The 57,671-nt window shown below is 57.1% G+C and carries 44 protein-coding genes (1 of these 44 running past the window's edge); 21 read left to right on the plus strand and 23 right to left on the minus strand.

All coding sequences use genetic code 11. The features are described 5' to 3' along the window. Positions 1 to 1,494: right-handed parallel beta-helix repeat-containing protein (locus tag ACR0BK_RS16100; RefSeq protein ID WP_480555402.1), on the minus strand; the 1,494-nt coding region annotated here is incomplete at its 3' end. Between the two features lie 407 nt (positions 1,495 to 1,901). Here ACR0BK_RS16100 and ACR0BK_RS16105 point away from each other — a divergent pair. From ACR0BK_RS16105 to ACR0BK_RS16145, 9 genes are all read left to right on the plus strand, one after another. Then, positions 1,902 to 3,227 carry a right-handed parallel beta-helix repeat-containing protein gene (locus tag ACR0BK_RS16105; protein WP_480555403.1) on the plus strand — a complete coding sequence of 442 codons (1,326 nt, stop codon included), beginning with the start codon at positions 1,902 to 1,904 and terminating at the stop codon, positions 3,225 to 3,227. A 228-nt stretch (positions 3,228 to 3,455) separates the two neighbouring features. Then, positions 3,456 to 4,463: a glycosyltransferase family 2 protein gene (locus ACR0BK_RS16110; RefSeq protein ID WP_480555404.1), complete on the plus strand. Its 1,008-nt coding sequence runs from the start codon at positions 3,456 to 3,458 to the stop codon at positions 4,461 to 4,463. Between the two features lie 452 nt (positions 4,464 to 4,915). Continuing rightward, entirely contained in the window at positions 4,916 to 6,322 is a 1,407-nt protein-coding gene (locus ACR0BK_RS16115; RefSeq protein WP_480555405.1) for a glycosyltransferase family 39 protein, read from the plus strand. 177 nt (positions 6,323 to 6,499) lie between these two features. Then, positions 6,500 to 7,810, plus strand: coding sequence for an arylsulfotransferase family protein (locus ACR0BK_RS16120; protein ID WP_480555406.1), 1,311 nt, complete (start codon positions 6,500 to 6,502; stop codon positions 7,808 to 7,810). Between the two features lie 69 nt (positions 7,811 to 7,879). Continuing rightward, entirely contained in the window at positions 7,880 to 8,122 is a 243-nt protein-coding gene (locus tag ACR0BK_RS16125; protein WP_480555408.1) for a hypothetical protein, read from the plus strand. Further along, on the plus strand, positions 8,122 to 9,573 hold the full coding sequence (locus ACR0BK_RS16130) for a hypothetical protein (RefSeq protein ID WP_480555409.1): 1,452 nt from the start codon (positions 8,122 to 8,124) through the stop codon (positions 9,571 to 9,573). Before ACR0BK_RS16125 ends, ACR0BK_RS16130 begins: the two co-directional genes overlap by 1 nt. 184 nt (positions 9,574 to 9,757) lie before the next feature. Next, the gene (locus ACR0BK_RS16135; RefSeq protein WP_480555410.1) at positions 9,758 to 11,236 is read left to right on the plus strand and encodes an arylsulfotransferase family protein; all 1,479 of its coding nucleotides are present in this window, start codon (positions 9,758 to 9,760) and stop codon (positions 11,234 to 11,236) included. Positions 11,237 to 11,610: 374 nt separating this feature from the next. Then, complete coding sequence (locus ACR0BK_RS16140) at positions 11,611 to 13,107, plus strand: glycosyltransferase family 39 protein (protein ID WP_480555492.1); 1,497 nt, start codon at positions 11,611 to 11,613, stop codon at positions 13,105 to 13,107. A 289-nt stretch (positions 13,108 to 13,396) separates the two neighbouring features. Continuing rightward, positions 13,397 to 14,452, plus strand: coding sequence for a tyrosine-type recombinase/integrase (locus tag ACR0BK_RS16145; RefSeq protein WP_480555412.1), 1,056 nt, complete (start codon positions 13,397 to 13,399; stop codon positions 14,450 to 14,452). 28 nt (positions 14,453 to 14,480) lie between these two features. Here the strand turns inward: ACR0BK_RS16145 and ACR0BK_RS16150 are convergent, their stop codons facing one another. Together ACR0BK_RS16150 and ACR0BK_RS16155 are read right to left on the minus strand one after the other, a co-directional pair. Beyond that, on the minus strand, positions 14,481 to 15,497 hold the full coding sequence (locus tag ACR0BK_RS16150) for a ParB/RepB/Spo0J family partition protein (protein WP_480555414.1): 1,017 nt from the start codon (positions 15,495 to 15,497) through the stop codon (positions 14,481 to 14,483). 73 nt (positions 15,498 to 15,570) lie between these two features. Then, complete coding sequence (locus tag ACR0BK_RS16155) at positions 15,571 to 16,986, minus strand: AAA family ATPase (protein ID WP_480555415.1); 1,416 nt, start codon at positions 16,984 to 16,986, stop codon at positions 15,571 to 15,573. A 401-nt stretch (positions 16,987 to 17,387) separates the two neighbouring features. Between ACR0BK_RS16155 and ACR0BK_RS16160 the strand changes: the two genes are divergently transcribed. Continuing rightward, on the plus strand, positions 17,388 to 18,395 hold the full coding sequence (locus ACR0BK_RS16160; RefSeq protein ID WP_480555417.1) for a replication initiator protein A: 1,008 nt from the start codon (positions 17,388 to 17,390) through the stop codon (positions 18,393 to 18,395). 58 nt (positions 18,396 to 18,453) lie between these two features. Here ACR0BK_RS16160 and ACR0BK_RS16165 read toward each other — a convergent pair whose 3' ends face one another. The 5 genes from ACR0BK_RS16165 to ACR0BK_RS16185 all read right to left on the minus strand — a co-directional run bounded on the left by ACR0BK_RS16165 (position 18,454) and on the right by ACR0BK_RS16185 (position 24,177). Further along, the gene (locus ACR0BK_RS16165) at positions 18,454 to 18,657 is read right to left on the minus strand and encodes a hypothetical protein (RefSeq protein WP_480555419.1); all 204 of its coding nucleotides are present in this window, start codon (positions 18,655 to 18,657) and stop codon (positions 18,454 to 18,456) included. Between the two features lie 363 nt (positions 18,658 to 19,020). Continuing rightward, a complete protein-coding gene (locus tag ACR0BK_RS16170; RefSeq protein WP_480555420.1) occupies positions 19,021 to 20,058 on the minus strand; it encodes an acyltransferase family protein in 1,038 nt (345 codons plus the stop codon). 197 nt (positions 20,059 to 20,255) lie between these two features. Next, positions 20,256 to 21,626: a nucleotide sugar dehydrogenase gene (locus tag ACR0BK_RS16175; RefSeq protein ID WP_480555422.1), complete on the minus strand. Its 1,371-nt coding sequence runs from the start codon at positions 21,624 to 21,626 to the stop codon at positions 20,256 to 20,258. Between the two features lie 220 nt (positions 21,627 to 21,846). Continuing rightward, complete coding sequence (locus tag ACR0BK_RS16180) at positions 21,847 to 23,022, minus strand: glycosyltransferase family 4 protein (RefSeq protein WP_480555424.1); 1,176 nt, start codon at positions 23,020 to 23,022, stop codon at positions 21,847 to 21,849. Positions 23,023 to 23,088: 66 nt separating this feature from the next. Further along, positions 23,089 to 24,177 carry an NAD-dependent epimerase/dehydratase family protein gene (locus tag ACR0BK_RS16185; RefSeq protein ID WP_480555494.1) on the minus strand — a complete coding sequence of 363 codons (1,089 nt, stop codon included), beginning with the start codon at positions 24,175 to 24,177 and terminating at the stop codon, positions 23,089 to 23,091. Between the two features lie 168 nt (positions 24,178 to 24,345). Here ACR0BK_RS16185 and ACR0BK_RS16190 point away from each other — a divergent pair, with 168 nt between their 5' ends. The 3 genes from ACR0BK_RS16190 to ACR0BK_RS16200 all read left to right on the plus strand — a co-directional run bounded on the left by ACR0BK_RS16190 (position 24,346) and on the right by ACR0BK_RS16200 (position 28,039). Next, positions 24,346 to 25,386, plus strand: coding sequence for a Gfo/Idh/MocA family protein (locus tag ACR0BK_RS16190; RefSeq protein ID WP_480555425.1), 1,041 nt, complete (start codon positions 24,346 to 24,348; stop codon positions 25,384 to 25,386). Between the two features lie 97 nt (positions 25,387 to 25,483). Next, positions 25,484 to 26,404 (plus strand): glycosyltransferase, encoded by a 921-nt coding sequence (locus ACR0BK_RS16195; protein WP_480555427.1) that lies wholly within the window; start codon positions 25,484 to 25,486, stop codon positions 26,402 to 26,404. Positions 26,405 to 26,407: 3 nt separating this feature from the next. Beyond that, entirely contained in the window at positions 26,408 to 28,039 is a 1,632-nt protein-coding gene (locus ACR0BK_RS16200) for a GMC oxidoreductase (protein ID WP_480555429.1), read from the plus strand. Positions 28,040 to 28,053: 14 nt separating this feature from the next. On the opposite strand, the gene ACR0BK_RS16205 is transcribed toward ACR0BK_RS16200, so the two are convergent. Next, positions 28,054 to 29,157 (minus strand): glycosyltransferase family 4 protein, encoded by a 1,104-nt coding sequence (locus ACR0BK_RS16205; protein ID WP_480555430.1) that lies wholly within the window; start codon positions 29,155 to 29,157, stop codon positions 28,054 to 28,056. A 262-nt stretch (positions 29,158 to 29,419) separates the two neighbouring features. On the opposite strand from ACR0BK_RS16205, the gene ACR0BK_RS16210 reads away from it, so the two are divergent. Together ACR0BK_RS16210 and ACR0BK_RS16215 are read left to right on the plus strand one after the other, a co-directional pair. Further along, a complete protein-coding gene (locus tag ACR0BK_RS16210) occupies positions 29,420 to 30,742 on the plus strand; it encodes a glycosyltransferase family 4 protein (protein WP_480555432.1) in 1,323 nt (440 codons plus the stop codon). 40 nt (positions 30,743 to 30,782) lie between these two features. After that, the gene (locus ACR0BK_RS16215) at positions 30,783 to 31,838 is read left to right on the plus strand and encodes a formylglycine-generating enzyme family protein (protein WP_480555434.1); all 1,056 of its coding nucleotides are present in this window, start codon (positions 30,783 to 30,785) and stop codon (positions 31,836 to 31,838) included. Positions 31,839 to 31,853: 15 nt separating this feature from the next. On the opposite strand, the gene ACR0BK_RS16220 is transcribed toward ACR0BK_RS16215, so the two are convergent. From ACR0BK_RS16220 to ACR0BK_RS16245, 6 genes are read right to left on the minus strand one after another with little or no spacing between them, the layout of a single operon-like run. Next, positions 31,854 to 33,383, minus strand: coding sequence for a GMC oxidoreductase (locus ACR0BK_RS16220; RefSeq protein ID WP_480555435.1), 1,530 nt, complete (start codon positions 33,381 to 33,383; stop codon positions 31,854 to 31,856). Positions 33,384 to 33,417: 34 nt separating this feature from the next. Continuing rightward, the gene (locus tag ACR0BK_RS16225) at positions 33,418 to 34,389 is read right to left on the minus strand and encodes an NAD-dependent epimerase/dehydratase family protein (protein ID WP_480555437.1); all 972 of its coding nucleotides are present in this window, start codon (positions 34,387 to 34,389) and stop codon (positions 33,418 to 33,420) included. A gap of 33 nt (positions 34,390 to 34,422) precedes the next feature. Beyond that, positions 34,423 to 35,166 carry a polysaccharide deacetylase family protein gene (locus ACR0BK_RS16230; RefSeq protein WP_480555438.1) on the minus strand — a complete coding sequence of 248 codons (744 nt, stop codon included), beginning with the start codon at positions 35,164 to 35,166 and terminating at the stop codon, positions 34,423 to 34,425. A gap of 3 nt (positions 35,167 to 35,169) precedes the next feature. Then, positions 35,170 to 36,609, minus strand: coding sequence for a protoporphyrinogen/coproporphyrinogen oxidase (locus ACR0BK_RS16235; protein WP_480555439.1), 1,440 nt, complete (start codon positions 36,607 to 36,609; stop codon positions 35,170 to 35,172). Next, complete coding sequence (locus tag ACR0BK_RS16240; protein ID WP_480555440.1) at positions 36,606 to 37,580, minus strand: lysylphosphatidylglycerol synthase transmembrane domain-containing protein; 975 nt, start codon at positions 37,578 to 37,580, stop codon at positions 36,606 to 36,608. Before ACR0BK_RS16240 ends, ACR0BK_RS16235 begins: the two co-directional genes overlap by 4 nt. Position 37,581: 1 nt before the next feature. Further along, entirely contained in the window at positions 37,582 to 38,508 is a 927-nt protein-coding gene (locus ACR0BK_RS16245; protein ID WP_480520180.1) for a glycosyltransferase family 2 protein, read from the minus strand. Between the two features lie 220 nt (positions 38,509 to 38,728). On the opposite strand from ACR0BK_RS16245, the gene ACR0BK_RS16250 reads away from it, so the two are divergent. Next, on the plus strand, positions 38,729 to 40,252 hold the full coding sequence (locus ACR0BK_RS16250) for a lipopolysaccharide biosynthesis protein (RefSeq protein WP_480555441.1): 1,524 nt from the start codon (positions 38,729 to 38,731) through the stop codon (positions 40,250 to 40,252). Positions 40,253 to 40,299: 47 nt separating this feature from the next. Here ACR0BK_RS16250 and ACR0BK_RS16255 read toward each other — a convergent pair whose 3' ends face one another. Then, a complete protein-coding gene (locus ACR0BK_RS16255; RefSeq protein WP_480555442.1) occupies positions 40,300 to 41,805 on the minus strand; it encodes a PepSY-associated TM helix domain-containing protein in 1,506 nt (501 codons plus the stop codon). Positions 41,806 to 42,048: 243 nt separating this feature from the next. Here ACR0BK_RS16255 and ACR0BK_RS16260 point away from each other — a divergent pair, with 243 nt between their 5' ends. Beyond that, a complete protein-coding gene (locus ACR0BK_RS16260; RefSeq protein ID WP_394389148.1) occupies positions 42,049 to 43,032 on the plus strand; it encodes a glycosyltransferase family 2 protein in 984 nt (327 codons plus the stop codon). Further along, positions 43,029 to 45,080 carry a glycosyltransferase family 39 protein gene (locus tag ACR0BK_RS16265; protein WP_480555443.1) on the plus strand — a complete coding sequence of 684 codons (2,052 nt, stop codon included), beginning with the start codon at positions 43,029 to 43,031 and terminating at the stop codon, positions 45,078 to 45,080. Before ACR0BK_RS16260 ends, ACR0BK_RS16265 begins: the two co-directional genes overlap by 4 nt. 35 nt (positions 45,081 to 45,115) lie before the next feature. On the opposite strand, the gene ACR0BK_RS16270 is transcribed toward ACR0BK_RS16265, so the two are convergent. The 6 genes from ACR0BK_RS16270 to rfbF form a co-directional block, all read right to left on the minus strand. Continuing rightward, positions 45,116 to 47,152 (minus strand): B12-binding domain-containing radical SAM protein, encoded by a 2,037-nt coding sequence (locus tag ACR0BK_RS16270; protein ID WP_480555444.1) that lies wholly within the window; start codon positions 47,150 to 47,152, stop codon positions 45,116 to 45,118. 103 nt (positions 47,153 to 47,255) lie between these two features. Further along, positions 47,256 to 47,657, minus strand: a complete 402-nt coding sequence (locus tag ACR0BK_RS16275; protein WP_480555445.1) for a GtrA family protein — start codon at positions 47,655 to 47,657, stop codon at positions 47,256 to 47,258. Further along, the gene (locus ACR0BK_RS16280) at positions 47,654 to 48,532 is read right to left on the minus strand and encodes an NAD-dependent epimerase/dehydratase family protein (protein ID WP_480555446.1); all 879 of its coding nucleotides are present in this window, start codon (positions 48,530 to 48,532) and stop codon (positions 47,654 to 47,656) included. The genes ACR0BK_RS16275 and ACR0BK_RS16280 overlap by 4 nt, the downstream gene beginning before the upstream one ends. Continuing rightward, positions 48,532 to 49,764, minus strand: coding sequence for a methyltransferase domain-containing protein (locus ACR0BK_RS16285; protein ID WP_480555447.1), 1,233 nt, complete (start codon positions 49,762 to 49,764; stop codon positions 48,532 to 48,534). Before ACR0BK_RS16285 ends, ACR0BK_RS16280 begins: the two co-directional genes overlap by 1 nt. After that, positions 49,761 to 50,855: a CDP-glucose 4,6-dehydratase gene (gene rfbG, locus ACR0BK_RS16290; protein WP_480555448.1), complete on the minus strand. Its 1,095-nt coding sequence runs from the start codon at positions 50,853 to 50,855 to the stop codon at positions 49,761 to 49,763. Before rfbG ends, ACR0BK_RS16285 begins: the two co-directional genes overlap by 4 nt. After that, positions 50,837 to 51,610 (minus strand): glucose-1-phosphate cytidylyltransferase, encoded by a 774-nt coding sequence (rfbF, locus tag ACR0BK_RS16295; RefSeq protein WP_480555449.1) that lies wholly within the window; start codon positions 51,608 to 51,610, stop codon positions 50,837 to 50,839. Before rfbF ends, rfbG begins: the two co-directional genes overlap by 19 nt. A 671-nt stretch (positions 51,611 to 52,281) precedes the next feature. On the opposite strand from rfbF, the gene ACR0BK_RS16300 reads away from it, so the two are divergent. Next, entirely contained in the window at positions 52,282 to 53,766 is a 1,485-nt protein-coding gene (locus ACR0BK_RS16300) for an NAD(P)/FAD-dependent oxidoreductase (protein WP_480555450.1), read from the plus strand. Positions 53,767 to 53,769: 3 nt separating this feature from the next. Here ACR0BK_RS16300 and asnB read toward each other — a convergent pair whose 3' ends face one another. Next, complete coding sequence (asnB, locus tag ACR0BK_RS16305) at positions 53,770 to 55,686, minus strand: asparagine synthase (glutamine-hydrolyzing) (protein ID WP_480555451.1); 1,917 nt, start codon at positions 55,684 to 55,686, stop codon at positions 53,770 to 53,772. 104 nt (positions 55,687 to 55,790) lie between these two features. Here asnB and ACR0BK_RS16310 point away from each other — a divergent pair, with 104 nt between their 5' ends. Together ACR0BK_RS16310 and ACR0BK_RS16315 are read left to right on the plus strand one after the other, a co-directional pair. Further along, positions 55,791 to 56,522 carry a response regulator transcription factor gene (locus ACR0BK_RS16310; RefSeq protein WP_480555452.1) on the plus strand — a complete coding sequence of 244 codons (732 nt, stop codon included), beginning with the start codon at positions 55,791 to 55,793 and terminating at the stop codon, positions 56,520 to 56,522. Further along, on the plus strand, positions 56,512 to 57,671 hold the 5' portion of the coding sequence (locus ACR0BK_RS16315) for a sensor histidine kinase (RefSeq protein ID WP_480555453.1). 187 nt of this gene lie beyond the right edge of the window; only the first 1,160 of its 1,347 coding nucleotides appear in the window; the start codon lies at positions 56,512 to 56,514; its stop codon lies beyond the right edge, outside the window. Before ACR0BK_RS16310 ends, ACR0BK_RS16315 begins: the two co-directional genes overlap by 11 nt.

The following is a 57,671-nucleotide window of genomic DNA, read 5'->3' on the forward strand; positions in this document are numbered from 1 at the left end:
AAAGTCGTCAAAGACCATTTGGCTGGATGGGACAGAAGGCGATGTCGATCCAGACGTACCGCCGGTATCCGTACCAGATGTACCACCGGTATCCGTGCCAGACGTACCGCCGGTATCCGTACCAGATGTACCACCGGTATCCGTGCCAGACGTACCGCCAGTATCCGTGCCGGATGTACCACCGGTATCCGTACCGGATGTACCACCGGTATCCGTACCGGATGTGCCACCAGTATCCGTACCGGACGTCGTGCCTGACGGCGGTGTACTGGTTCCCGTTCCGCCGGAGACAGGCGTTGTCGCCGTTCCAACCCAAGAGTCGTAAGAGAGCGGATAACTATCGACCAGGTCAGAACCTGCCCCCAGAACATCTATTGTACTACCGGGAATAACACCAAACTGGTTGTACCCATCGGTTGCGGTTGTCGCGAAATAGACAAACTGAGCATCATAATATCCGGCCGCATTCGAATCTGTATTCTGAACAAAGGCATTGTCCAGAATCGTCCAGTCGGACTGCCCCTGATAGCCAGCAATCCCGGATGTCACATTCTGATCAATGATCACGTTGGTCGAAGATGATCCGACGGTGATTTTGGGAATGGTCACACCACCCGTCACCGAGCGCGGAACCGCAATCAATGTGTTGTTCGAGATCGTCAGACCATCGGTCATGTGAATCGCAATGCCGTTTGTATGGGCATTGTAGATAACGTTCCCTTCGATCACGATATCTTGGTGCCAGTCGGTCGGGTCCGAATAGTTGGCGTTGTCGCCACCGGCCCAAATGCCCTGCGTGTAGTCACCCGACCCAATATCCAGGACATTGTCCCGAATGATGATGTCGCTGCTGCCATCCCCGCTGGAGCGCTTAATCTGAATCATATCGCGGTGATCGTAAGAACCCGCGGCACCCCCGAAATCGTGGATATAGTTGTTCTCGATCAGAACGCCGTCAACCCGGCCCAGGTTGATACCGTCAGAACGGATTGTGTGAATGTTGTTGCCAATCAGATCAACATCCGAGGAGGTGCCGACGTTTATGGCTTTCCACCAGGAATGGAACTCGGAATTGGCGATTGTGACATTTGCCGAACCCTCGACCACAAGCCCCTTGCCGAAACCTGTCCCATCAGCCGAGGTCCCGGTTCCGCTTGCAAAATCCCCATCAAAAACCGAATTGACGATGTTTATGTTGGTGCTGTTGTCGATCCGGAACTTGCTGGCAGATTCACGCTGCCCACTGACATATGTATAGTCAAACTCGATAGTATCGAACGTGACGTTCGACGTCTGGTTGACATAAACTTCCGAAAAGCTTGCCATCGCGCTCGGATCAGCGGATTTGATTGTCACGTTGGATGTGTAATGGGCGTTTTTGAGATTCAGCACCCCATAATCACCCGCTGCAAGCAGTATCGTTTCCCCACCTGTCGCCTGAGACAGAGCCTGGTTCAACTCCGCCGCGGAGGTTACCGTGATTGTCGTCGACATCTTTCACCTTTTTGCATAGGCGCTGTGAGTGGCAGCGCACAAGAATCCCGCTCACCCAGGACAGAAGGAACAGCCGCACGAAGGCGACAGATGGGCCAGAATGTGGCTATGTTTGGAAATTGTTGCCTGCATCGGGACAATAATGTCCCTTCGCCTTCATTTCCGAGTGAAATTGATACTCGTTACCGGGAATTGTTCCCCTTCCCTTAGCGGTACCCAAGGGTTTGGCGAATTGATTCCTCTGCCGCAACAATGAACACACAATTGCCACTATTCCGGCATGGGCCCGCGTATTCCGAACAAATATCGGCGGTGAATTGCCCGATGCCGCCACGTCATCTCGTGCAGGCACCCCATCAAATCCACCAATGTTCTGCTCAACACAGCTTTATGGACACGACTCATCCATGCCCGTAGCCTTCCTAATTGATGAACGTGACACGGGCGGACCTGCCATGCGGGACAGACACAGTTCTTTCGGAATGCTGGTGTGTGCCTGCATTTTACTACTCTCTTTTTCGACCCCGTCCTATGCCGCCGGGGCGTGTACCGACACGAAGGCCACGACAAACGTGTCCGGTACAGAAAAGGGCCAGACACTCCACAACGTTTCCGAACTCGCAGGCGCCATACAAAATGCGGAGGGAGGAGAGACGTTCATTCTTGAAGGCGGGAATTATGGCGCTCTGAAAATTAGCAATATCTTTGAGAAGCCCATCACGATCCGCTCAGCCAACCCCGGGTCGCCTGCATGTTTCACGGAATTACGCCTGCAGGGCGCGGGCAACATCATGTTGGATGGGTTGATTTTTGACTATGAGTATTCCCCGGGGGACAAGGACTCAACCACCCGCTTCACCATCTATTCCAGCAGAAACGTGACCATCTCGAACTCCTTATTCGATGGTGGCTACAAATCAGGAGTGGGGCATGGCCGCGGACTTCGCCTCAAGGACAATGTATCGATTACACTGTCCCAGAACACATTCCGTCGATGGTGGAAGGGACTTACGGGTGGGCATAGCAACGACATAACGATCCGGGGAAACACCTTCTACGACATACGCTCGGACGGTATGGCTATGGGAGCTGTCGATGGGTTGATCATCGAAAACAACCATCTGCACAATTTTCGCGGTGTGCCCGGAAGCAAAGACCACCGTGACATGCTGCAGATCATGCGCGCCTCCAACCAACGCAGCACAGACGTCGTAATCCGCAACAATATCTTTGACATGGGCGCGGGAGATTACGCTCAGACAATCTGGATGGGTGGAGATGGCAAAAACTTGGGGGATCCCATGGTGCGTCATCAGAATGTGTTGATCGAGAACAACGTGATTTATAATGCACACGCACACGGTATTTCGATCCATGGGGCCGATAACCTGTCGATCAGGCGAAATTCGGTCATCCGGGTCAGGCGGGAAAAAGATGGGGGCATCACCATTCCGCGCATCAGCGTTTCCCCGGATTCAACCTCAGTCGTCATCGAACAAAACGCCGTCAGTAAAATCAGCGGATACAAGAACCAGCGCGATTGGGTCATCCTTAATAATGCCGCCATTCAGGATATATCCCGGGGGGCACCCGGATTTTACGACAGCGAATTCATCTACTACGCGACCGGATCGGCAAACGGGCATAACGAATATGGCGTGCGGCCAGGCAGCCAAATTGATCGGCTTAATGCCGGCTCCACACTCGTTAAGAATTACCCAACCCGCAAATAGCTCCAATATGACGGCGCCCGCACCGGGCACATCAGGTCAAATCTTCAGAATACTCCCGGTATTCCCAACGAAAAGAGCAGACATATAGCGGTTACAAACAGACACGGATGCTCAAAAAAGCTGTGCGCAGGCACGGAACTCTTTGAGGCCCGCATCAAACCATGATCACATACAGCCAGCTACACAATAAACGACATTCACACGGTGCCGCCAAATATGAACACACCCATGTCGCAGTCTCGGGCCGGTCATGCAGATCAAGATACCCCGACACTCAGCATTATTGTGCCGATGTTCAATGAACAGGACGTTCTGCCAATCCTGTTTGATCGGCTGGGCCAGTTTCTGGGAAACCTTGGCGAAAGCTATGAGATCATATGTGTGAATGATGGCAGCACAGACGGAACAGCCAGAATTTTAGCCGACGCGCACGCACATGACGGGCGTATCAAAGTGGTAAACTTTTCCCGCAATTTTGGCAAAGAGATCGCCCTGACCGCCGGACTTGACGTTGCCTCGGGCAGAGCAGTCGTTCCGATAGATGCGGATTTGCAGGACCCCCCCGAACTGATTGAAAGCTTTCTCGAGAAATGGCGCGAAGGGTTCGATGTCGTCTATGCCGTCCGGCACCGCCGCAATACGGACACCGCGATGAAACGCTGGTCGGCGATAAAGTTCTATCAGATCATCAACAGGCTCTCGGGGGTTCCGATTCCGGCCAATACGGGTGATTTTCGGCTCATGGACCAAAGGGTGGTTCGCTCAATAACCCAATTGCGAGAACATAATCGTTTTATGAAGGGGCTCTTCGCTTGGGTCGGATTTCGACATGCCGAGGTACTTTATGACCGGCCTGAGCGCGCAGCGGGACAAAGCAAGTTCAACTACTGGCGTCTTTGGAATTTCGCACTGGACGGCATTACCGGGTTCAGCACCGTCCCGCTGAGAATTGCTGGCTATATCGGTATGCTGACCGCCCTGGCGGCGATTATCTACGGCATTTTCCTGACCGTACGTACCCTGATCTACGGGGTGGACGTACCTGGTTATGCCTCGCTGATGGTTGCCGTGCTGTTGATCGGTGGTTTGCAACTCGTGGTGCTTGGCGTGATCGGCGAGTATCTGGGGCGTCTCTTTGACGAGGCCCGCAAACGCCCGCTTTACATTGTCGAAAGCAGCCTTGGCCTAACCTCCGAGGCCCTTGTGGAGCCGCCCGACGGAAAACCATTGACTTGAGCTTTCGTCAATTGAACCATCAGGGCGTTCAATTCGTTTATTCGGTACAGGCGGTGTTTTGTTGGTCGGTGATCATTTCGAATGTCATGGGAATTGCGAGATAATGTTGCGCCAACAGTTGCCTGCAAGCCATCTGACGCAACCCAAGGGTGCGGGGCAGAACTGGCCAGCATATAGAAAGGTCACAGCCCCAGAAATAGCGCCAATAAGGTCCATCAGGTCACATTATCCAAAAAACAGGCAACTATCTTTGCGCAGAAATCCCAGTGTTTGCGCATTCGTACGCACATACACCACGGGAACAAAAATACCGACAGACAGCTGCGCGCGCCTCACGCAAGGTCGACTTACCAAATGCCACCCAGAACCGAGGCACATGTGACCGGTAAAGCCCCATGATACAACAATCCCCCGCAGTTGGACGTAATGATCTGGCTGTGCTCCTGCTCATATTGCTTCTCGCCTCCGTGTTGCGAACCGCAGGGCTGAATGCGCCGCTATGGTATGATGAAATCTGGACCGTCGATACGCATGTCCGCCTGCCTTGGGGCGAAATGATGCGCGAATACTCGATGAACCATCACTATTTTTTCAGCATGAAGGCTAAGCTGGTTTCGCAAATTTTCGGAGATCAGCCCTGGGCCTATCGTTTTCCAGCGGTGCTGTTCGGCGTTGGTATCGTTGCTGCAATCTGGTGGCTGGCGCGGGATGTTGCAGACACGAAAGTCGCTCATATTTCGGCTCTGCTTGTCGCGCTTTCCTATCATCAAGTTTGGTTTTCGCAGAACGCCCGTGGATATACCGAACTCGCATTCTGGAGCACGTTGGGCCTTATTTTCTTTTTGCGGGGAACGCACCGTCCGACCACCAGCACGTGGATTGCGTTTGGCCTGACTGCCACAGCTGCGGTTTTCACACACTTGACCGGGGTATTCTTCTTTGTCGCCTTGGGTTTCACCTGGTTGGTGTCACTGGTAACCGGGTTTGGGCGCCCCGCCCTGACCCGTGACTGGGTGCTGCGGCCTCTTATTGGCGTAGCAATGGCGCTGGTCTTAATTGTGTTGTTGTATCTACCGATCTTTCCAAGCCTCGTGGAAGCCATGGGTGAGGTAGCGGCAACATCCGCTGTCGATCCGATGCAGGAGTATCAGAGCCCGGTCTGGACAGTGCTGGAAGGGCTACGGACAGCAGTCGGAAATACTGGCCCGTTGACCTTGATTGTTGCATTCGGCGGATTGGTCGCCCTGGCGTTTGGTGCCGCAGGAGCACATTCAACACAACCGCTGTTTTTCCCGTCCATCGTTATGCATATCGTGGTGACGCTGGTTATTCTCCTGTCGCTCGACATGCGGATTTGGCCACGCTTCTTTTTTGTTGATATCGGCCCGTTCATCATTCTTGCGGTCATAGGCTGCTGGCACGGTGCGGGCATTGTGGCGCGAGCGATAAGCCAGCCTCGGATCGGAATGCCACTGTTCGCCATCGGTGTTGCGGCGATGATCTCTTTATCCGCCCTTCTTGTGCAGCGGAACTATGCCGCGCCAAAACAAAATCTGGCCGGAGCTTTTGCCTTTGTGGAACAGACCCGCAACCCTTCCGAGCGGGTTTACGCCATCAATCCGGGCGGGCCTGTCTTTGAGAACCATTTCAATGCCAACTGGACAACCATTGGCGACCCCGAAGCATATGCAAAAGCGATAGCTCAACCTGGTCCTGTGACATTGGTCGTCCTGTTTCCGAACCGAATGTTCAGCGCCATCCCGCAACTGAGGCAGGATGCCAAAGGGCAACTGGACCTTGTCCATGACTTCCCCGGAACACTGGGCGATGGTAACGTTTATGTATATCGGCGTGACTGAATAGCGCACCGCTTATGACAAAACACTCCTTGTATTGCACTTGGACGTTTAAAATCATGAGGCAAGGAAGCAACCTTTTACATCGACATCCAAATGTCCACAATCCAACATGGGTGCCTCAAAAAACCGACATAGAAATACCTTTTATGTTTTCAGCGCCGGGACTCCTGCGTTGACTTGGCTCGGACTGCGGAGGACAAATACACAGTAACGATTTTAATCCAGGTTTCGCCAATGCGTATTGTTTCATACATCTCCGCAATCTTGCTCGTTGCTATCTTTTCGTTTGTTATAGGTATGTGGACGACCCACAAAAACTGGGGGCCTTGGAAGACATTCTCAGAGACCAAAGAGGCCATCAGGTCGTGGAGAGCCACCGGGTATGTCGTCCCGGATGGAACCTACCTCCAGCGCCCGGCGCGCATGCCATCGGATTCATACGTAGTGCACCAGGCTGATAAAGTCGCGCCCGGTTATGTGCTGATCAACCGGATCGCCAATCCCGCGCCCGGCTATCTCACGGACCTCATCGATACCGAAGGCAACGTGCTGCACACGTGGAAGATTGATCATTCAAAAGTTGTTGAAGGTGGGAACGAAGCCGAATTCGTGCACGCCATTCGCCCTCTGCCCGATGGGTCAATCCTTGCCAATTTCGACGACAACTTAGGCATGGCGAGGTTTGATACATGCGGCGACATCATATGGCGGCGCACAGATATGGTCTTTCACCATTCGCTGACCGAAGATCCCGACCTTGGCGGCTTCTGGACCTGGACCTCCAAAATCTGGGATGGCGGGCACGATCAGCAAATGGCCCGGATTGATGCGGAAACCGGAGAAACGCTTGAGAGCATTGACCTGGCGAAAGACGTCATCCTTCCTGACCCTAAGGCGCAACTGGCATTCCGTATTCCCAATGGTTTCAAGTGGCGCTGGGATGCAGAGGCCGATGAAATCCCGGACATCATTCACCCAAATGATGTCGAGGTCCTGCCATCGGAATGGGCCGGGGCATTCCCTCAATTCTCTGCAGGTGACCTTATCATGTCACACCGAGCAATCGATCTGGTTGGTGTTGTTGATCGGAAGACGAAGCGTCTGAAATGGCACAAAGCAGGACCGTGGGAGCACCAGCACGATGCGGATTTTCATCCCGATGGCACAATTACGGTATACTCGAACAATACCGATCGCCGCCGATCCTCCATTATTGAAATGGATATGAAAACCGGTGAGGTGCGCGATAAATTTGCTGGATCCGAATTGGTCTTCGACAGCTTCATCATGGGACAGCAGGAACGCCTGCCCAATGGCAATTGGCTGATCTCCTCACCAATGGAGGGCCGGGTGATCGAGGTGACGGCAGACGGGGATTTGGTGCGCGAATTGTCGAACATACTGACTGACGACTACAATTCGATCATCACAACGGCCGTTCACGTTCCGCCCGATTACTTTGACACGCTGCCGTCCTGTGACAAATGAAATCGCAAAAAGGCCATCGGCCGCGCTTGATAAAGGCGTGTTGGACCCGAAATTACTCAGGAGCAAATCATGAACAGACGATTTTCAGTTACAGCGAGCGCTGCATTTGCTTTGGTCAGCCTTGCATGTGCCACGCCGGCTCATGCGTATATAGGGCCGGGGGCCGGTCTCGGCGCGATTGGCCTGGCCCTGGCCCTGCTGGTTGTCGTGGTTTTGCTGATTGCCGGCTTTCTTTGGTTCCCGATCAAGCGGGCACTGAATGCCCGCCGCAACGCCAGGACCGCTGAGGCCCCGCCTGACGAGCATCATTGATGATCGCTTTCTGCGTCTCGCTGTTGGCGGTTCTTGGATTTGCAATCGGCCTATTGAAGACCGGAGTTGTTCCGGCGGCCCGGTCTTTGGTTGCATCCTCGGTTCGCGGGGTTTCTGCGATGTTTGACGCGGAAACCACAGATGAAGAGAAAGAGGTCGCCGTTCGCCGCGCCGCATTCGAGCTCTTGAAGGGCGTCTGGCAACTCGCCTGGCGTTTCGGCCTGTCGCTTGCCGCTGCCGGAACACCAATACTTCTGGCTGATATCGCTGGCCTTGCAACCACCGATGAGGTGATGGGGCTGATGCTCCGCCTTGATTATATCGTCGTCGTCACTGCAGCAGCGATCCTTATCGCCCGGTTCGTCTCGAAGCGTTTGCCTGGAAGCAAGCCCTCCGAAACCGAAGCCTATTCGGAAGGTGACCGCCTGGTTCACGCTTTGGCTTTTTCGACGCCATTATTAATGAAATCCCTGGCGGCCGCAGATGACAGGGTCTTTGGGTGCACCAATAAGACAAGGGGATCACGACCTCCGATCTTCATCACTTCCCTGGCCCGAGGTGGCACAACCGCGCTCTTGAACGCATTTTTTGATATGCCCGTGATCGCAACGCACCAATACCGGGACATGCCATTTATCACCGCCCCCTACCTCTGGTCAGTCCTCGGCGGAAAACGATCAGATCGGGTGACGCGCCGCGAACGAGCCCATGGTGACGGGCTTGAGATTGACCTCGACAGCCCCGAGGCATTTGACGAAGTGCTATGGCGCCTCTACTGGCCGGACAAATATCACCAGAAAGCCATCGACCTTTGGCAAGAGGGTGGCAAGAACGAACCAGCCTGTGATCGGCTGCGTAGACATTTTGACAAGATCGTTGCGCTACGGCGCCCCGGGCAGGCGCAGGCGCGATATCTGTCGAAGAATAACGCAAACATCGCGCGATTAAATGTGTTGCCGTCTTATTTCCCCGGCTGCGACATCATTGTCCCGCTGCGCCGACCGGCCGCACATGCGGCCTCACTGCTGCGCCAGCATAAAAACTTTCTTAACCTTCAGGCCAAAGATGATTTCGTTCGCCGCTATATGCTGGACATAGGGCATCTCGAATTTGGCCTGCTGCACCGGCCCATTGCGTTCGACACGTTCGACCCCGGCCAGACCGGCCCCAAACAGCCGGATTACTGGCTGCACTACTGGATTGCAGCCTTTCGCCACGTCGAAAAGCAAAGCGACATATGCTTGATCGTCACGCAGGATGATCTCAGAGTCCGTCCTGATCAGACAATGCACGCTTTGTGCGAGACGCTGGAGCTTCCCCGAAAAGGCCAGTGCTTCGACAACTATTTTCGCAACACACCAGACCAAACCCCTGATCACTTGTTTGACGCCGAATTGCTGCACACGGCGAACGCGCTCTACGCCAATCTTGATAAACTGGCCGTGAGGTAGCGAAACTTGGGGTAATTAATAGATCCTCCCCATGACAATCGCTGCGAACACCTGCTTTAAAGCTCTCACCCTGATCATATTTTCCTACAGACAAGGTAAAGCTCAAGACATCTAACTGCCTGGCTGAAAAAGTGATTTAATCCCTCAGGGGATCACCTGCATTCTGATGGATGGTTGCAGTTTTTTGAAAAACGACCTGTTTTGGTGTAAGGTCCCCAGAATTCATACGTTTTCATTTTTTGAGCTTATCATCTCAAGGTCAAAACCCGCGATGGAAAAGCTTCTTTTTAAGAAAGTCGAGCTTTGGGTCCTGGGACTGGTTCTGGTCACGGGGCTGTTAGGCATGGTCTTATTTGGTGCGGTCGTTCTCGACGAAGAGCGGGGAAATGAAGACCGGGGCGGCGATCACTTCGGAGCGATAGGTGAAGCGGCCCTGACGTTGGCCGAAATCCCAGAGAATGCACGGCAAGCAATTAAGCAGATTGGGCGGCCAGACACCAAAATGATGCCCTTTCTTCGTCTTTCCGCGGATGAAGATTTGCCCGCCGGATGGTCATGGAGGCAACCGCCTGGCTCCGGCGGGTTGACCGGGTACTTGTTACTAAGCCGCTATAACGGCGATCAGGCGCGACACGTGATCGAGTTGATGTCTCTGGAGACCGGAGAGATTCTCAGAACCTGGTCACCAGAGCCCGAAGCGTTGCTGGCCACTGTTAACCGACTTCCAGAATTTGATGGGTTCGCACGCTACGAAAACTGGAATAACGCCTATTTTCGCTATATCCACCCGTACCTGACCGAAGAAGGGGATCTTCTGGTCAAAAACCACATTGCGCCGCTGTTCATGCTAACACCTTGCGGTGACGTCCGATGGTCACGAAGCGAATATTTGTTTCACCATTCAACCAGCCCTGACGGACAGGGCGGTTTCTGGATCCCAAGTTACAAGCTGAATGACTGGCCTGAAAACCTGTCACCTAAATTTGCCCGCGAATCTCTGGTGCGGGTAAACGCCAAAGGCGAAGTGGTCTTCGAAGAGGCGCTGGATGAAATTTTAGATAGCAACGGTTTGCGCCACCTGCTATTCCCCGCCGCCAATTTTTATCACGACCCAATGCACCTGAACGACATCGAGCCGGTTCTTACCAATGGGCCTCATTGGAAAAAAGGAGACCTGTTTCTAAGTTTGCGCACGCCGTCTCTTGTTATGCTTTACCGGCCGTCGACTCACGAAATCATCTGGTCCCAGGCAGGCCCCTGGTTGTCGCAGCATGACGTGGACATCCTTGATGATCACCGGATCGCCGTGTTCAACAATAATGCCTATGATCGCGGACTTGGCGCACGTGTGGAAGGCATAAGCGAAACTTTGATCTATGATTTTGAGGATGGTTCAGTGGAAAGCCCCTTTCGTGCGGCATTGGAAGGTTTGGGGGCCGCGACAGTATCGGAAGGTTTGCAGGATTTCACACCGTCCGGGCACTTGATTTTCGAAGAAGCAAACCGTGGCCGCGTATTCGCACTCAATAGCACTGGTCAGATTGTCGCTACATTCGTCAACAGGGCACAAAACGGAGAGACTTATTCCCTGGGATGGTCACGTTACATATCTCAACCTCACGGTGAGAAAGCCCTGAAAGCCATATCCGACAGCGGGTGTTAGGGTCACGAGCCTATGCATCCCCATCGCAAATATTTCTAATTCAGGGCACTTATTGTAATGTTAACCGAGAATATTTGACCCTGTCACCACCGGGCACACTTGGTTTTTGCTAAATAGAAATCATGAGCATACTCGAAAAAGATAGCGTGTTCCTAATTAGGCGTGAGCGCCGAAACGTGGCCGTCTTCATTGCGCTGGCAATCACAATTGTATTGACGATTATCTTGCGGTTATGGGGAATTGAATCCCGCAGTCTTTCTCATCCGGAAATCTATGTTCCCGGTATCCCTCTTGTTCCCGGCATCTCCGAGCCCCCCCCACGGCTTGGGCTTACGGAAACGATCTGGTGGCACTTTCATGACGAGCCGCACCCCATGGGGTGGTATGTGGCCATGTTGGGCTGGACCAAAACGTTCGGAACCTCTCATCTCGCGCTACGGTTTCCGGGTGTCCTGTTTGCCTTGGGCTCCATCCCGCTGATTTTCCTGATCGCGCGAAGCGTATTCGGATCGACCGTGGCATGCCTGGCCGCGCTATTGCTGGCGCTCCATGGCTTTCACATCGCATGGAGCCAGATGGCCCGCATGTATGTTGCCGGGGCTTTCCTGTCACTCTTAGCAACCTGGCTTTTGATTACCCTTGTAAGGACACGCAGACCGAGACCTGGAATCGAGATTGCTTATGTTGCTTCGGTCATGGCCGGAATTCTGACGGTCGAGTTCTTCTGGCCATTGATCCTGCTTCACCTGTTCTGGACAATATTGGTTCTGCCCCGGCCCAATGTAGAGGTTGAATATCTTGCGCATCGGTGGCGGACCCCCAGGCTGTTCCAAATACAAGCCCTAGCCTTCATCCTGTCCGCGCCAGCACTGACGCATGCAGTTTACCGCGCGCGAAAAACTGCGGTACGCGATCCAAATCCCGAATTTCTGGTAGAATACTTCTCCTTCGGGTTTCTATATGCGAAGGATCACCGCATCATTCCGATGCTACAGATCGGACCAGCCTGGACCTGGATTATTCTTATCTTTGCCCTCGTGTTGCTGGCAGCCAGTCTGAGAGCGCCAAAGCGCGAAGCGCCGGTTGTAAGCTTGGAGCGAAACATTCCTTTTTGGATTTTGGGTTTTGCAGCTATCTGTTCAGCCTGTTTCATGCTGTGGCTTGCCTCAATCGCTCACCGCCGGACCGAATTGCTGACGGCAATGTCCGTTTTACCCTTTCTTGCGCTCCTTATTCCGACCATGGGCACGGCATGGCGCGCGCTAATCCCGAGACTGCCATCGAAAACCCTGCACTACCCTCAGGAACGAACCTTGCTCCTATGGCTTCTTGCAGTGGCTTCTCCGCTGATCATTTTTGTGGCGTCCTACAAGGTATATGTTCTGGCCGACCGGGCCTTTTTACTCTTCATACCCTACTATCTAATCCTCTGTGCAGCGGGAGCCGTCTGGATGTTCCGACGCCCGCCCCTCAGGCTGGTGTCGATAGGGATATGCGTCATCGTGTTTGTGTTCAGTATACCTTATGCCGCCCAAAAGCCCGGTGCTCCAAACGATTACCAGGGAATTGCACAAGCGATGCTGCCTGAAATGCGCCCTGATGACCTTGTCTTTATGCGGCAGGCACGCGACTGGACGGATACACCTCTGTTCTATTACATCAACGACGCTAATTTTATTGTATCGGAGCATGAGGCCGCCTTGCGTGCTCATCCAAGTGCTCGTGTCTGGTTGGTCACTTGGCCGGGCGAAGGAACCCCAACAGTATCCGATGCGCGGCGCGCAGCACTTCGAGGCTATAGGCAAACATTAATAATCGAAAAACGGCGGGCCAACGCAGAACTCTTTGAACCCAGAACAAAGACCCATTGATCTCAGCGATTACCAGTCGAAACCCAAGCCATGACCTGAGTGACATTCTATATCTTGGAACGTCCAATGACCAAAAGTCCGCAACAGATACATAGCTTCACGGAAGAGCAGTTGTTTTAGAATTTGAAAAGTTTTTAGCTTTTAATCAATATATTACCAACATAATAGACAAAATATAACCAAATTGTTTAGCGCTTTGCTTTTTTTGAAATTCTGTCAATTAGAGTTGATAAGTATCCCTTATCACGTTTGATTGATTTTGCCGGGAAATACGCGCAGAATGTGCCTCATGAAGCCTCTTGCGCCTTATCTTCCCAGCCCCTCCGCTGCCCTCCCCCAGGCCGATCAGGAGGCGCTCACCGATCTTTATGTGCGCGGTACGCCAGCCAATACGCTGCGCGCTTATGAGCGCGACCTGCTCTATATCACCGCGTGGAAGGCTTTGCGCTTTGGCACGACTCTGGACTGGCCCGAAAGCGAAGCCACCGCACTGGCCTTTATCCTCGATCATGCGCGCGACCTGACGGGCGTGCCGGTGGACGATCGCGCCCGCCAGACGGTCGAGGCACTGATCGCGCAGGGATTGCGCAAGTCGCCGGCCTGCCCGGCCCCCTCAACGCTGGACCGGCGCATCGCCTCCTGGCTGGCCTTTCACCGGATGAAAAACCTCACCAGCCCGTTTGATACCCCGCAGGTCAAGCAGGCCCGGGCCAAGGCGCGCCGCGCCGCCGCCCGGCCCCCTGCCCCGAAATCGCAACATCCGATCACCCGCGATGTGCTGGAGCAGCTGCTGGCCACCTGCCGGGGGTCGCGGCGCGATTGCCGCGACCGGGCGCTCCTGATGCTGGGCTGGGCCTCGGGCGGGCGGCGAAGGTCCGAGATCACCGGGTTGATGCGGGAAGATGTGTCCTTGAAAGAGTTCGAGACCAAGGGCCTGGTGTGGATCTCACTGCTGGAAACCAAGACCACCCAAAAGGGGGAAACCCCGCGGCTGGTGCTGAAAACCCGGGCGGCACAGGCGCTGGTGCATTGGATCGAGGTGGGTCAGATCAGGGATGGGCCGCTGTTCCGCCCCATCTCCAAGGCCGACCACGTGCTGAAACGCCGTCTGTCTCCAGACGCGATCTATCAGATCGTCAAGCATCGACTGAAACTGGCTGGGCTACCTGAGGACTTCGCCAGCCCTCACGGGCTGCGCTCGGGGTTTCTGACGCAAGCCGCATTGGACGGCGCCCCGATCCAGGCCGCCATGCGCCTGTCCCTGCACCGCTCCATGGCGCAGGCGCAGAAATACTACGATGACGTCGATATCGCCGAAAACCCGGCGACGGACCTGTTGGGATGAAAGAAGGGGCGGTTTCGCGCGCGAAACATTAGGTGCTGCGTGCGTGTAGCCAGGTTTTCAGTTCCATAAGAAATTCTTCAGACATCCCTCGACCGGACAGGATGACTTGTGAACCGTTTCGACTCTGTTTCAAATGAATGTCACCGAATGTCTCTTTCGAGACCGTCTCGGGAGCGGGCGATTTTGCATCCCTTGATGACAGGTTGTTTGCCGTGCGGGTCAGAACCGATATCTCAGTTTCCGATGTCTCGGGCGCGGCCCCTTGCAGGGCTTTGGCTATCAAAGCAGTCGCTTTCGACTCCTCTTTCACAAGCTTGGCAATCGATAATCCCAACCGCTCGGGAATGGCCGAAGCAAACTGCAGGTGATCGTCCAGCGCGTGATATATCGCGATGAAGGACCCTATCTTTGACCGTTTCGCCCGGCTGGCCGATGCAAACAGCCCGCGCAGGGCGGCGGCCTCATCCGGGTAAACGCCCTGCTCTGCCGCGCGCGCCACGATCCGGGCCCGCTCATAATAGCTCAGCCCGACGCGGATCTCATTTTCCTCGACCATGGCCACGTAAGCGTCTGATGCGCTCTGTGGTTGCCTGAGAAAGGCACGTACGGTTGCAAAGCGCGCCTCGCCCGTGTTCTGCGCCAAGGCCCGCAGCGCTGTCATCCGACGCCAGCCAGAGATCAGCCCATAACGCCCCTCCGGCAGTTCCACGACCTCAATCGGTGTTTGCTGCCCGCGCGCCTTCAGGCTTTCCTTCAATGCCTCCATATCCGCGTCATCAGCCGCCAGCCGGTCGCGCACCAGATAGGTTTCCTCAATGGAATCCAGCGGCAGGTCCTGCACCAGCCGACCTTCGGCACGGGCGGCACGCAATTCTCCGGACAGCTCCTCCAGTGCCGCCTGAGCCGCCGTGGCTCCAGCCACCTGCGCAACCGGAGGCGCAGCGCGGGGCGTATCCGCAGGGAACATGGGGTTCAACCCGGGGGCAGGGCGGGTGTCTTCCAGATAATCCGGCCGGGCAGGGGTCAACCGTTTGCGTTTTGCCATCACTTTCTCCTTTTCCAGCGCAGATCAGACCCTGTTTCGGGCACCACTGATGTGTTTCGCGCGCGAAACATGATCACCTTAGCGCCAGTTCCGGCGTTCCCGCCGCTTCGGCCTGCTGGGCCAGTTCCTCACCTCGCCAGACACCAATCAGCAGCTTCTTGAACGAGGCATAGGTGGCATCGAAGGTTTCCCGCCCGCGCACATAGGTCTCGCGATTGAAATCACGGTAATCGGCCTCGTAGATGCCGTTGACCTGTTCCCCGGCCTGCCCGATCAGCGCCGTGTAGCCCTGCCAATGTGGCGACAGAGTCCGACCCAGATAGGCCTGCATCAGCCCGGCCAGCTCCGCCTGCTGGCTGCCGTCATAGCGGGTGATGATCGTGCGCACGGCGTCCCACTGAAAGGCCATCTCGGGCCGTCCCAACGCGCGAGCCGCCATGTTCTCACCATCTTCGATGGACTGAAACGTGGAATGCAGCATGTCAAAGAAGCGCCCGGTGGAGTCGAACTCCAGGAACGAGGCCCCCATGGGCACCAGAAGGATATCCGAGGCGGCCAGCCCATTGATCGTCAGATAGCCAAGGGCAGGGGGGGTATCGATGAAGATGATGTCATACTCGTCCAGCACCCCATCCTCGTCCAGCGTATCGGTCAGCGCGTCCCACAGCTTCCAGCTGCGGCCCTGCATTCGCCAGACGGGGATCTGGAACTCGGCCCAGTACAGGTTCAGCTGCGCGCCGATCAAGTCGATATTCGGCCAATGCGTGGTCTGGATCAGATCGCTGCTGCGGACCTTCAGCGCTTCGGACAAGGTGTCGTCGATGGGGTGTGGTGCCTCACCCCGATCAAGCCGTCCCTGATTATCACGGCGCAGATGGGTGGCGTAATGACGGGCCAGCAGGGGGAACACCGTCTGCCATTCATCGGTTACCTTGCCGCCAAAGATCGACGTCATCGAACCCTGGCTGTCCAGATCAATGACCAGCACCTTGTAACCATCCAGGGCGGCAGACATGGCGAGATGCGCGCAGGTTGAGGTCTTGCCAACGCCGCCCTTGAAATTGGCGACCGAAACGATCTTGGCAGGTAGCCCATTGGGCCGGTAAGGGCGGTACTCTTTGGCTTTGGACCCCTCCGAGGCAAAATGTGCCCGCAGCCGCAGAACCTCATCCAGCGTGAACCACTTGGCCCCACCCTCGGTTTCGGATTGCCCCTGCGGCAAATCCGGGTTGCCCTTCAGCACACGGCGAAAATGGGCGGGTGCAACAGGGATCAGGTATTTGGTGATTTCCCAAGTTGAAAACAGGCGCAGCTTTTTCTGACCGTTCTCTTCTAGCCCCCGGTTTGCCAGATCGCTGCGACCCCGCGCACAGGCATCCGCGATTTGTGAAAAGTCACCCGTACCGGTTGGATTGCCAAGCTCAGCATAAGCCAGATCCGGATCGATATTGAAATACGGGGGAAGCCCCTCGGAGGTCGCTGCTCGCATTGAAAATCTGCCTATGTGCTATGTTTTGACCAATATACCACAAAAGGAAGCATGCGGAAGCATAATGAGCATAAAACCGGATTTTCTAAGCAATAATAAGGGGTAACTATCGATTGAAACGCTGGTTTTGAGTGTCAGGCAAAAAAATATCCAGTTAGAATCCTGTTATCTTATTAGTTACAGCGAAATCCTGATGTTTTTAAGTATAAGAAAAAAAATGGTTTTTTGCATTATCGAGCGCCCATAGTGAATCTGATCCCACGATCAGGCGACTCTGATCCCACGTTGCAGTGACTCTGATCCCACGTTCCGGCGGCTTTACGCGTCCTGTGGATAACTCTACGGTAGGCGTCAATAAAACCACGAACAAAGATTCGGGCAGGACATATGGGCAGGGCAGTATGAGCGGGTCAGGGGCGTTGTTGCCCGACCGGCACCCAACGGGTGATTTTTTTGTATGCGATATCTTCGATGCGCTGCCCAAGACAGATATGGGCTCGATGGAGCATCCGATGTTTTCGCTCTCGACCCGACCGGATCGCCGGATCCTCAATTACGAGCATAACGGGGTCGAGATCACGGTGACGCCCTCGGTGCGGGGGCTGGCGACGATCCACGACAAGGACATCCTGATCTTTTGCATCAGCCAGCTGATGGCAGCGATCAATGCGGGCCGGACGGTCAGCCGGGTGCTGCATCTGAAGGCGCATGATCTGCTGGTGGCCACCAACCGCGAAACCAGCGGCGATGGCTACAAGCGTCTGCGCGAAGCGTTCGAGCGGCTGGCAGGCACCCGGATCACCACCAACATTGTCACCGGCGAGAAGGAAACCACCACCGGGTTCGGCCTGATCGAAAGCTGGGAAATCGTCCGCCACACCCGGGCGGGCCGGATGGTCAGCGTCAGTGTGAAACTGTCGGACTGGTTGTTTCGCGCGGTGCTGGCGAAATCCGTTCTGACCCTCAGCCGCGACTACTTTCGCCTGCGCAAACCGCTTGAGCGGCGCATCTATGAGCTGGCCCGCAAGCATTGCGGTCGCCAGCCCGAGTGGCGGATCTCGGTCGAGGTGCTGCTGAAGAAATCGGGCTCGGCCTCGCCCCGGCGGGTGTTCCGCAAAATGATCCGCGACATGATCGCAGCCGATCACCTGCCCGATTACGAGATGATCGAAGAGCCCGGCGACCTGATCCGCTTTTCGCGCCGTGGCCAGGTGGTCGAGGGACCGGACAAACCGATCCTGCCGTCACAGGCACTGGAGGAAGCCCGGGCAATGGCACCGGGCCGCGATGTCTATGCGTTGGAGGCGGATTGGCTGGCCTATTGGACCGCATCCGGCCGCCCGCAGATCAGAAACCCGCAGCGGGCGTTTCTGGGCTATGTGGCCAAGAGGGTCGCCGGGCGGGATTAAGGTGCCCTGCCGCGTGTTTGCAGCTTTGACGAAAGATGTGTAGGGAAGCTGTAAATGATCAGCCTGAATAGGCGTGATCCTGTTTCTGTGCTTGAGGCCTGAACGAGCGGAGGGCGAAAATCACGATGATAGCAGAAAGGATGACTGCCCAGCCCGCCAGCATGTAGATCCCTAATACCATCAAGATGGACATGCCTGAGTACAACGCAAACCCACTGGCCCCCAGACCGACAAGGACAGCTATCCCGAGAATTCCCATCATGTTATCCGGTCCTCCGGCATTGGTCTTGGCCGCGTCAGTTTCCAGAGTGGCCGTGATTGCGCCACCGGTGTGAGTGCCCGGTATGATTCCGCGCTGGAATCATGGCAAAACTGTGAACCACCTTGGGTTAAAATTTGGTTATTTTTACCTGTTGGAGCTGTCGCTCCACTACTCGTGAGATACCGCGTATTCTTTTTGAGACATGAGTGATGTCTGAATCCACTGTTTCGTAAATGATTTATGTCGTCAACGCACTGTACACGAAACCATCAGGTACGGCATAAAACCGCGCGGCGCGTGAGGAATGGAGCTGATCTGTTGTGATGGGACAGGAAGAGGGTTTTTGTGACCGCAACCCGGGTTTTACCCCGTATGGCTGGTCGCCAGCTGTCTTTTACGACCCGGTTTCCGAAACGGTTGTTCGATCCAGCGCCAACTGGCCCATGCAACGAGCAGCGAAATAGCGATCATGACAATGCTGCTCTTAAGGCCAAGGTTGTACCCTTTGTCAGTGTAGTCCCGGAAAAATCCGAACAACACATAATGCCAAAGATAGAGAGAATATGAAATCACACCGATTCCGACAAACGGTCGGGTCGAGAGGATGGTTTTGACGATTGTTTCGTGCCCGCCGCTATAAATGATCAGGACAGCCCCCAAGCATGGAAGCAGCGCCCACGGACCAGGGAATGTGCCTTTTGACGGCGAGAGGATCAATGCGGCGACCACGATCAGGGCCAGCCCGACGAGAGCGAATATCTCCGCGCTCACCCGTTGAAGAGAGGGTAAACGGGCCGCCGAAAGCAGAACTCCCATCAACAACTCCCAGGCTCGGAGTTGGGGCATGAAAAACATGTAATCTTCATAATGAGCGGTGGTCACTGCAGCCCAAACGAAAGACGCAAGCGCAATAATGGAAAAGGTTAGGAACAGATTAATCGAATATCGCGCCGCCAAAATAGCAACGAGTGGAAAGACCAGATAAAACTGCTCCTCAATTCCCAACGACCAAGTGTGCAGCAAATGTGTGTCGCCGAACCATTCCCAGCCTGTGGCAAATAGAAAGTTGGAAACCGAAACTGCGGCGCTCAAGGCAACCCACAGCTCATTTTCGAAACTCTCTTGCGAATTAAGGAAAAATTTTGCGGCCACTGCTACAAACAATGTCGCGAATAAAGCTGGGATAATTCGGCGTATTCGTCTTTCATAGAATCGGGTCAGCCGGAAATCCCTGACTGCCAGTTCCTCAAAAATGACCCTGGAAATGAGGAATCCGGAAATGACAAAGAAGATATCGACTCCGATGAAGCCACCTGGAAAAATGTTCAGTCCGGTATGTTCAACGACTACAAGCCCTACTGCCACGGTTCGCAGGCCATCCACGTCTCTCCGCCGTTCCATGCAAGGTTACCTTTACTTCTGAGATATGGAGCACTAACCCAGAGAGCCAATTTTCCTAACGGTTAAAACATGGCTTCCGTATCAATACGACATTACTCTTCACCTTATCGCGCTGATGGTGTGGTTCTGCAAAACTCGCGACCAGCGCTAAAACCTTCATTGACAGGGGCGAATATCAACTGAATAGGCGTGTACAATCACATCTTGATCAAACGCCCGTCCGTCACCCTGATCCCTGTTTTTTCAAAAACATTGCGCGTATCAAAAACCAGTGCCGCCTCGCGCGCGACCAGACCGTAATCCGGGGCGCTGTGATCGGTGATCACGGCTACCGCCGCATAGCGCTTCAGGTTTTCCGCGGTCAGCGGCTGGGATGTGCGACCCGCAAGCTGCGGGTATTCGCCACCTTCGGGCAGGCGGGGGAAATACGGGTCGTGATAGTCCACTTCGGCCCCCAGCTTCTCCAACTCGTCCAGCAGCACCAGCGCCGGGCTGCGGCGGGTGTCTTCAACATCGCGCTTATAGGCGATGCCCATCAGCAGGATGCGCTGTCCGGTCAGGGGCTGCCCGGTCTCGGCGATGGCCGAGCCGTTACGCGCCGCCAGTTCAGCCGCCATCCGTGCCGCCAGCATGGATGGCACGGCGTCGTTGCTGGAGCGGGCCAGATTGATGATTGGCGTATCAGATCCTGCATCCGCAGCGCGCCAGGCCAGATAGGCCGGAGACACCGGGATGCAGGCCCCACCAATTCCGGGACCGGGATAGAAGGGCATGAAGCCAAACGGCTTGGTCGCCGCAGCCTCGATCACTTCCCAGACATCCACGTCCATTGCTTCAAGCGCGGTCTTCAACTCGTTGACCAGCGCGATATTGACGGTGCGAAAGCTGTTTTCGACCAGCTTCACCGCTTCGGCTGTGGCGGCCGAGCTGACCGGAACGGCGCTGGTGACGATAGCGCGGTAGAAATCCTCGACCAGTTGCCGCGACAGCGGATCGTCGGCGCCAACCACTTTCGGGATGCTGTGCGTGTCGAACTTGTCATTGCCGGGGTCTTCGCGCTCGGGCGAAAACGCCAGGAAGAAATCACTGCCCGCGCGCAGACCGCCCGCCTCAAGGATCGGCTGAACCAGTGTGGTAGTGGCTCCGGGCCAGACGCTGCTTTCCAGCACCACCATCTGACCGGGGCGCAGATGCTGCGCGATGGTTTCGGCGGCGGCGGCGACAAAGCGCATGTCCGGGTCTTGTGCATCGGTCAGCGGGGTCGGCACGCAGATCAGGATGATATCGGCCTCGGCCAGTGCCGCAGCGTCCTGCGTTGCGCGGAACCTGCCACTGTCTACCGCTTGTGCGATCCGGTCTGACGCCAGATACGATATGACCTGATCGCCCTGATTGATCCGTGCCACCCGGTCAGGGTTGAGATCAACGCCGGTGGTATCGAACCCCTCATCATAGGCAGTCAGCGCCAGCGGCAGCCCGACATAGCCCAGCCCAACCACAGCAACCCGCGCATCGCGCGCCGCGATAAGCTGCTTGAGGGAAAGATGGTGCGAGGTTTCGTAGTTCATAATCTATCCTGATCGTACAAAGTCAGACTGAAATCAATTCGCGGTGCAGCTGCCGGAAACCCAGGCTCCTCCACGGATAGGGCGGAACGGAGGCGAATCCAATATATTTGTCAGCCCGGTCCGAGACTGCAGTACCGTGTTTCCCAAAGCGCCTCAATTTTTGGTCATTTGCGGTATTGTTGAGGGTATTATTTATAAATCCAAGTCAGGAAAATTCTTGTCATTTCGGACGTAATGCTTGCCGAAACGACGCCTCGGCCAGTTCCGCGCCCTTGTCCCAACTGAACCGTGAAGCCTGTGCCAGCGCCTTTTGCGAAAGATCGGTCCGCAGGCCCGGTTCGGTCAGTAAACGGGTGGCCTGATCTGCCAGTGCCTGACTGGACAGGGGGTCGAAATACAGCCCGCCATCGCCCACCACCTCGGGCAGGCTGCCGCAATCCGAGGATAAAACGGGGGTACCGCAGGACATCGCCTCAAGCGCCGGCAGACCAAACCCCTCCCAGAGCGAGGGGAAGACCAGCGCATCGGCTGTGTTGAGAAGCAATGCAAGCTGCTCGTCGTCGATCTCACCGGTGAAGATGATGCTCTCGGACCGCGCCGCATCGGCAGCAGCGCTGGCCTTGAGGTCTTCGACATTGTCCCAGAACCGCGCGCCGGTGGTGCGCCCGACAATGGCCAGGCGTGCATTTGGCACACGCGCCAGGATTTCAGGCATCGCCTCGATCAGCCGCAACACATTCTTGTGCCGGTTGAAGCCACCCACATAGACCAACAAGGGCGCGTCGGGCGGGATATCGTATGTCTGACGCGTCTGTGCCAGAAGCTGTGCGTCGTGGATTTGCCGAAAGACCGGCTCAGCCCCTTCGGTGATAATGTCGGTGCGATCTGCGGGGATGCGCAGAATACGTTCCAGATCATTGGCGGATGCCTGCGAGATTGTCATGATCCGCGTTGCCTGTTTCTTGGCCAGCCAGCATTTCGCCTGCCACAGGCGGAAGTTCAGTTTCTTGGGGAAGATGAGATCGGGAAACCGTTCAGGAATGGTGTCATGAAAACACACGACCGAGGGCCGTCGGATCAGTTGCGGAAAATAGGAATAGACCGCCGGATAGAAGAACAGATCGCATTCCATACGCTGTGCGGATCGGGCCATGGTGATCAGATCGGCCCCACCGCGCGCCGAGGCCCCGGAGGACGCCTCTGACATCGACTTGTCCGACCCGGCAATCCGGATATCGACACCTTCGGGTACAGGCCGCGTCGGTTCCTGATCGAACAGCAACGTATAGCGAAAGCCCGATTGCCGGGCCGCCAGGGCAGGGATCAGATTGCGGGTGAAACGTCCAAAGCCACGTTCATTTTCCCAGGAACTGGCGTCTACACCAATATGCAGCATGTTTTTGCCTTGATAGCAGCCCCGAAATCCGGGCCATGCGGTTGCGTTTTAAATAATGGCATGGCGTTAGCCAAACCGGCCCCGCAAATAGTCTGCTGTCGCCGCCAGACCTTTTTCAAGCGAGTAGTCGGGCTGATAACCTAATCGCTCCTGTGCATGTACGATGCTGCACCTGCCCTTGGCAGCAAAAAGTTCCAGCAGGTGCCGGTCGGGATAGGCGGCACCATCGCCGGAGGACACGCGCCTTTTGATGGCACGCACCAGCGCTTCGAACCGTTCCCGCCCCAGCAGCGTACGGCCAAGCGCTCCGATCCGGGCCGCAACCGAGAGGGTCTCGGGACCCGCATCATGATCGGGTTCGGGGCCCAATCGGTCCGAGAGGGTTTGATACGGTTCCAGGCGGAGCTCGCCTTTGCCGATGATCCGCGAATAGCCGGATAAAAGGTCGGACCAAGCCACCGGTTCAGGCCCGGAGATGATAAAGCGTTCCTGCCCCAGATCCGCGAGAACTGCCGCCCTGAGAATGGCCTGTACCACATCGTCGACGAACACACCGTTACACAGGCCCAGGGGCTGCGGCAGGACTTGTGTTCCTGTGGCCAGGTTTTCCGTCAACTGATCCGTCCACAAGGCGCTGCCGGGCCCGTAAATCAAGGTGGGTTGAAGGATGGCGGCCGGGATGGGTCCAGCCATCAGCTGTTTCTCCATCTCGATCTTGGCCTGGCGGTACGGGCTGCCACCAGAGCGTTGCACCGGACTGGTTTCATCCAGATCCGCGTTGGGCCAGACATCATAAACCACGATGGAACTGGTATGGACGATCCTGCCGATGCCAGCATCCTGTGCCGCGCTGAACAGTGCGGCAAAATCTGACAGGTTCTTCTCGGAAGTGGCCCGCACGTCATAGGCCAGATGCACCAGTATGTCGTGGCCGCGCAGGGCGTCTGCAATCGCATCCCGATCACCAAGTGCTGCGGTGACGACAGTGACGCCCATTGCTTCAAGGCCTTTCGCGCCATGGCGGCTGCGCAACAGGGCTGTTATCCGCGCCCCGCTTTCCAGAAGGGCCGAAACCAGGCGCCCCCCGAGAAACCCTGTCGCGCCGGTGACAAAGACTGCCTGCCCCCGCAGTTTTTCTGATCCGGTGAAGTTCACTGTTGCCAATCCTTCTTCAATTCAAATCTAGGCATGAAATCGTTGCGCCTCAGAAGCCTAGCGCAGGGTGGTTGCGCATGCTACTCCGCTAACAGATGATCTGCTGTTATAGATGTCCGGGGTGTAACACCCCAAGGTTTTTGAGTGAGGAATTTTATGAGGATCGGTGTGATCGGCGCAGCCGGCAAGATCGGGCAGATGCGCGTGCAGACCATTATCGACAACCCTGACACCACGCTTGCCGCCGTTATGGATATGGACATGGACCGCGCCGAAGCCGTGGCCAGTGGTGCGCCAGCCTTTACCGATGCAGACAGGTTTTTTGATGCCGACATGGACGCGGTCATTATTTCGACTCCGGCACATGTGCGCGAACCTTTGTGCCTGACCGCGTTTGAGCGGGGGTTGCACGTGCTGGCGGAAAAGCCACTGGCCACCACGGCCGAGGCCAGCCGCAGGATCGTTTTAGCAGCCCGGGCGGCGGGCAGGGCTCTGGGCGGCGGATTCAACATGCGCTATTACCCAGCCTTCTCTTACGTGAAAGATATCATCGGATCGGGCCAGATCGGAGAGGTCGATCATGTGCGCATCTATGGTGGCCATGAGGGTCTGACGAAATTCGTGCATGACTGGGAATACAAATCCGAGATATCCGGGGGTGGCGCGCTGTGGGATGTGGGGATTCACATGACCGACATGGCCCGCCATATGCTGGGCGAAATCACCAGCGTTTATGGTGTCGCCACCGAAAAGGTCTGGAACGAGCCCGGCTCTGAGGACAACGCGATGGCGATCTTCAAAAACCCCGAGGGCATTCCGGCGATGTATCAGGCGACCTGGACAGACTGGAAAGGTTATAAAAGCCAGGTCGAGGTCTATGGCAGCAAAGGCATGGTGCGCGGCGCCTACGCGCCGATGGAAACGCTGCTGATCACCATGGATCGCCCGGGCGGCAGGCCCATCCGTCAGCATCGCCGCTATCCCGGGATCATGCTGCGGGAAAAACTGAAATCCTGGAAGACTACGGCGTTGCTGTCTTTTGCAGATGAGCTGCAGGAGTTCGTTGGCCTTTGTGCGGGTCGGACAGGTTTGCGCATTTCCGATGGTCACGCCGCCCTGCGGGCGATCGAGGTTGCCGATGCGGTGCGCGAAAGCAGTGCAACCGGCCAGCCTGTGACGCTCAAGGCGCTGGGGGACATGGCCGCATGACCTCTAACCGGTTTCCAGACGACGCTTGGCATCCCGACCGGGCATTGTCAGTATCTGCCGTGAAGAGGCAGGTTTTTTTCAGTTGCAGGAGCTTGCGGTGACAGATCATCCAACGCTTTCCATTGTCGTGACGATTGTCGATGGCGGCTCTTACCTGCGTGACTTCCTGCTGTCGGTTGCCGCATTCGAAGACCCGCCGCCGCTGGACATCATCGTGCCATATGACGCGAGCGTCTCAGACGCCGCTGATTACGCGGCGGAGTTCCCGGATGTAAATTTTTTGGACCTCGGGATCATCACGCCCGCCCGCCCGCTTACTTCTGAGGCAGGTCAGCATGAGCTGTTTGACCGCAGGCGCGCAGCCGGGCTGGCGGCTGCCACTGGTGACGTGATCGCGATCCTCGAAGATCGTGGTCATCCACACCCGGACTGGGCCCGCACCGTCATGCGCCTGCATGCGGAAACCGGAAAGAACGTCATTGGCGGCGCCATCGACTGTAAGGAACCGGTCTCGCTGCTGAACTGGGCGTTTTATGTGACCGACTTTGGCCGCTACGGCCTGCCGTTCGATAGCGGCCAGGCGGAATGGGTTTCAGACGTGAATGTGACCTACAGCCGGAAAGCGCTCGAGGCGACCCGCCATCTGTGGAAAGAACGCTTTCGCGAACCGGTCGTTCATTGGTTCCTGATCGAACAGGGCGAAGAGTTGTTGCTGTCCAATGAGCTGGTTGTCGACCATGTCCGTCCTCCGGCTCGGCTGCGCCAGTTGTTGCCCGAGCGCTTTCACTGGGGGCGTCTGTTTGGCCATATCCGGGCGATGCATATGAGTGGTCCGAAACGGCTGGTTTATATCCTGTCCAGCCCGCTGATCCCACCGGTGCTGTGGGTGCGCCACGGTCTGACACAGGCGGGCAAGGGGCGGCTTTTGCGATACTTAGCAGCACTGCCCTATATCATCATCCTGACCATCGCCTGGACCTGCGGCGAGGTCTGGGGCTACATCACGCGCAGGCCCTGAACGATGCAGGCACCCGGACCAGAATACGATGTCATCGTCATTGGCTCCGGCGCAGCCGGTGGATGGGTTGCGAAGGAAACAAGCGAGCGCGGTTGCCGGACATTGATGCTGGAGGCCGGGCGCGCGCTGGATCCTCAGGGTGATTTTCCCGACAGCGACCGTACGGGTGGATCCCGTGTCAGCATCCTCAGCCGTGTCATGGCGATCCTGCGGGGGCAGCATGTGCAGGCACGCTGCATGTCCTTCACACCTCTGACCGAACATCTGTTCGTCAATGACCGGCAGAACCCCTACACCACACCGTCCGGTGCCCAATTCAACTGGTTCCGCTCCCGTCAGGTGGGTGGGCGGCTGCATCTTTGGGGGCGTAACGCGCTGCGCCTTTCGGATCAGGAATTCAAGGCGGCCGAGCAGGATGGTTTTGGCGACAGCTGGCCAATTTCCTATGCCGATCTCGATCCCTGGTACGGTCGGGTTGAGCAGTTTCTGGGTGTTGCGGGGGAGGCGGCGCAGATTGAAAATCTGCCCGACGGTATCTACGACGCCCCTCACCCGCTGACCAAAGCGGAACGCCGGATCATGGTCGAGCTTGCGCAGAAATGGCCGGATCGGCCCGCCACCACTTGCCGGATCATCCGACATGTGCCCTCACGGACACCTCTGCCGCTGAGCGCGGCGCAGGCAACCGGGAATTTCGAACTGCGCAGCGGGGCGGTGGTTTCAAAGATAGAAACCGATGCACGGACGGGCCTGGCAACTGGCATCCGGTACATCGACGCGGTCAGTGGTCAGGAACACACCGTGACGGCGCGGGTGATAGCGGTTTGCGCCTCGACCATTGAATCCGTGCGGCTTCTACTGAATTCTCACGGGCCACGACATGAGCGGGGGCTGGGTAATTCATCGGGCAATCTGGGTCGCTACCTGTCGGATCATCTGATGGTTTTCCGGGCGGGCACCCTACCTGAAATCGAAGGTCTGGGGCCGGATCATGATCCTTATGATTTCGGCGCCCAGTCCGGCATTTATATACCCGGTTTCCGTAACCGTGGGGGCCAAGAGGATTGTGGGTTCCTGCGCAGCTATTCTTTGCTGGGGTCCGTTGGGCGGATCGAGCCCGGCTGGTTTTTCATGGCAATCGGAGAGGTTCTGCCGCGTGCTGAGAACCGGGTGGAGCTTGACCCAACCAAACGCGATATCTGGGGCATCCCCGCGCCAAAGGTCACGCTGCGCCATTCCGATAATGAACGTGCAATGGTGCAGGACATGAAAGACACGCTGAAGGACGTGTCACAGACTTTTGGTCTGCCCGATGACCTGCTGGGGCGTGAAAGCCTGATATCGAAACTGGCCTATAAAATGGCCGGGCCGCTGGTCTATACCCCCGACGGGGCCTTGCAGCCGGGGTCGTCGATCCACGAAACCGGAGGAGCATGTATGGGTGATGACCCAGCTCGACATGTGCTGAACAAAGATCTCGAAGTCTATGACTGTCCCAATGTCCATGTCACGGATTCGGCGTCGTTTCCGACCAATCCTTTCCAGAATCCGGGCCTGACCATCATGGCCTTGTCCGCCCGTGCGGGCGCGCGGATCGCCGAGAAAATAGCAACAGAACGGGAGCGCGATATATGACGGAGGAACAGGCGTCAGCCGCGTAACCGTCCCACCAGATCGTAATAGGTTTTTTCAAACTGATGATGCACCCAATCCGGGTCGAACCGATCTTCCCTGCTGCGTTTTAGGGCGTTTTTCGCAAGGGTTTTCCGGTGCCCTTCGTCTGACAGGACATCTGCAACAGCCGTGCAGATCGCAGCGACATCACCGATAGGCACCACTGCACCGACGCTGTTGTCGATCAGCTCGACCACGCCGGAACAGGCGGTGGCCACGGCGGGTGTTCCGGCCTGAAACGCTTCGGCGATGGTGAAAGGCAACGCCTCCCACCGAGAGGTCAGCAGGAATAGATCAGCCGCCCGAAGATGACGGATCGGTTTGTCTGTTCGGCCGATGAATTGCAGGTGCTTGCCAACACCTTTTTCCTGCGCCAGAGCATGCAGTTTTACCTCATCCGGCCCGTCGCCGGCGACGACAAAGCGATAGCCGGGGTGGGTCTGCTTCATCCGGGCGACACAATCGATCAGAATATCGATCCCCTTCTGCGGCTGCAGACGGGCCAGCGTTAGGATCACCCGCTCGCCATCCCCAAGCAGCTTGGCTCGCAATTCGGCGATATCCTCGGCGCTGTCCTCGGGCGGAGGCGAGACGCCCAAGCCGATCACCTTTAACTTTTCCTTTGGCACGTTGCCGATGGTCACCAGATCGTCAGCCGAGCGATGACTGGGCGTGATTACCAGATCGCATTTAGCGGCGATCTGGCCAAAGGTGGCAATTCGATTTGGTTCCGATCCGTGATAGGTGATGGCAACCGGAATGCGTCGCCCGGTGCGGGCCAGGCTGGCAACCAGTGCCGGTGCGGATTCATGGCAGTGGATCAGATCGACCGGATTGTCCGCCAGCCAGCGCCGCAAGCGCCAGGCCGCGACTGCTGTATGACGGAGCCGGTTGACGATGCTGCCGCCTTCGCCCGCGACATAGCGGGTGGGCAGGTCCAGAAATCCGGCGCCCCGATCCGGACCCGCCCAGATATCGGCGGTGCCCGCCAGCGTGATGCGATGGTTCCTTGCCTCCAGCCAGTCGCTCAGCCCGAGGATATGCCGGGTGATGCCGCCCATGCCAAACTGGGAACCCATTTCGACAACATGGAGGGGATTTGAAGAAGGGGCGGTCTGCATTTTTGTGTAGGTCTGAGCCAAATTTCTCAACAATCGGGCAATCATAACACGCGCACGGTATTTGCCCATGTCATGAAGGCGGATCACGGCAGCTTGCAATCATCTGAAGCAAGCCCGCAACACCGGGCGCGAACCGGGCAACTGCGTGGCTTGTGTCTTTCGATTGTGACGAGGATCGTGTTTGATACCGGAAAGTTATTGGTAATCTGGTACAATTCGCATGCAGTCTTTGCGCATTCTGATGTTCACCACATTTTACCCGCCATACTCCTTCGGCGGCGATGCCGTGGGTATTCAGCGCATGGCCCGGGCGCTGGTAGCGCGGGGGCATGACGTGACGGTGGTGCATGATGAGGACAGCTATCTGATCCTTGGCGGCAAACCACAGCCCGAGGGCGACCCGGACGGGGTCCGGCGGATCGGGTTGCGCAGTCGCAATGGCATGATGTCGAACCTGCTGACCCAGCAGCTTGGCCGCCCGGTTGTCCATGCCGCCCGCATCCGCGAGATACTGGCCGAGCGGAAACTGGATATCATCTGGCACAACAATACCTCTCTGATCGGTGGGCCCGGCCTGTTGCCAATGGGCGAGGGGCTGAAGATCTATGAGGCGCATGAGCACTGGCTGGTCTGCCCCACGCATGTGCTGTGGCGGCACGGGCGCGAGCTGTGCGATGACCGCCAGTGCCTGCGTTGCGTGCTGAACTACAAACGCCCGCCTCAGCTGTGGCGCTATACCGGTGCGCTGGACCGGGCGCTGGATCACATGGACCTGATCATCGCCAAAAGCGAATTCAGCCGGGCCAAACATCGCGAGTTCGGCCTACGGCAGGAGATGCAGGTGCTGCCCTATTTCCTGCCCGATCTGGACCAGGACGCCTTGCCGGAACCCGCCGCGCATGACCGTTCCTATTTCCTGTTTGTCGGACGGCTGGAAAAAATCAAAGGGTTGCAGGATGTGTTCCCGGCCTTTGATCGTTATCCGGATGCCGATCTGCTGATCCTTGGTGATGGCGATTACGCGGATGAGCTGAAGGCACAAGCCGCAGGCAATGACCGGATCAAATTCCTGGGCCGCAAGGCACCTGACGAGTTGAACGCCTATTACCGCGGCGCGCTGGGGCTGATCGTACCGTCGGTCTGTTACGAGACATTCGGCATCATCCTGATCGAAAGCTTCCGGCTGGGCACACCGGTGATTGCCCGGCGGCTGGGCCCGTTCCCCGAGATCGTCGAGCGGGCCGGGGGTGGGTCGCTGTTTGAAACCGAGGATGAGCTGATCGATGCGATGCGCGATCTGCAACACCAACCCGACCGGCGCGACGTGCAGGGGACCGCTGCGCGCAAGGCGTTTGTGGATATCTGGCACGAAACTCGGGTGCTTGAGGCGTATGGAGCGGCATTGGCCCGCGCGGCACACGGCAAAGGCAACCGCGCGTTGGGCGCGGCGTTGGAGGCCGGGGCGTTTGAGTTTGGAGCGATGAATCAAATGCCCACCGGGCTTGCGTGCACGCAGGAAGGATTTTCAAATGGCGTACGGTAGAACTTCGGGCAGATCAGAGGGGGATTCATTTGTGAGAGGAATGCTCCGATGGGTGCTGCGACTGTTCTGGGCCATCCTGTCTGGTGTGCTGGTGATCTTCGCGCTGCTGGCTGGCTTTCTTCTGCTGCTTGTGATTGCGAACACGGCGCTGCGAGATCTTGAGGTTACAATGCGGGCAACCACAGAACAGGAGCAATTGCCTGAACCCAATCTGTCAGGCTTGCAACGGGCGGCGCTTTTCGCAACGGCGCAGTTTCTTCCGTTGCATCAACCGGGATTTCAGATGGTCACGCCTGGCCGGATTTTCCGGGACTGCGTGGACTGCCCGGAAATGGTTGAGGTTCCCAAAGGGTATTTCCTGCTAGGTTCTCCGATTTTCGAAGAGGGGAGATATGCGCATCTGTTTAGTCACACACCTCTTCGGGCACAGTTGAAATTGGCAAATCGGGAAGGTCCGCGGCGTTTGGTACGCATTCCGCGCGCATTGGCATTTTCCCGTTACGAGATCACGTATGGGCAATGGCGCCAGGCGCAGGAAGATCCGGAATGGGCGGCGATAACGGGGCAAGATCCGTATTTGCCCGATTTGGACGCGGGCTATCGCGACGACCAGCCCATGACCCTGATCGATTGGAGTGACGCGAACGCCTATGCGGATTATCTGAGCGCCAAGACCGGGCAAACCTACCGCCTGCCAACAGACGCGGAATGGGAATATGCTGCCCGGGCTGGAACTGTGACGCGGTTCCCATGGGGGAACGACATCGGAAAAAACAACGCTAACTGTATCAACTGCTCGTCTCTTTGGCCGGATCGTAAGCCGGGGCCTGTTGGTTTGCATCCACCCAACGACTTCGGTCTTTATGATATGCATGGCAATGGCTTTGAATGGGTCGAGGATTGTTATGAAGCCTATCATGATTCTGTAACGATCGATGGCTCTGCATTTGTGCGGGAAGCTTGTGAGTTTCGAACCGTTCGAGGGGGTGGTCCGTCGTCACCGGCCTGGCAGAACCGGTCTGGATTTCGGGTTGGTCCGCACTATTACAATCGTGGTCATGGCCATGCCATTCGCCTTGTTCGAGAGTTGAGCTAGACGAATGGTATGGTGTCAGGGGGCCAGCATTCCGATCCGGTGGGCGTTGGCCATGACCGAGAAAGTGATGGTTGTGGCCGGGATGCTTGGCAGGCATGAGGCATCGACCAGATGTACCCGTGACAGCCCTTTCGGCCGCCCCAGAATATCCGACTGCCCCGCACCAGGCGTTTTAGTCATGGGAACCGAGCCGCCCACGTGAAAGCTGGATCCCACATCGCCGGGGCGACGGGCGAATCTCAGCGGCACAAGCCCTGCCAGCTTCAGGACCTGCCCCATGCGTGCCGTGGCGCGCGCCATGACCTGTTCGGTTTCGTCATTACCTTGCACGGTCGGGGTTAGCCGCCCGTCTGCGGCCATCGTCAGATTGATCCGGGCGGAATGGGCAGAATGTAAAAACGCCTGCGCCACGACCAGTCGTTGCGCCAGCAGCCTCCATAATGGGGCCGATCCGGGCAGTTTCGAGCCATAAGTATTGATCAGATCATGGGCATAGAACTCGTTCCAGGTATAGACCTGCGCGTGGACCAAATGCGGTGAGACCGCGGGGTTATCCAATTCAATGAAGATCTGCGGCAGGGTGTGATAGGGTCTTCGGTCCGGGCGCCGCGGCGCGCGCCAGCGGTGCAGGCTGGGCAGAAAGAAATGCTGACTGTCCTGCAGTTGCAAGCGGGCTGCGGAGTTCGGAGATGACGCCAGCATCAGACGCGCGGTTTCCAGAACCCCGGCGGCGACAAAGATACGGTCGGCTTGCAGGGTTTCGCCGTCCTCCAGCGTTACCGTGACATGACCCGGGCGTTCATCAAACTGGCGAACAAGACCGGTGCGATAGCGGAAATCCGGATTGTGACGCAGGACGTCAAGCGTTTGCCCGGACGCATAAATCAGACCCCAAGGACAGCCATGCAGGCACTGGCCGCAATATTGGCAACCGGGTTCAACGGCCAGCCGTGCAGCCCCGGCATGGGCCCCCAGTTTCGCAAGCCTCGCTGCTTGGCGATCCAGATGCGTCAGCATCCGTTCGGCTTGCGGCGATGGGGTCAGAGGGGCGCGATCCTGCATGGAAAGGGTGGGGAACAGAGTCTGCAATGCGTCCACCCGACCGCTGATGGGAAGGAATTCCGCAACCGCGCGGTAATGCGGTGACAGATCGTCAATTTCGATCGGCCAGTCGGCGATATCTTCGGCGCGGTTGGGCAAAACGGCCGAGCCCCAGAGATTGGACAGCCCACCTATGGCGTGTGAGGCGCGCAATCCGATCCGGTCAGGCGATACCAGCGTTTCCGCTCCTGGCACCATGGCAAAATCCGATCCGAACCGGCGCACCTGTCCGGGCGGCGTGTCGAACTGAGGAGTTTGCCAGGCTTTTACATCATCGGCGGACCAGCTTTCGGGATCGGCCGCGGCCAGCCTGTCACGGCGGGACTGTGCCGAGTCTTCCAGTCTGCGCCCTCCATCCAGCATCAAAACCTGTCGCCCCCGCGCCAATAGGGCCTTGGCCACGGACACCCCAGATGGCCCCGATCCGATGACCAGATCGGTCACGAGGTTGGGCCCGTCTGTGCCGGGGCAGGCGGCCTCATGCGGGAACCGGGCGCTTCATCTCGGCGACGATGTCATCGATGATCTGCTGCAGCGTTCGCATCGGGCGGAACCCGGTGGCACGCTGCAGTTTCGAAACATCGGGCAGGCGGCGCTGCATATCTTCGAAGCCTTCGGGATAGACCGTGTCGTAAGGAACACATTGAATTTCCGAGGCAGAGCCGGTCGTTCGGATGACCTGTTCGGCCAGCTCGCGGATCGTGACCTCCTGATCGGTGCCGACATTGAAGACGTCGCCGCGCGCCTCGGGCAGGGTCATCAGACGGCACATGGCCTCGACCACATCGGCGACATGGCCGAAACAGCGTGATTGTTCACCAGTGCCGTGGACCATCAGCGGCGCGCCTTCCAGTGCCGACTTGACGAAATTCGGTAGCACCATCCCATAGCGCCCGGTCTGACGCGGACCGGTGGTGTTGAAGAACCGCAGCACCGTGACCGGCAGGTCGGATTCACGCGCGTGGGCCAGTGCCAGAAACTCGTCCAGTGTCTTGGCGCAGGCATAGGACCAGCGCAAATTGCGGGTGGCGCCGATGGTCAGATCGCCTTCTTCCTGAAAGGGGAAATTGGTGCTTTTGCCATAAACCTCGGAGCTGGAGGCGATGAACGTATGCGTCTTGTTCACCAGCGCGGCATCCAGCACGTTCTCTGTCCCCGCCACATTGGTCAGGATCGACCGGCTGGGTTCGTCCATGATCAGCTTGACCCCGACGGCCGCCGCCAGGTGGAACACCACATCCGCCGGATCGACCAGTTCAGCGACCAGTCCCCGGTCAAGAATACTGCCTTTGACAAAAGTGAAGTCCGGGTGGTCCGCGACAGAAGCCAGATTGGACATCAGCCCGGTCGACAGATCGTCAAGGATCGTGACCCGATGCCCTTCACCGATCAGACGTTCCGTTAAATGGGAGCCTATAAACCCGGCGCCGCCGGTAATCAGAATATGCATTTGTTTGTACCAGTCACTGTGTAAGAACCAACTTTACCACGATTTTCCCTGCACCATCGCACGGATGCCGCGCATTGCCCTGCGGGCCGTCAGATAGGGCCCGCCGCGTCCGGCAAGATGCGCCTTCCAGCGGGCGATGTTGTTGAAATAGAACATCTCGAGCCGGGGCAGGTCATAGATATCATCCCCTGCTTTGGCCACGCCCAGACGGGTGCCGACCGAGGTGTCGTAATGCTGCGCGATCTGTCTGAGAACGCTAGAGTTCGACGCGCCATAAGGCGGTGCGAAATGCCGGGTGGGCTGGCCAAGCCGGGCGGCAATGTCCTGACCGGAACCGCTGACTTCCTCTTCCAGCATGAGCGCATCCAGCGTGGTGAGATCGGGATGAGTGACACTATGCGCGCCAAAACAGACCCCTTCAGCTGCCAGCGCCTCGACCCTGTCCCAGCCCATCAGCGGGCGGGCAGGGATATTGCCTCCGGCCCAGCTGTCGCTGCCGCCCATCAGCCCCGAGGGCAGATAGACGATCGGGCAGAAGCCGTGATCGCGCAGGATCGGCCAGGCGGTATCGGCGAAATCTTCAAACCCGTCATCGAAACTGATGATGACCACGCGGCGGGCAGGCGGGTTGGCCAGCGCGTCCGGTGTGACCACCGGCAAGCCGGACGCGGCCAGCGCCTGCATCTGTGCCGCAAAGATGTCGGGCGCGATCGAGGTTGGCCCCGGCGCATCCGAGATCGAATGATACATCAGGATATCGGCCTGCCAGGCGGACATGGGTCAGTCTTCCACCACATGGGTGGCAAAGACCTCGCGATATTTGTTCCATTTCGCGCGGTCGACATGGCCCTTCTCATCAATGCAATCCGCCGCGCCGTAAGCCATGGCAAAGGCGTGATGGGTATTATCGTGGGCGAACAAGCCCTGTCGTCCAAATACGAGCAATCCGTCCAAATCAGAGAGCCACTGATCCACCGTATCGAACCGCTCTTCATAGCCCATATCGTAAACCGGATAGGCGTGGCTTAGCCGCCGGGTTTCGCAGCGGCGCACCGGCACGGTGACGGGCAGGCCCAGCTGACCCAGCCATTTAGTGAATTCCTGCCCCAGTTCCTCGTCGGACATGGACCACCATTTCTCATCCGGGTCGCAGGGCAGTTCGGCGCACAGCACGGTGACACCTTTCGGCGCGCCACTGGCGTTATAGTTCTTGGGCTCTGACATCCGGCTGATCGGGATCGACAGTTCCGGGAAGTAATGTGCATCGAACTCGGTGAACTGGTCTGTCTCCAGCACCAGGTACAGCAGGATCATGCTGCGGAATCGGATCGCGCGAGCCGCCTCGACCACCTCGGGCGGCGGCGCGCCGATCAGGCGGGTCAGCCCGGTCAGCGGGATGGTCGACAGGATCAGATCGCCGGTCAGGCGCCGTTCACCCTCGCCCTCGCGGATCGTCAGGCCGGTGATGTGGTTGCCGTCCCGCTCGATAGCAGTGATTTCGGTGTTGAACAGGAAAGTTGCCCCGTTGCTTTCCGCGCTGTTCCGCATCGCGTCCGAGATTTGCCCGAACCCCTTGCGCGGATAAAAGAACCGCCCGGCGGTTTCACTGCGCAGCCCCGGCAGCAGGCGCAGCATCTTCATCAGGATCTTGCCGACCGATCCGCTGCCGACCCGGCGCTCGGCCAGTTTCACGGCCAGCTTGTCCGGGTTCAGCCCCCACAGTTTGCGTACATAGGGGAAATAGAAATTGTCCGAAATCGTCGGCCCCAGCCCGTCATACAGCACGGTCGAGAATGTCTCGGGCCCGGTGCTTTTATTGCGGAACGGCTTCAGCACCATGTCCCCGATCAGTGACAGGGCAAAAGGCTTGGGCAGGCGCATCAGCGCGTCAGTCAGTTTCAGCGGGAAGTGGATCCATTTCCCACCCAGCCGGATGCGCCCGTGGCGCGGGCGCAGCAGCAGATCGTCCCCCAGCAGGGCTTTCACATCGGCCAGAACCTCGGGCTCTGCCGCCGGGTGAAACCGGTGCGAGCCATAATCGCAGATCACGCCCTCAATCGGGAAGGAAGCTGAATTGCCGCCCGCGATAGCGGCGCGTTCGATTACCGTTACGCGGGCCTGCCCGGTTAACGCATGGGCCGCGGCCAGCCCGGCCGGTCCGGCACCCAGTATGATGATCTCGGGCCTGTCGTTGCTGTCGGGTCGGGAAACATCCGTCACTTGCACTTTTCCTTTTGGGAATTTGCCGGGGTGCTGAACCGCATCCCGGACAGGGTCAGAACCAGCGCGCCAAGCCCGCCTGCCGTAAACAACACAACCTGCCAGACCAGCCCGGCGGCCACGACCGCAGGCGCGCTGGCGCCAAATGGGGTCAGAAACCCGGCCAGCGTGGCCTCGCGCAGGCCGAGCCCGTTCAGCGAGACCGGCAGAACCGCAATGATCTTGGCCAGCGGCCAGGCGAAAACCCACGGCCCGGCTGCCACATCGACACCCGCTGCGATGGCCAGCCACCAGGCCAGCAGGACCAGCACCAGCTGGGTCAGAACCGATGCGACAAAGGCAATGGCCAGCGTGCCGGGTTTGCGGCCCATCCCGGCCAGCGCATCGGCCAGGCGATGGGCAAACCCTTTGCCGGGCAGGGACGGGATATAGCGCCAGGGCAGAGGCAGCAGGCGCGGCATCGCGACCATCCCCGCCAGTGCGGCCAGCAGGATCAGGGCAACCGGCCAGATCATATGCCCGCCGGCAGCGCTTTCCCATGTCAGCACCAGACCCAGACAGGACAGGGTCAGCAGCGCGACCATGTCGATCAGCCGGTCAACGGTCGCGCCCGCGACGACCTGCGCACCGTCTTTCATCGCGGCCTGCGCCAGACCGGCCCGCACTGTATCACCTCCAATTGCGCCGGGCAGGCACAGATTGGCGGCCAGCCCGGCAAAATGGGCCCGGATGGCCAGCAGGGGAGGAAGCCCTCGGTTCAGCAGCAGCCACCATTTCAGCGCGGCCCCCACATGGGCCAGCAGGAACAGGGCCAGCACGCATAGAAAGACCCAGATCGGGATCGACTTCAGTGCCGTCACGATGGCCTCAGCGGGAAGCAACCAGAACAGGATCGCCAGCACCACGACCGACCCGGCCACCCGGATCAGCCAACGCCGTTGACTTGGGTCGGAAAGCAGCCTGCCGCTCATGTCACGGTCTGAGGTGCAGCCGCGAGATCATGTCGGCGATCAGCCCCAGTGACCAGATCATGATCGCTGCCAGGAATGAGAACACTGCAGTTTCGCTGAGGTTCCAGTAGAACATGTCGATAATGAACTTCACCGTGCCCAGCGTGAAAAATGCCAGACCTAAAGGGATAAACACCCGTAGCGGGTTGAACAAAGTGCTGATGCGCAGGATCAGGATGATGAAGTTCAGGAAGTCAATCGGACGGATTTTCGATTTGCCCACCCGTTTGCCGTATTCGATGGGCGTATAGATCATCCTTTTACCATTCGAGGTCATGCACAGCGTGATCGTGGTGGTGAACGAAAAGTTCTGCGGCAGCAGCGGCAGGAATGGGATCAGCTCGGATTTGCGGAACACGCGCAGGCCCGAGTTCAGATCGTTGATCTTGCGCTCGGCCAGAAATGAAGCGAAGGCGAACAGGAATTTCTTGGCCGGCCGCCGCAGCAGCGGCACGTTTTTCATCGCAGCACCCCGATCGCCCACCACCATGTCCTGATCGCGGCACATGGCCAGCATGCTTGGCAGATAGCGCGCAGGGTATGTGCTGTCGGCGTCCAGAATGGCCACATATTCATGCTGCGCCATCCGAACGCCGCGCTTGAGGCTGGCGCCATAGCCGGAATTGACATCGTTGAAGGTGACGGTGGCACCGCTCGCCTCGGCCTCGGCGCGGGTATTGTCCTGGCTTGCGTCATCCACCACGATAATTTCGTAAGGGATATTCAGCGGCTCGAGATGGGCGCGCACGTCTTCGACGGTGTGACGCACGGCATTTTCCTCGTTATAGGCGGGGATGACCACGCTCAGGCTCATGCCGGCGGTTTCCGATGCGATCAGCTCTTCAGATGTGGTGCTGCTCGTCACCATCGGCTCTGCGACTTTGTTCATGAAAATGAAAACCTTTTATTCACTTAATAGTCCCAGCCCCAGCCCCCGCTGCAAGATTTGCGTGGCGCATGGAACGTAACGGGCATAATTCCCTGTATTGCGTATAGTATTCGAACACGTACAGACTGAACATAGACAATAAATTTGACCAAATTCGACCGTTAAGGCGTCAAGTTTGTAATTACGTATATTGCACGCAGCAGGTGCAAGTGTTTGAGGCATGTGTCGCCTGGAACATGGCGGGGTGCGGGCAGCAGGAAGGAAACGGATGTCAGGGCGGCAGAGTTTCAGCAGCGGAGTTGCCTGGATGTCGGCGGGTATCTGGGTCGAACAGGCGTTCAACTTCATCATTTTTGCCATTCTTGCCCGTATTTTAGGGGTCGAAGCCTTTGGCCTGCTGGCGATGGTTGCGGCCTTTGTGCTGTTTTCCGAATTTCTGGTCCGCGAAACGATTTCCGACATTCTGCTGACCCGTGATGCGCTGTCACCAGAGCGGCTGAATTCGGTTTTCTGGTTGCTGGCGCTGCTCGGAGGTGTGTTGACAATTGCGCTTTATCTGGGCGCAGGGCTGGCCTCAAAATTCTACAATGAGCCGATTGCGGGCGAATTGTTGATAGGATTGTCCCCAACAGTTCTGATGATTTCGCTGACGGCAGTGCCTGTGGCGATCCTGCGCCGGGAAATGAAGTTCCGTGTTCTGGCCATCCGCGCAGCACTTGGCGCGGCGGTCGGAGGGGTTGTGGGAATTGGCATGGCGCTGACCGGGTACGGGGTCTGGAGCCTGGTCGGTCAGCGGCTGGCGATGACAGCGACCAATATCGTGATGGCCTGGGGCGCAGTGTCCTGGCGTCCGGCTTTTCACGCGTCGCGGGATCACATGCGCAGGATTTTGCATTTCAGCCACCGGATTCTGGGCCTGCGCGCGGCGGAACTGGCGGCGGTGCAATCCCCCGCGGTGATCATCGGCGCGATGCTGGGGCCGGTGCAGGCGGGGTATTACGCAATTGCCTGGCGGGTGATCGAGACGGCCTCGTTCCTGATTATCACACCGCTGCGCACCGTGGCGCAGCCTGCCTTTGGTGCGGCAGCAGGCGATGGTGGTCAGGCGACGGATTTGCTGATCGACGTCATGCGCCTGACCGGGTTTCTGGCCTTTCCGGCCTTTGCCGGGCTGGCCGTTCTGGCGGAGCCGGCGCTGGTTCTGCTGTTCGGTCAGAAATGGGCACCCGCCGCTCCGGTCCTGAGCCTGATGTCGGTGTTCGGCATGTATCTGTGTGCCGAAAAGGTGCAGCAGACCTTCTGTCTGGCCGCAGGTCAGGCCGGACGTCTCGCGATCCTGTCCTGGGTCGAGGTGGCGCTGGCGGCGGCAGTGATCGCGGTGCTGGCCCCCTATGGGCTACCGGTTGTCACAGCTGGTTTCGTGGCGGTCTTTCTGCTGATCTGGCCGCTCAAATTCGCCAATCTGGGCCATATTGCAAAGCTGCCCGGCTCAGCTTTGATGCGGCAGCATCTCGCACCGTTTCTGCTATCTGCAGGAATGGCTCTCGCAGTGTTTGGGATCACACGGCAACTGGATGGGATGTCTCAGATTTTGCGTCTTCTGATCGGCACTGCGACCGGAATTGTTGTTTATTGTCTGTTGGCTGTTCTGTTTTTGCGCGACAGGTTGCGTCTGCTGATCGCAATGGTGCGTATGAAAGAGGAAACAGATCCCGAGATTGACCCGCAAGAGGTCAGTGGATAGCACATACTAATGCGCTACCCATCCTGGTTGATGAGCGAAACAGGCAGCTACCAAATCGGTGCGCCGAGGCGGAAATTGACGGTCTTTTCCGTGCCGTTGGATTTTTTGAGGTGAGCGGTGATGTTATTCTCCGTCTCCGAAGGGAGCAGCTCAAAACTGGCGATGGCTCTGTCACCGTTCTGTGTGAATTTGACTGCCTGCACCTCATCGCCATTAATCGTGATCGCTGCAGCCTGAACATCAGGCTCACCGATCCGAAGTTGGATATCAAGGGCGGTGTCGCGCCGGAGTGGGGCGTCCATAATCAACCGGGCAACCGACGGTGGGGTGTCAATTGCAAAAGCTCTGGTTCTGTCGTGGGAATTGGGGCCAAAACGGTAATACGCGGTAAACAGAATACCCGCCAATAACAGAAGATAGCCCCACCGGGTCCATCCCATACCACGCCAGATGCGCCTAAGTGGGCCATTTTGCGTGGCATCAGGGGCAATTCTGGCCGCGAAAATCAGGGCGCCTGTAAGGGCAAGGCCGGTGGCAATCAGGCCGAGAATAATCCATAGCGCCATCGAGAACGCGCCGCCCCAGGTGCCGAAATGCAGCATATCCATCAAGGGCTTCCAATAGGTGAACCCTCCAATATCATCCGGCGTAAATGCCCCCAAAACGTCAAGCGTGACAGGATCTATGAACACGCTGCCTGGTCCGAAAAAGCCTGAATGGCCATCCAGGTTTCCGAAAAAGTTTATACTATCGGTCTTCTTGTCCGGCAGGAATACAAGAAACGGATCAAACCCAGGCAGTGCTTCCCGGGCCCGGGCTTCCGCCTGGTCGATAAGGGTCGCGTCAAGATTGGCGGGCAGAGCAACATCGCGGGGAACGGGGGGTTTGGGGTGTGGTCTGGTGCCATCGAGTCCCAGACTGCCCAGCAGGAAATAGAAGCTGGTAACGGCGGTCAGAAACAGCAGCGGCGCGGCCCAGAGGGCCGTCAGTCGATGCGTGCTGCCTGCCCATGATCGGAAGCCGACTGCGCGGCCAGGCCAGCGGAAAAACCCTTTCCAGAAGCGCCGATAGGTAATGAGGCCGCTGACAAGCTGAAACAAAAGCACGACCGACATGGCGCAGACCAGCATGAATACGATCCGCTGTTCGGTCAGGAACGTGTCATGAAGATCACGCAGGATGTTGCGAAAGCCCAATGGTCGTGTTTGCGCGACAACCGCGCCAGTGGTGGGGTCGGTCCAAAAGCTGACTTTCTCTCCCCAGCCTGTGTGGGCTGCCGTACGGTCCACGAACCAAGGGGCTGGTCGCTTATGGATGATAAAGATGCGACTTTCAGGGTGAGTCTCTTTGATACTGCCGTAAATTGCGCCAAAGCTGGCGGTGCGTTCTTCCTTGGTGGCGGTGGTCCAGATTGCCGTACGACCAACCGATTCAAGTTCGAAACCGGCAACAAGCAATGTGCCGGTCAGAAACATGAATGCGAAGAAAAGCGACAGATGCAGCCCCAGCCAGGTGTGGAGTTTGAAAAGTGAATTGCGGATTTTGCGGTTCATCTGAATGTTTATCTGTCTACAATATCTGGGAACACTAAGCCGAGTAACCGTGCTGGAAACAATGGCAAGATACTCTTGCCGCAGAAGAGGGGCGAATTGGGCTTTTGATGTTGCGATGAGCACACGTTATTTCATGGTATTCCCGCAGGTTAGATGTTGTGCGAATCCCGAACTTCGCGGGATGATATAATTATACCCGGGTATTGTTGGGGTAAGCGGTGCTGTTTGATGTTAAATAGAGCTATGAAAACAATTTCCATTGTCTCGCCATGCTTCAATGAAGAAGACAACGTGGCGAATTGTTACGAAACCGTAAAGTCGATTTTCGACACGGAACTGCCGGGCTACAGGCGCGAGCATATTTTCATCGACAATGCCTCCACGGACCGGACCGTGGATATCCTGCGCGAGATCGCCGCAAAGGATCCGGACGTGAAAGTGGTGGTCAATGCCCGCAATTTCGGGGTGTTCCGGTCAACTTTTAACGGGTTGCGCTATGCCACTGGTGACGGGGTTGTTGTCATGCTGCCTGTTGACCTGCAAGACCCGCCCGAGCTGATCCCGGAGTTCGTCGAGCTGTGGGAAAGCGGCTATGACGTGGTGGCCGGCGCCCGCAGTACCCGAGAGGAGGGGTTCGTGATGCGTAATGCGCGCGGTCTTTTCTATCGGATCGTCAATGGCCTGTCGGACGTCTGGCTGGAACCATCGGTCGGAGAGTTTCAGCTGATTGACCGCAAAGTGCTTGAGGCAGTGCTGGCCCACAATGACCACTACCCTTATATCCGTGGCATCATTGCCAGCTGCGGCTTCCGCCGGATCATCAAACCTTATGTCTGGCAGGCGCGGAAAAGCGGCTTGACCAAGCACAGCTTGATGGCGCTGACCGATCAGGCGCTGAATGCTATTTTTTCTTTCACGCGTGCCCCGATGCGGTTCTGCACGATTAGCGGACTGGTGATTGCGGCCGGCTGTATTCTGTTTTCGCTCATTTCCGCGGTTCTGTTTTTCTTTAATCCCGATCAGGCGCCGCGCGGGACGACAACCATCATCGTATCCCTGTTTTTCCTGTCAGGTATCCAGATGCTGTTTATTGGAATGTTGGGGGAATACATCACCTCGATCCACAATCAGGTACGCGGGGGCCCCATCGTGACCGAGCAGGAACGCATCAACATTGAAGGTCCTGCGCGGGACCCGGCACTGACTAGAGACGAGCGTCTGGCATGATTGCCGGTTTGAGCCGCGGCAAATGGTGCGGCCTTGCGCTTGTGATGGCGCTCTGCGCCAGCCCTGCCTGGGCTGTTGACGCACCGGTTACCAATGCAACTCTGCCCGAGCTGCGCATATGGTTTGGGTGCATGGTGGTGGCCTCGGTGTTTTTTCTGGGCTTCTTCTGGCTGCGTGGTCAGGTTCTGTTTGGCATTCTGAGTGCAATAGCTCTCTTGGGCGGCGCAGCTCGGCTGTGGCTGACGCAACCGCTTTGGTTTCCACGCCTTGAGATCTCTGCAGACCCGCCTGAGAACCTGATCATGCTGGCGATACTGGCGATGCAGGCGGCGGTGATCGGCGTTGTTCTCATACGGCCCTCAGGGCGCGCAGCCATCGGCGGTCTTTTCGCTAAGGCGGGGATATTTCGCCTATTTCTGCTGATGGTTCTGGTCGCGATTTTCAGCCTGTCGGGAACTCCTTATATCGCCTATGGCTATCATGTTGCCTATGGCTTGCAGATCGGTGTTGGCGGTGTGTTGTCACTGGTTCAACTGGCCACGCTATTGGCCATGTTTGTTGTGGTTGGGCCAGACCACATGCCGCGAATCCCGGTGGCTGGTTTGGCGGTGTTTGCGACTTTGGTCAGCGCCATACTGGCCTGGGCGGCGTTCGATCAGGTGCCCCATGTCGAGGATGAACTGGCCTATCTTTTTCAGGCACGGACCTTTGCGGCTGGCACGCTCTGGGCTCCGGCCCCGCCCGAAGCGGCACACCCCGCGCTGGAATATTATCTTCTCGAAATACATGAGGGCAAATGGATCAGTGTTCCGGCACAGGGCTGGGCAATGGTTTTAAGCCTTGGGGTGCTGGTCGGGGCGCCATGGGTGATCAATCCGATCCTGACCGGGATATCGGTTTGGCTGGCCCATGACATTGTCCGCCGGTCTATCAGCCGGGAACGCGCGGATATGGTCGCGTTGCTTATGGCAACCTCACCCTGGGTGCTGGCTGTTGGGGCCACGCTGATGAACCACGCGCTTATGCTGGTGACGATCTTACTGGCCTGGTGGTGTTTGATCCGGGCCGGAGAGGGGTCTGCCCGCCGGGCGGTATTCCTGGCATTTGCCGCCGGGTTGGCCTTGGGATGGGGATTTGTCACCCGACCGTTGGACGGGTTGATCGTGGGTGGTCTGACAGGCCTGTGGGTGCTTCGCCGACTGCCTGCCGGGATCGGGCAAGTGCTTGCCTGTGGTGTCGGCGGCATCCTGTCCGGGTCTGTCGTTTTTCTGGTCAATCAAGCGATCACGGGCGATCCATTATTGACCGCACAAGCCGACTATCTCAGCCGTCTGTGGCCGGACACGCAAAACGCATTTGGATTTGGTGAGAATGTGGGCCCGCCCGCCCAAAGCTGGGGGGCGCTGGATATCTGGATCGGGCACAGCCCCGCCGAAGCCGTGTTGAACCTGGTCAACGCGATTGCGTCGCTCAACCTTGAGCTTCTGGGTTGGACATTCGGGTCGCTGGTTCCGCTCTGGATCGTCTTTATCTGGCGCAAAAAGCTGACCGGGTTTGACCGTGCGATGCTGGTGATCTTTGCTGCCCTCGTGGCTGTTCTGTTCTTCTATTGGTTTACAGGTACCTTCTACCTCGGACCGCGCTATTGGCACACGGCATTGCTGCCTATCCTGGTTTTGTCCGCGGCTGGGATCGAGGCGATCAATGACCGGTTGCCCGAGCAGTATCGCGGCCGCCTGCATTGTGTTGTTCTGCTGCTCTGCGCCATTTCGGTTGTCAGTTTCATATCCTGGCGCGGTGTTTCGAAATATGACGGATATGGCGGGTATAGCGGTGACATCAGGCGACAGGTTGAAGCCGCTGATCTGGGCAATGCGTTGATTTTTGTCTCGACAAAAGGAGACATCGGGTCTGCGCTTTATCTCAACGATCCGTTCCTGCCGCCGGATAAGCCAATTTTCCTCAACGATCTGGGACCGGATCAGAACGCCGCCATTATCGCTGCCTTCCCCGGACGCGAGGTTATTTACCTGAGCGACGCAGACTGACACGCCCTGGGTCAGTCGGGTTTTCTCGAGCGCAATTACTCAGCAGCGTGCTGGTTTTCGGCGGCCACAAAGTTGCGTCTGAAATCATTGGCAAACATCGTGCGCGTGAACCGGCCCAACCCCGAGGCATGCTCGCCAAAGGTGTCAATCCGGGACAGCAGGGTCGTTTTCACACGCGGATTGACCTGCGTCTGGAACTCACGCGGGGTGTCAAACTGATAATCACGCAAGGAGCCTTCGTACCCCGAATTCCGCCAGGCCTCGACATCGAATGACGAACTCCAGACCGGTTCGTGCTCCAGACTCTGTGAAAAGGGAGCATGCAGCATCACGGCGCTGTAATAGTTGATGATCGTATCAAGCATGGCATGTGCTTCGTGATCACCTTCATCCAGCAGATCCGAAATGGCCCGTTTCAGGAAAACAAGCGCTTCGTCCAGTACAATGAACCGGCCAATCATCGAGTATTTGCTGAGCAGATTGCCCCCTAGTTCACCGCTGATCAGGTCATCGTAATTGTCCTGCGCCCAGGCCACGCAGTCGGCGCGGGTTTCAAACAGCTCAGCCTGGTTCTCTTCCAGATAACCAGCCAATGCATTGCGGAACGGCTCCGGTGCCTGATCCAGAATCTCTTGCATATGTTTGATGATCTGGAACGGTCGGATGTCCAGAGAACGCGCCAGCCGGAAGGCTTCTTCGAAATTGTCTTCATAATAGAAGATCGTCAGCAGCAGATGGAAAACACGGGTGTCCAGGTAATCCTGGAACGAGAAATTCTCGGACTGGACCACCATTTCCTCGGTCTCGACCACGGTTGGACCGTTATATTTGCCCAGGCATCGGGCAACGACCCGGTGCAGGGTTTTGAACCCAAATTCTTTGCGGCTGTCAGGATTGGCCAGTGGCGCGCCATGCAGCAGCATCAATTGGTGTGCCGCCACCCGGCTGACACCGGTTTCGATCAGCTTGTCGACCGCATCCATAAAGGATTCCTTGGTCTCACCCGGCATGCACAGGATCAGCTCGCCATAGGATTGCATGCCCTTTGAATGAAGCTCCTGCTGTACCTCGGCATAGGTATCCAGGCTGATGTTGTCGCGTTTGATGTTCTTCAGAACTACCGGATTCAGGGACTGAACCGATGAGGTCATTGGCAACCGGCCCTTGGCCTTGCGCATCACCTTGATGATCCGGTCGCCGCGGTTTTTTCCGGTGGTTGTCCGGATGTATTTGGGCCAGTCGTATTTATCCATCAGATGGCCCAGATAGTCGGCCACTTCTTCGTCCTGCACATACATGCCGAAATTATCGTCAGCAAAACACAAGGGGCTGGCATGGTTGATGCGGGCCACGATGTAGTCCAGATCGGCCTTGGTACGCTCGAACGAATGGCGGAAAACTTTCGAGTTCGATTTGACCGCCGAGTTGCAGAATGCGCAGGTGAACGGACAACCGCGGGCCAGCTGCATCAGTGCAAACAGGCCGGTATCAAAGAACTTGTCCATCAGCCCGGCAAGATAAGGTGACGGGATTTCGTCCAGATCGCGGATGCGGGGCGGCTCGCTCCCGCGCAGGATCTCTCCGGTTTTCGGGTGCACGTAAAGCGCGCCATCGACGGCCTCTTCCCACATGCCTTCGCGGCGGGCGCCAACATCGATGAACCGTTGCAGCGTGCTGAGGAATGCGCGCTCGCCCTCATAGGTGGGGCCGCGCACATGCATGTCGATCTGTGGCATGGTCCGGATCCAGCTGTCCTGTTCTTCTTCGGTCAACGGAAAGTTGGGGCCCCCCATCAAGGTCAGAACATTGGGGTCGATCGCTTTCACGTAGTCGGCAAAGGACAGGGCCAGATGATGGTTCCAGGAATAGCTTGAGAAACCGATGATGTCGGGTACCGCCGCATCAATGGCTGCCTTCAATTCCTGAGGGTCGCGGAAGATTGCAACTTCCAACGGTGTCGGGCTTTTGGCATAGGTTTTGGCAAAAGTAGCAAGATTGCCGACACCCAGCGGATAGGTGTCCGACGTAGCGGTAACGAGGTTATGGCCGAGATCGGCAAGGTAAAGACGCATTAGTTAACTATCCTCGCGGTACAGTTCTTATGTCAAATTTTAGGCTCCATGGTCGGTTTGGACTTCGATGGCCAATGTGCCGGAATGTTATTTTTAATCATCTTCAAACACTCTGCTGCCAGGGGAAGTGACCCGTCAACACCCTGGAGATCATGATGAAGGCCAGAATGGCCGTGGGCAAAACAAGTACTCCCTGCGCGAGGATCGGTTGCAGACCGGCGGACAGCAAACCCTCAAGCGAAAGGGCGTTAAACGCGTAGACGAACAGATAGGACAGCACGTAATAGGGCAAACGCCCAAAACCCTTGGTGTCGAAGACAAGCCGGGCGTGGGTCATGAAGTTCCATAAAACTCCGCCGGAAAACGAAATCGCCAATGCGGCTTGGGGTGGCAGGCCTGACAGGCTGAGGCCGGTAAACAGCGCATAGCCAAACGCCGTATTCAGTACCCCGACCAAAGCGAAGCGCATGAATGATTTCTTTCGGGGAATAAGCAGCTTTTTCATACGCGGGCCCCTTCTGTACAAAGAATGTCCGCCACCCCTGAGACGATGTCATGTTGCGGGGTAAATCCGACTTCGTTCCGCAGCCGGGTCACATCCGCTGCCAGCCGGTCGGGATCATTTGCCGCGCGGGGGATAGCCCCCAGCCGGATCAGGTCAGGGTGATGCATCTGGTTTGCGACCTCTTCAATCAACTGCCGGACCGGGACGGCGGTGCCGCTTGCTATATTGATCGCACCGGTGACATTGGTTTCCAGCAAAAGCGCCAGCGCGCGCGCCAGATCATCGACATGCAGGAAATCCCGTTCCTGTCGTCCATCGGTGCAATCTACGGGCTCACCTATCTTCAGATTTGAAATCAGATCGCCAAACAACCGGCCCGGCGGTTCATCCGGTCCGTAGACAAAGAAAATACGGGCCCAGGCCAGAGACAAGTCAAGCGCATCCTGGCCTGCGCACAGCGCCAGACCGGTCGCAGCCTTTGCGGCCCCGTACAAGGTGCGGGGCCGCAAAGGCGTTGCTTCGGTCAGCTCCGGCACCGACCAGTCATATTCGGCACAGCTTCCGGCGCAGACCACACGCCGCCCGCCTGTACGCGCAAACTCCCGCACCAAGTGCAGCGTGGCGGCCATCCAGTCCAGATTGGCCGGGGAAGCCCAGCGGTCGCGTGGTCCGTCATGCCAAGCCAGATGAACCAGATGGCTGGCGCGAGCTGTTTCAAGGGCTGCTGTGGTGGCGCTGGGGTCCAGCAGATCACAGGGAATGTCGCTTGCCGGGTTGCGGCCCAGCGTCACCACCTCATGGCCCGCCTGTGTCAGAGCCGGAACCGTCGCGCGTCCGATCAATCCGGTTGCGCCGGTCAGCAGAATCCGTGCCATCAGCTGATCCTGACTTCCGGCACGGCGGTCACGAACCGCACCTTCAGGTCGGACAGTTGCCCGATGACCTCATCCCGGATGTTCCAGGGCAGGATCAGCACGTAATCCGGCGGCGCCTCGCGCAGGGCTTCGACCCCATGCACGGGGATATGGCTGCCAGGCAGCAGCGTGTTCTGCTTGGCCGGGTTGCGGTCGACGCAGTAAGAGATCAGATCGGGGCCGATCCCGGCATAGTTCAGCAGCGTATTGCCCTTGGCAGCGGCACCGTAGGCGGCAACCGTGTCGCCCCGCGCCTTTGTTTCACGCAGGAAGGCAAGCAACCCATCGCGCAGCGCTTCGACCTGAGTGGTGAAATTCATGTAACCTTCAGGCCGGTCGAACTGCGCCGCAATCTCGTCCGCGCGGACCTTGGCCAAGCCGGGCCCTTCGGGGTGGCTGGCTCCTTCAAGACAGGTATAAACCCGCAGCGATCCGCCATGGGTCGGCAGCTCTTCGACGTCGAAGACGCGCAAACCCGCCCTGGCAAAGATTGTCTCGACCGCCAGCAGCGACAGATAAGAATAATGTTCGTGATAGATCGTGTCGAACTGCACGCTTTTGATCAGGTTCAGAAGGTGCGGGAATTCAACTGTATAGACCGCGTCCCCCGTCAGCAGGGTGGCGATGCCGGCAACGAAATCGTTGATGTCAGGCACATGCGCCAGCACATTGGCCGAGGCGATCAGGGCCGGGGGTTTCTCGACCGCAGCAACCTTTCGGGCCAGCGCCTCGCCGAAATAATCGACCAGCGTGCGCACACCTCTTTCCTGTGCCGCCGCCGCCACATTGCCTGAAGGTTCGATCCCCAGAACCGGGATGCCTTTTTCAACGAAATACTGCAGCAGATACCCGTCATTCGAGGCGATCTCGATCACCAGATCGTCCGGTCCGAGATCGAACCGATTGACCATTTTTTCCACGTAATCCCGGCAATGGGCCAGCCAGCTGTCCGAGAAGCTGGAGAAATAGGCATAATCGGTCGAAAATATCTCTTCCGCCGGTACGACATCATCCACCTGAACCAACCAGCATTCGGTGCAGACGCGGGCGTGCAATGGATAGACCGGGTCCGGTTTGTCCGCTTTCGCGGGGTCGACATAGGAATTGGCCAGAGGGGACAGTCCGAGATCGACAAGCGTCATCTCAAGGTCCGCGCCGCAATGGCGGCAGGTGGGATGGGTCGTGCCGGTCATACCTGTCTCATGCTCAGTGTTTCGAATTCGGCAATCTGGGCGTGGCACAGCTCGGTTGCCGGAGTGCCGCGGGCCCAGCCCGCATACCAGTCTGCCGTCAGCCTGACGGTGTCGTCAAAACTCAGGACCGGGCGCCAGCCAAACAGTGCACGCGCCTGCGATACATCCAGCCGAAGCATCTTGGCCTCATGCGGCGTATCCGCCGGGGTGTCGATATCGATCCGGCCCTGCCCAAGCGCCTTGATGACCGCCTGGGCTACATCCAGAACCGGGCGTTCATCGTTACGTTCGGGGCCAAAATTCCAGCCCGCTGCGAAGGCGGCGTCCTGTTCGAGCTTCTGGGCCAGCATCATGTACCCCCTGAGAGGTTCCAGAACATGTTGCCAGGGACGGATTGCGCCGGGATAGCGTAATATGACGCGTCCTTCATCGCTCAGACAGCCGCGCACGATATCGGGAACCAAACGGTCTTCGGCCCAGTCACCACCACCAATGACATTGCCCGCGCGTGCGCTGGCAATCCGGGCCGGATGTGGATCGGCAGCATCCGGTGAATAATAGCTGCGCCGCATTGCTGCGACCGCTATTTCGGTCGCACCCTTCGATGCGGAATACGGATCATGCCCGCCCATCGGGTCGGTTTCGCGATAGCCCCAGACCTGTTCGACATTCTCGTAGGCCTTGTCAGAGGTTGCCACCACCACCGCGCGCAGGCTCGGGGCTGCACGCAGTGCGTCCAAAAGCTGAACTGTGCCCAGAACATTGGTGGCGAAGGTCTCAACCGGAGTGCGATAGGAGCGCCGGACCAGGGATTGCGCCGCCAGATGAAAGACGAATTCAGGGTCGGTTTCCGCGATGATCCGGTCCAGGGCCGCACGATCATTCAGGTCGCCAGTGACCGACCTTATTTTGCGCTGATCCAGCAATGCCCAGAGATTGGGTTTCGTTTCGGGGGCAAGGGCGTATCCGGCGACTTCTGCACCAGCCTCGGCCAGCCAGGCAGCCAGCCAGGCGCCTTTGAAGCCGGTATGCCCGGTTACAAGCACCCTGCGTCCGGAAAACGCGCTCGCACTCATTCCCAGATTTTCCACGGCGCATTGCCTGTGGCCCAGTGTTCTTCCAGTTCCTGGCGTTCGCGAATAGTGTCCATGGGCTGCCAGAAGCCTTTATGTTCAAAGGCCATCAGCTCGCCATCGCGCGTCAGGTTCATCAGGGGGCTGCGTTCCCAGGCGGTATCGTCGCCGTCAATGTAATCGCCCACTTTGGGGGACAGCACGAAAAATCCGCCATTGATCAGCCCACCATCCCCGACGGGTTTTTCAGAGAAATTCAGGACCTGATTGCTCTGCAGCTCGAGCTGGCCGAAGCGGCGGGGCGGAGGAACTGCCGTGACGGTTGCGAGCTTGCCATGCGCCCGGTGAAAATTGATCCCGGCCCGAATGTCGATATCACCAACACCGTCGCCATAGGTCAGGCAGAACGCTTCTTCATCCTTGAGCAGATGCATGACCCGGCGAAGTCGCCCGCCGGTCTGGCTGTCGTCTCCGGTGTCGATCAGTGTCACGCGCCACGGTTCTGACTTGCTGTTAGCAATTTCAAGACCGCCACTGGCCAGGTCGATCGTGACGTCCGAGTTGTGCAGAAAGAAATTCGCGAAGAATTCCTTGATGACATAACCTTTGTACCCCAGGCAGACGATGAAATCAGTGACGCCATGGGCCGCATAGATTTTCATGATATGCCAGATGATCGGCTTACCACCGATCTCGACCATGGGTTTTGGAATCTTGACGGTTTCTTCGCTGAGCCGCGTGCCTAAGCCGCCGGCCAGAATAACGCACTTCATAAAATTGCTCCCTCGTTAACAACGAGACTGGCTACCAATACACTCGTCTTAACCCGGATCTGGGCATCCGGGTTATTGCAAACATTCGCACGCATTAGGACGGCAGCGCCGCCACCCTGTCAAGATTCACAAAGCCACGAGTCGTGAGGCACTGAATTTCCCGTTGCTCTGGCGCTCAACCTTACACAATGGGGGGAAAGAGACGATATTGTTGACGCGCCCTTTCAGCCGGGCAATCCAGTGAAGAACATCACAGAGATAGCGCTCAAAAGAGCTCATATTCAGGGCTGCACACGTTGTATCAGAATTGCGCGGACCAAATGCACATTTCACACCTGCGGGAAATTTTGACAAAGCTATACCGGTCGGAAAACATCGTTGCGATTCAAATTATTGGAAAAAGCGCATGCGGTTTAGGGCTGTATAGGAGACAGAGGTTTTCACCAATTTTGAACCGGTTTTCGACACAGGCGATCTGGTTCGCATCTGCCCCCTCTCTCTGTGGGATGGACAGCGGGTGCGGTTCGTCTAATCAGGGTGCCGATTTTCTGTACGGAAGGCCGGGCTTCAAAACTCAGGCCCTCTGTTTAAGGGGCTGACAGGATTTTGTTGTGAATCCCGGATAACCTCTTGTAGCCTTAGGTAAGTGTTTTGGTATGGGTGTTAGTCATTTGAAAAAAGATATTGTTCCCGTTGTAGTCATCGGTGGCGGCCCAGCCGGGCTGACAGCCGCCTATGAACTGCAAAAACTGAGCGGCACACATGTTCTCCGGGTCTTTGAAGCTTCGGATATGGTGGGCGGCATTTCCCGAACTGAAACGCATAAAGGGTATCGCTTTGATATAGGCGGGCACCGGTTTTTCACCAAGGTGCGTGAGGTCGAGGACATGTGGCATGAGGTGATGGGGGATGATTTCATCACTGTGCAACGCCTGAGCCGCATCTTCTACCGCAACAAGTTTTATGATTATCCGCTGCGGATCTTCAACGCTTTGGGCAATATCGGCCCTTACGAGACCTACAAGATCATCGGTAGCTTCATCAAATGGAAGCTGCGGCCCAAACCGCAGGAAGACACCTTTGAAGAATGGGTGATCAACCGCTTTGGCGGACGGCTCTACATGCATTTCTTCCACAGCTACACCAAGAAAGTCTGGGGTATTCCACCGTCAGAAATCCGGGCCGACTGGGCCGCGCAGCGGATCAAGAACCTATCCCTGCCCAAGGCGGTCTGGAACGCGATTTCGGGTGCAAATGATACGGCCAGCCTGATCGAGGAATTTCAGTATCCCCGCCTGGGCCCTGGCATGATGTGGGAAAAGACCCGCGATCTGATCCAGGAAAAGGGCGGTTCGGTCGAAACCCGTTCCGAAGTGGTGCAGGTGAACCGCGATGGCAACCGCGTCACGTCGATTGATGTGCGTCATTGGGACGAAAGCGGTGATAAAACAACCGAACGGGTCGAGGGTGAGGAATTCATCAATTCGATGGCCGTGCGCGATCTGATCCATGCCTTTGATCCACCGCCACCACCCGAGGTGGTCGAGGCTGCCGATCGCCTGAAGTATCGAGATTTCCTGATCGTGACCCTGATCCTGGATCACGCCGATCCGTTCCCGGACAACTGGATTTACATCCACAGCCCCAAGGTGAAGGTTGGCCGCATTCAGAATTTCCGCGCCTGGTCTAAGGAAATGTTGCCCGACCAGAATACTGCCTCGATCGGGATGGAATATTTCTGCCAGAAGGGTGACGGGCTTTGGTCCTCCTCCGACGAGGATCTCAAACATCTTGCCAGTGAGGAGCTTGAAAAGCTTGGTCTGGCCAAAGCCAGTGATGTCATCGATTGTGCGGTCATCCGGCAACCCAAGGCCTATCCGGTCTATGACAGCGAATACAAAGAGGCCCTGGACACGGTCAGCGACTGGCTGAAAACGCTGGAAAATTTCCAGACCGTGGGTCGCAATGGTTTGCATCGCTATAACAATCAGGATCATTCGATGCTGTCGGCGATGTATGCCGCCCGCAATATCATGGGCGAAAACTACGACGTCTGGGACGTGAATGTGGAACGCTCTTACCATGAAGAGTTTGAAGCCAACCCCAAGAAAACGGCTGCTCCAAAAAAAAACTTTCGTAAAAGCACGGCGCTCTGATCCTTAGCCAGGGACCGCGGTGCTTGTGGGTTTGTTTCTGATTGACGGGTTGGGATGATATGTGTCCGGCCAGATGATGATGTAATCGCGTAATCTGGCGACTTCCCGGCCTTCGTCCTGATGGTCCAGTCCGCATCGTAGCCAAACTTCGGCCAGCAAAAGCCGCAACCGAAGGTCCGGGGCCGTTTCGGTGATTACGTCGTGCATTTGGGTCTGGGTCAGGCCGATCAGGTCCCGCAGATGGGCGTTCCTGAAGTATTCAGGACGAACTTCCAACCGCTGAAACACCGTCGTCTGTGTCGCGTTCTTGATACGGGGGCTCAGGTTGCGCGGGACATAGCGATTGGCGACTTCTTCAACGACCCATTTGTTGCGAACAAACGGATGAGCGTTCCCGAAGGCAAAGGGTGAAAGCCGGTGTTTATGCCGGGTCGGAAGATTGACGGAAAACCGGGCTATTCGGGTATCCAAAAACGGAAGCCGCACTTCGATACCTGCGGCCATGCCCATCGTGTCATTGAGATGCAAAAGCTCTGACAGGGGATGGCGCATGCGATCCAACGTCCATTGTCTGCCGTGATCCCTGGGGTTTTGTGGCGATGCGTTGTGATGGCAAGAGATCTCCTGCGGCCCCCTCGGTTTTGCATAGTCATGCACCGGCTTTTTTGCGCTCTTCGTAGTCAGGATGGACCCTATGCCCGACATTGCTTGCACCCGGCGCATCAGCCGTCTGTATCCATCGTTCAAACGCTTTCGCCCAAACCGGGGATTTCCGAGGAACAATTCGTCTGCGCCTGCACCAGAAATCAGACCATTCATTCCGGAATTAGTTGCAAGCCGGGCTGCCATCATCAGTGGCGTGCAATTTGCAGGTTCTGAGGGGGGGCGTTCATAGTGCCGAATGACTCGGGGAAGCATGTCAATAAAATCGCACTCATCGACATCGGTAACGTGCAACTCCAGTTTAAGACTTCTGGCCAGGTTGCGAGCCGCATCAACTTCACTGCGTTCACCTTTCACATTGGCATGGAACAACGGCAGGTTTTGATGTTGTGCTGCTGCTATGGCAGCAATCAGTGACGAATCCACGCCGCCTGAACAAAAAGCCCCAATAGGCGCTTCGGCGAACAAATGCGCGGCCAAGGATTTGTGCATCAGATCCGCAAACTCATCGACAATTTCGGGCGTGGGCAAGCCGTCAAGCCGGGTCATCTCATCGGGGTCGAAGAAATCGTTCAATCGGAAGAAAGATGAAATCTTGATCTTGTCCGGCCCGTCAAACTGCAGGCAAGTCCCTGGGATCAGGCTCCGGATGCCGTTATAGAAGGTCTGGCCCGGATCTGGTTCTCCGGAATTCAACAGATAGGCTGTTACCGAATTGATGTCCGGCTGTAATGTCATCCACGGCTCGAACGCCTTTATTTCCGAAGCAAACAGAAAGGCGCGGCCTTCTTTGGTCGGGCTCTGCGCCCAATAAAGCGGCTTCATTCCGAAGCGATCCCTTGCCAGCAGAACCTGCCGCGTGCTTCGATCAACAAAAGCAAGTCCGAACATGCCTTCGAACCGGATCAGTGCGTTCGAACCCCATTGGATCAGACTGTGTAAAACAACCTCGGTATCGGAAGTTGTCCGGAAGGAAATTCCCAGTGCTTCCAACTCAGACCGCAAGGACCTGAAGTTGTAGACTTCACCAGTGTAGGCAAGGGTGTAACGGCCCGTTGGGTCCGTGAAAGGCTGATCCGACCGTATATCGGTATCGACAAGAGACAGGCGTTGGTGCGCCAACCCAAGACCGGGTTCTGTCAGAACATGGCTGGCATCCGGGCCGCGATAGCGTATGGAAAACGCGCTTTTGCGCAGCCGCAGGTTGTCAGGGGTTTGTGCTGCATCATCTGGGAAGATACCAAACAGGCCACACATTCGGAACTCCGGTATTACAGTAGGTTAGCGAGGCAAAACCCGCCATATCAGATTCTGATCGCTTTCGACGGCGGGTCAGATGCACTATAGAAAAAGCGGAATGAATGGCACATGTCAGCCTTTGTCATGCCCTGTTCATGTTCGCTGCGCGTGTCAGCTATGAGGGTCTGATGAAAATACTTGTTGCCGAAGACGACGATACGCTGCGCAATAATCTTGGTTGCCTGATGCGAGCGCGTGGCGATGTCGTAAGGCTGACTGATAACGGCAATGACGCACTGTTTCTGGGGGAGACCGAAGATTGGGATGTCATCGTTCTTGATCTGGGGTTGCCGGGACTGGACGGGCTTTCGGTTCTGCACGAATGGCGCAGTCGCAATATGGCGACCCCGGTTCTGATCCTGTCGGCACGTGACAGTTGGAATGACATCGTATCCGGGCTACGCAGCGGGGCTGACGACTATCTGGCAAAACCCTTTCACTCCGAAGAACTCATGGCACGGCTCGAAGCCTTGGTGCGGCGCGCAAGCGGACGCGGTGCGCCCTCGATTGAAGTCGGGGACCTGTCAGTTCTGCCCGATGAAAAGACAGCCTATTTCAAGGGTCGGACTATTTCTCTGACCGCGTTTGAATTTCGCGCTCTGGAGCATCTTGCCCGGCATGCGGGTTCGGTCGTCAGCCGAGCAGACCTGATTGAGCATATCTATTCCGAGGAAATAGACTTGAATTCAAACGTCATCGACGTTTTGATCTCGCGCTTGCGCCGCAAGATGGCGGCCTCTTTAGTGGAAACCGTGCGCAGGCAAGGTTATCGGATTCCCACAGATGATCGGTGACTGGGCCACGATTCCACGCCGCGTATCGATTGCGTCAATCGCGATATGTTGTGCCGTACTTGGACTTGGCGCGGCTATTTTCATTCAGCTCTATCGCGTCCAGGAAATCCGCGAACTGGAATTGCTTCTTGCCCAGGATCTGTTGATCGAATCCAGCCGGATCACTTTGAACGGGACTGACATAGAGCTGTCCGAAGGAGTCGGGCGCGGGATTTATGACCTAGAAGATGTAAACTGGGTTTGGCAGCTCATCGAAGATCAAGTGAGTGGCCCCCCCAAAATTCTGTTTCAATCTCCGTCACTTGGCCCGGTCACCGCGAACAGCGTGGTTCTTGCCGTACCATCCTCCGGCGAGAGCGATTTCATAAGCCCGAACGGAGGCATTGTGCGCGGTATATCGGCCCCCTTTCCGGGAGCCGCGCCCGAAGAAAGACTGAGTTTCCGGATTGCAGCGCCCATGCGGCATGTCAGCGAAGGAATCCGCAGTGCGACTCAGCTGGTTGCACTGGTTTTCTTCGGCATCGCCCTGACGGTTTCGGTTTCGGTTTATTTTACCGTAAATCGGGGTCTCAGACCGCTCAAACGGCTCAGCGAATCAGTCAAAGCCATGCGCCAGCACGATACAATCATTGATGGGCAAAACTGGCCGCCAGACTTGATCCCAGTGGTTGATGAGTTGCGAGAGCTGCATCGTCGCAACAACACAAATCTTGGAAAAACTCGCAGGAAGAATGCCGAATTGGCGCATGGGTTGAAAACGCCGCTGGCCGCTCTGATCCGCGTTGCCGAAGCGCTGGATGATGACAGGCGCGATCAGATTATTGGCCTTGTCGATCGGATGACGCGGGTCATCAAGCGCAACCTAAGCCGCGCCCGGACCGAACGTCCTTATGGCAAATCTTCAGCCGTTCGTACCAGCGCCGAAGACGTAATGTATGCGCTTGGTGTTATTTTCAGAGACCGAATGCCCGAGGTGGAAATCACCGTAGATGCCGGAATGATATTTTTCGGCGAGATGGCGGACATTCAGGAGATTTTTGGCAACCTGATGGAAAACGCGTGTTTCTGGGCTGAAAGCCACGTGCGTATTTCAGCGGTCGCAGAGGGCAAGGATATGATTACGCTTTGCATCGAAGACGATGGCCCGGG

The organism is Ruegeria sp. AF1 (genome assembly GCF_056542125.1).

Bases quoted from the DNA above. Each gene is read 5' to 3' on its own strand.
- ACR0BK_RS16155 (WP_480555415.1), bottom strand. From the start codon at position 16,986: ATGCGAGCAGCGACCTCCGAGGGGCTTCCCCCGTATTTCAATATCGAT.
- ACR0BK_RS16280 (WP_480555446.1), bottom strand. From the start codon at position 48,532: ATGGCACGGATTCTGCTGACCGGCGCAACCGGATTGATCGGACGCGCG.
- ACR0BK_RS16275 (WP_480555445.1), bottom strand. From the start codon at position 47,657: ATGAAAAAGCTGCTTATTCCCCGAAAGAAATCATTCATGCGCTTCGCT.
- ACR0BK_RS16140 (WP_480555492.1), top strand. From the start codon at position 11,611: ATGGGGTGGTATGTGGCCATGTTGGGCTGGACCAAAACGTTCGGAACC.
- ACR0BK_RS16145 (WP_480555412.1), top strand. From the start codon at position 13,397: ATGAAGCCTCTTGCGCCTTATCTTCCCAGCCCCTCCGCTGCCCTCCCC.
- rfbF (WP_480555449.1), bottom strand. From the start codon at position 51,610: ATGAAGTGCGTTATTCTGGCCGGCGGCTTAGGCACGCGGCTCAGCGAA.
- ACR0BK_RS16310 (WP_480555452.1), top strand. From the start codon at position 55,791: ATGGCACATGTCAGCCTTTGTCATGCCCTGTTCATGTTCGCTGCGCGT.
- ACR0BK_RS16205 (WP_480555430.1), bottom strand. From the start codon at position 29,157: ATGGGTTCCCAGTTTGGCATGGGCGGCATCACCCGGCATATCCTCGGG.
- ACR0BK_RS16165 (WP_480555419.1), bottom strand. From the start codon at position 18,657: ATGATGGGAATTCTCGGGATAGCTGTCCTTGTCGGTCTGGGGGCCAGT.
- ACR0BK_RS16265 (WP_480555443.1), top strand. From the start codon at position 43,029: ATGATTGCCGGTTTGAGCCGCGGCAAATGGTGCGGCCTTGCGCTTGTG.
- ACR0BK_RS16110 (WP_480555404.1), top strand. From the start codon at position 3,456: ATGTCGCAGTCTCGGGCCGGTCATGCAGATCAAGATACCCCGACACTC.
- ACR0BK_RS16250 (WP_480555441.1), top strand. From the start codon at position 38,729: ATGTGTCGCCTGGAACATGGCGGGGTGCGGGCAGCAGGAAGGAAACGG.
- ACR0BK_RS16210 (WP_480555432.1), top strand. From the start codon at position 29,420: ATGCAGTCTTTGCGCATTCTGATGTTCACCACATTTTACCCGCCATAC.
- ACR0BK_RS16285 (WP_480555447.1), bottom strand. From the start codon at position 49,764: ATGACCGGCACGACCCATCCCACCTGCCGCCATTGCGGCGCGGACCTT.
- ACR0BK_RS16125 (WP_480555408.1), top strand. From the start codon at position 7,880: ATGAACAGACGATTTTCAGTTACAGCGAGCGCTGCATTTGCTTTGGTC.
- ACR0BK_RS16270 (WP_480555444.1), bottom strand. From the start codon at position 47,152: ATGCGTCTTTACCTTGCCGATCTCGGCCATAACCTCGTTACCGCTACG.
- ACR0BK_RS16255 (WP_480555442.1), bottom strand. From the start codon at position 41,805: ATGAACCGCAAAATCCGCAATTCACTTTTCAAACTCCACACCTGGCTG.
- ACR0BK_RS16175 (WP_480555422.1), bottom strand. From the start codon at position 21,626: ATGAACTACGAAACCTCGCACCATCTTTCCCTCAAGCAGCTTATCGCG.
- ACR0BK_RS16105 (WP_480555403.1), top strand. From the start codon at position 1,902: ATGCCCGTAGCCTTCCTAATTGATGAACGTGACACGGGCGGACCTGCC.
- ACR0BK_RS16180 (WP_480555424.1), bottom strand. From the start codon at position 23,022: ATGCTGCATATTGGTGTAGACGCCAGTTCCTGGGAAAATGAACGTGGC.
- ACR0BK_RS16260 (WP_394389148.1), top strand. From the start codon at position 42,049: ATGAAAACAATTTCCATTGTCTCGCCATGCTTCAATGAAGAAGACAAC.
- ACR0BK_RS16150 (WP_480555414.1), bottom strand. From the start codon at position 15,497: ATGGCAAAACGCAAACGGTTGACCCCTGCCCGGCCGGATTATCTGGAA.
- ACR0BK_RS16200 (WP_480555429.1), top strand. From the start codon at position 26,408: ATGCAGGCACCCGGACCAGAATACGATGTCATCGTCATTGGCTCCGGC.
- ACR0BK_RS16245 (WP_480520180.1), bottom strand. From the start codon at position 38,508: ATGAACAAAGTCGCAGAGCCGATGGTGACGAGCAGCACCACATCTGAA.
- ACR0BK_RS16215 (WP_480555434.1), top strand. From the start codon at position 30,783: ATGCTCCGATGGGTGCTGCGACTGTTCTGGGCCATCCTGTCTGGTGTG.
- ACR0BK_RS16170 (WP_480555420.1), bottom strand. From the start codon at position 20,058: ATGGAACGGCGGAGAGACGTGGATGGCCTGCGAACCGTGGCAGTAGGG.
- ACR0BK_RS16225 (WP_480555437.1), bottom strand. From the start codon at position 34,389: ATGCATATTCTGATTACCGGCGGCGCCGGGTTTATAGGCTCCCATTTA.
- ACR0BK_RS16160 (WP_480555417.1), top strand. From the start codon at position 17,388: ATGAGCGGGTCAGGGGCGTTGTTGCCCGACCGGCACCCAACGGGTGAT.
- ACR0BK_RS16240 (WP_480555440.1), bottom strand. From the start codon at position 37,580: ATGAGCGGCAGGCTGCTTTCCGACCCAAGTCAACGGCGTTGGCTGATC.
- ACR0BK_RS16130 (WP_480555409.1), top strand. From the start codon at position 8,122: ATGATCGCTTTCTGCGTCTCGCTGTTGGCGGTTCTTGGATTTGCAATC.
- asnB (WP_480555451.1), bottom strand. From the start codon at position 55,686: ATGTGTGGCCTGTTTGGTATCTTCCCAGATGATGCAGCACAAACCCCT.
- ACR0BK_RS16230 (WP_480555438.1), bottom strand. From the start codon at position 35,166: ATGTCCGCCTGGCAGGCCGATATCCTGATGTATCATTCGATCTCGGAT.